This is a genomic window from Aquidulcibacter sp., assembly GCF_049239865.1.
Classification (GTDB): Bacteria; Pseudomonadota; Alphaproteobacteria; order Caulobacterales; family Aquidulcibacteraceae; genus Aquidulcibacter.
Genome location: NZ_JBMLTR010000178.1, coordinates 1 through 57,671 on the forward strand (window position 1 = coordinate 1; position 57,671 = coordinate 57,671).

Annotated in this window: 47 protein-coding genes and 1 tRNA gene (1 of these 48 running past the window's edge); 24 read left to right on the top strand and 24 right to left on the bottom strand. The window is 56.1% G+C overall.

Features of this window, described 5'->3' with window-relative positions; genetic code table 11:
• Positions 1 to 128: 128 nt before the first annotated feature.
• Positions 129 to 3,059 (bottom strand): TonB-dependent receptor, encoded by a 2,931-nt coding sequence (locus ACOVRA_RS12370; protein ID WP_421720555.1) that lies wholly within the window; start codon positions 3,057 to 3,059, stop codon positions 129 to 131.
• 290 nt (positions 3,060 to 3,349) lie between these two features.
• Between ACOVRA_RS12370 and ACOVRA_RS12375 the strand changes: the two genes are divergently transcribed.
• The 3 genes from ACOVRA_RS12375 (at position 3,350) to ACOVRA_RS12385 (ending at position 6,690) form a co-directional block, all read left to right on the top strand.
• On the top strand, positions 3,350 to 4,528 hold the full coding sequence (locus ACOVRA_RS12375) for a glycosidase (RefSeq protein ID WP_421720556.1): 1,179 nt from the start codon (positions 3,350 to 3,352) through the stop codon (positions 4,526 to 4,528).
• A gap of 464 nt (positions 4,529 to 4,992) precedes the next feature.
• Positions 4,993 to 5,769: a MerR family transcriptional regulator gene (locus ACOVRA_RS12380; RefSeq protein WP_421720557.1), complete on the top strand. Its 777-nt coding sequence runs from the start codon at positions 4,993 to 4,995 to the stop codon at positions 5,767 to 5,769.
• A gap of 186 nt (positions 5,770 to 5,955) precedes the next feature.
• A complete protein-coding gene (locus ACOVRA_RS12385) occupies positions 5,956 to 6,690 on the top strand; it encodes an aspartate/glutamate racemase family protein (RefSeq protein WP_421720558.1) in 735 nt (244 codons plus the stop codon).
• 103 nt (positions 6,691 to 6,793) lie between these two features.
• Here ACOVRA_RS12385 and ACOVRA_RS12390 read toward each other — a convergent pair whose 3' ends face one another.
• Positions 6,794 to 7,303: a gamma carbonic anhydrase family protein gene (locus tag ACOVRA_RS12390; protein ID WP_421720559.1), complete on the bottom strand. Its 510-nt coding sequence runs from the start codon at positions 7,301 to 7,303 to the stop codon at positions 6,794 to 6,796.
• A 12-nt stretch (positions 7,304 to 7,315) separates the two neighbouring features.
• Positions 7,316 to 8,011: a GntR family transcriptional regulator gene (locus ACOVRA_RS12395; protein ID WP_421720560.1), complete on the bottom strand. Its 696-nt coding sequence runs from the start codon at positions 8,009 to 8,011 to the stop codon at positions 7,316 to 7,318.
• A gap of 170 nt (positions 8,012 to 8,181) precedes the next feature.
• On the opposite strand from ACOVRA_RS12395, the gene ACOVRA_RS12400 reads away from it, so the two are divergent.
• Complete coding sequence (locus ACOVRA_RS12400; protein ID WP_290806997.1) at positions 8,182 to 8,544, top strand: hypothetical protein; 363 nt, start codon at positions 8,182 to 8,184, stop codon at positions 8,542 to 8,544.
• 58 nt (positions 8,545 to 8,602) lie between these two features.
• Here ACOVRA_RS12400 and ACOVRA_RS12405 read toward each other — a convergent pair whose 3' ends face one another.
• Together ACOVRA_RS12405 and ACOVRA_RS12410 are read right to left on the bottom strand one after the other, a co-directional pair.
• On the bottom strand, positions 8,603 to 9,973 hold the full coding sequence (locus ACOVRA_RS12405; RefSeq protein ID WP_421720561.1) for a pyridoxal phosphate-dependent decarboxylase family protein: 1,371 nt from the start codon (positions 9,971 to 9,973) through the stop codon (positions 8,603 to 8,605).
• A 198-nt stretch (positions 9,974 to 10,171) separates the two neighbouring features.
• Entirely contained in the window at positions 10,172 to 11,347 is a 1,176-nt protein-coding gene (locus ACOVRA_RS12410; protein ID WP_421720562.1) for a patatin-like phospholipase family protein, read from the bottom strand.
• Positions 11,348 to 11,549: 202 nt separating this feature from the next.
• On the opposite strand from ACOVRA_RS12410, the gene ACOVRA_RS12415 reads away from it, so the two are divergent.
• The 6 genes from ACOVRA_RS12415 to ACOVRA_RS12440 all read left to right on the top strand — a co-directional run bounded on the left by ACOVRA_RS12415 (position 11,550) and on the right by ACOVRA_RS12440 (position 17,273).
• A complete protein-coding gene (locus ACOVRA_RS12415; protein ID WP_421720563.1) occupies positions 11,550 to 11,771 on the top strand; it encodes a hypothetical protein in 222 nt (73 codons plus the stop codon).
• A gap of 125 nt (positions 11,772 to 11,896) precedes the next feature.
• Positions 11,897 to 12,223 carry a hypothetical protein gene (locus tag ACOVRA_RS12420; protein WP_421720564.1) on the top strand — a complete coding sequence of 109 codons (327 nt, stop codon included), beginning with the start codon at positions 11,897 to 11,899 and terminating at the stop codon, positions 12,221 to 12,223.
• Positions 12,224 to 12,234: 11 nt separating this feature from the next.
• A complete protein-coding gene (locus tag ACOVRA_RS12425; RefSeq protein ID WP_421720565.1) occupies positions 12,235 to 12,645 on the top strand; it encodes a hypothetical protein in 411 nt (136 codons plus the stop codon).
• Positions 12,646 to 12,776: 131 nt separating this feature from the next.
• A complete protein-coding gene (locus tag ACOVRA_RS12430) occupies positions 12,777 to 14,105 on the top strand; it encodes a PQQ-dependent sugar dehydrogenase (RefSeq protein ID WP_421720566.1) in 1,329 nt (442 codons plus the stop codon).
• Positions 14,106 to 14,341: 236 nt separating this feature from the next.
• Entirely contained in the window at positions 14,342 to 16,906 is a 2,565-nt protein-coding gene (locus ACOVRA_RS12435) for a PAS domain S-box protein (RefSeq protein ID WP_421720567.1), read from the top strand.
• Positions 16,896 to 17,273: a response regulator gene (locus tag ACOVRA_RS12440; RefSeq protein ID WP_421720568.1), complete on the top strand. Its 378-nt coding sequence runs from the start codon at positions 16,896 to 16,898 to the stop codon at positions 17,271 to 17,273. The genes ACOVRA_RS12435 and ACOVRA_RS12440 overlap by 11 nt, the downstream gene beginning before the upstream one ends.
• 91 nt (positions 17,274 to 17,364) lie before the next feature.
• Here the strand turns inward: ACOVRA_RS12440 and ACOVRA_RS12445 are convergent, their stop codons facing one another.
• The 5 genes from ACOVRA_RS12445 to ACOVRA_RS12465 form a co-directional block, all read right to left on the bottom strand.
• On the bottom strand, positions 17,365 to 19,011 hold the full coding sequence (locus ACOVRA_RS12445) for a sulfatase-like hydrolase/transferase (protein ID WP_421720569.1): 1,647 nt from the start codon (positions 19,009 to 19,011) through the stop codon (positions 17,365 to 17,367).
• Between the two features lie 65 nt (positions 19,012 to 19,076).
• The gene (locus ACOVRA_RS12450; RefSeq protein ID WP_421720570.1) at positions 19,077 to 20,228 is read right to left on the bottom strand and encodes a glutathione S-transferase family protein; all 1,152 of its coding nucleotides are present in this window, start codon (positions 20,226 to 20,228) and stop codon (positions 19,077 to 19,079) included.
• A 293-nt stretch (positions 20,229 to 20,521) separates the two neighbouring features.
• Positions 20,522 to 20,611: transfer RNA gene (locus tag ACOVRA_RS12455), tRNA-Ser, on the bottom strand.
• Between the two features lie 86 nt (positions 20,612 to 20,697).
• The gene (locus ACOVRA_RS12460; protein ID WP_421720571.1) at positions 20,698 to 21,603 is read right to left on the bottom strand and encodes an alpha/beta fold hydrolase; all 906 of its coding nucleotides are present in this window, start codon (positions 21,601 to 21,603) and stop codon (positions 20,698 to 20,700) included.
• 32 nt (positions 21,604 to 21,635) lie between these two features.
• Entirely contained in the window at positions 21,636 to 21,932 is a 297-nt protein-coding gene (locus ACOVRA_RS12465) for an SCP2 sterol-binding domain-containing protein (RefSeq protein WP_290806565.1), read from the bottom strand.
• A 151-nt stretch (positions 21,933 to 22,083) separates the two neighbouring features.
• Here ACOVRA_RS12465 and ACOVRA_RS12470 point away from each other — a divergent pair, with 151 nt between their 5' ends.
• Positions 22,084 to 22,905: an FkbM family methyltransferase gene (locus tag ACOVRA_RS12470; RefSeq protein WP_421720572.1), complete on the top strand. Its 822-nt coding sequence runs from the start codon at positions 22,084 to 22,086 to the stop codon at positions 22,903 to 22,905.
• Here the strand turns inward: ACOVRA_RS12470 and ACOVRA_RS12475 are convergent.
• Positions 22,902 to 24,413 carry a sigma-54-dependent transcriptional regulator gene (locus ACOVRA_RS12475; protein ID WP_421720573.1) on the bottom strand — a complete coding sequence of 504 codons (1,512 nt, stop codon included), beginning with the start codon at positions 24,411 to 24,413 and terminating at the stop codon, positions 22,902 to 22,904. The two genes, ACOVRA_RS12470 and ACOVRA_RS12475, sit on opposite strands and share 4 nt — an antisense overlap.
• A gap of 232 nt (positions 24,414 to 24,645) precedes the next feature.
• Here ACOVRA_RS12475 and hisC point away from each other — a divergent pair, with 232 nt between their 5' ends.
• The 3 genes from hisC to ACOVRA_RS12490 all read left to right on the top strand — a co-directional run bounded on the left by hisC (position 24,646) and on the right by ACOVRA_RS12490 (position 28,025).
• Positions 24,646 to 25,734 carry a histidinol-phosphate transaminase gene (hisC, locus tag ACOVRA_RS12480; protein WP_421720574.1) on the top strand — a complete coding sequence of 363 codons (1,089 nt, stop codon included), beginning with the start codon at positions 24,646 to 24,648 and terminating at the stop codon, positions 25,732 to 25,734.
• A complete protein-coding gene (locus ACOVRA_RS12485; protein ID WP_421720575.1) occupies positions 25,734 to 26,699 on the top strand; it encodes a prephenate/arogenate dehydrogenase family protein in 966 nt (321 codons plus the stop codon). The genes hisC and ACOVRA_RS12485 overlap by 1 nt, the downstream gene beginning before the upstream one ends.
• 96 nt (positions 26,700 to 26,795) lie before the next feature.
• Positions 26,796 to 28,025 carry an EAL domain-containing protein gene (locus ACOVRA_RS12490; RefSeq protein ID WP_421720576.1) on the top strand — a complete coding sequence of 410 codons (1,230 nt, stop codon included), beginning with the start codon at positions 26,796 to 26,798 and terminating at the stop codon, positions 28,023 to 28,025.
• 3 nt (positions 28,026 to 28,028) lie between these two features.
• Here the strand turns inward: ACOVRA_RS12490 and ACOVRA_RS12495 are convergent, their stop codons facing one another.
• The gene (locus ACOVRA_RS12495) at positions 28,029 to 29,540 is read right to left on the bottom strand and encodes a tryptophan halogenase family protein (protein ID WP_421720577.1); all 1,512 of its coding nucleotides are present in this window, start codon (positions 29,538 to 29,540) and stop codon (positions 28,029 to 28,031) included.
• A 346-nt stretch (positions 29,541 to 29,886) separates the two neighbouring features.
• Here ACOVRA_RS12495 and ACOVRA_RS12500 point away from each other — a divergent pair, with 346 nt between their 5' ends.
• The 9 genes from ACOVRA_RS12500 to ACOVRA_RS12540 all read left to right on the top strand — a co-directional run bounded on the left by ACOVRA_RS12500 (position 29,887) and on the right by ACOVRA_RS12540 (position 42,026).
• Positions 29,887 to 32,598: a TonB-dependent receptor gene (locus ACOVRA_RS12500; RefSeq protein WP_421720578.1), complete on the top strand. Its 2,712-nt coding sequence runs from the start codon at positions 29,887 to 29,889 to the stop codon at positions 32,596 to 32,598.
• A 123-nt stretch (positions 32,599 to 32,721) separates the two neighbouring features.
• Entirely contained in the window at positions 32,722 to 34,230 is a 1,509-nt protein-coding gene (locus ACOVRA_RS12505; protein ID WP_421720579.1) for a tryptophan halogenase family protein, read from the top strand.
• A 49-nt stretch (positions 34,231 to 34,279) separates the two neighbouring features.
• A complete protein-coding gene (locus tag ACOVRA_RS12510; protein WP_421720580.1) occupies positions 34,280 to 36,673 on the top strand; it encodes an alpha-amylase family glycosyl hydrolase in 2,394 nt (797 codons plus the stop codon).
• A gap of 11 nt (positions 36,674 to 36,684) precedes the next feature.
• Positions 36,685 to 37,608: an alpha/beta hydrolase gene (locus ACOVRA_RS12515; RefSeq protein ID WP_421720581.1), complete on the top strand. Its 924-nt coding sequence runs from the start codon at positions 36,685 to 36,687 to the stop codon at positions 37,606 to 37,608.
• 114 nt (positions 37,609 to 37,722) lie between these two features.
• The gene (locus ACOVRA_RS12520; protein WP_298228815.1) at positions 37,723 to 38,619 is read left to right on the top strand and encodes an SDR family oxidoreductase; all 897 of its coding nucleotides are present in this window, start codon (positions 37,723 to 37,725) and stop codon (positions 38,617 to 38,619) included.
• Entirely contained in the window at positions 38,616 to 39,572 is a 957-nt protein-coding gene (locus tag ACOVRA_RS12525) for a nucleoside hydrolase (RefSeq protein ID WP_421720582.1), read from the top strand. The genes ACOVRA_RS12520 and ACOVRA_RS12525 overlap by 4 nt, the downstream gene beginning before the upstream one ends.
• Complete coding sequence (locus tag ACOVRA_RS12530) at positions 39,569 to 40,438, top strand: ribokinase (RefSeq protein WP_421720583.1); 870 nt, start codon at positions 39,569 to 39,571, stop codon at positions 40,436 to 40,438. Before ACOVRA_RS12525 ends, ACOVRA_RS12530 begins: the two co-directional genes overlap by 4 nt.
• A 60-nt stretch (positions 40,439 to 40,498) precedes the next feature.
• Complete coding sequence (locus tag ACOVRA_RS12535; protein ID WP_421720584.1) at positions 40,499 to 41,233, top strand: SDR family NAD(P)-dependent oxidoreductase; 735 nt, start codon at positions 40,499 to 40,501, stop codon at positions 41,231 to 41,233.
• A gap of 79 nt (positions 41,234 to 41,312) precedes the next feature.
• Positions 41,313 to 42,026, top strand: coding sequence for a hypothetical protein (locus ACOVRA_RS12540; protein WP_421720585.1), 714 nt, complete (start codon positions 41,313 to 41,315; stop codon positions 42,024 to 42,026).
• Here ACOVRA_RS12540 and ACOVRA_RS12545 read toward each other — a convergent pair.
• From ACOVRA_RS12545 to ACOVRA_RS12600, 12 genes are all read right to left on the bottom strand, one after another.
• A complete protein-coding gene (locus tag ACOVRA_RS12545) occupies positions 42,023 to 42,919 on the bottom strand; it encodes a hypothetical protein (RefSeq protein ID WP_421720586.1) in 897 nt (298 codons plus the stop codon). The two genes, ACOVRA_RS12540 and ACOVRA_RS12545, sit on opposite strands and share 4 nt — an antisense overlap.
• 9 nt (positions 42,920 to 42,928) lie before the next feature.
• Positions 42,929 to 44,344, bottom strand: coding sequence for a pyruvate kinase (gene pyk / locus ACOVRA_RS12550; RefSeq protein ID WP_290806934.1), 1,416 nt, complete (start codon positions 44,342 to 44,344; stop codon positions 42,929 to 42,931).
• Positions 44,341 to 44,970, bottom strand: a complete 630-nt coding sequence (gene eda / locus ACOVRA_RS12555; RefSeq protein WP_421720587.1) for a bifunctional 4-hydroxy-2-oxoglutarate aldolase/2-dehydro-3-deoxy-phosphogluconate aldolase — start codon at positions 44,968 to 44,970, stop codon at positions 44,341 to 44,343. Before eda ends, pyk begins: the two co-directional genes overlap by 4 nt.
• A gap of 21 nt (positions 44,971 to 44,991) precedes the next feature.
• Positions 44,992 to 45,960, bottom strand: a complete 969-nt coding sequence (locus ACOVRA_RS12560; protein WP_421720588.1) for a glucokinase — start codon at positions 45,958 to 45,960, stop codon at positions 44,992 to 44,994.
• On the bottom strand, positions 45,957 to 47,849 hold the full coding sequence (gene edd / locus ACOVRA_RS12565; RefSeq protein WP_421720589.1) for a phosphogluconate dehydratase: 1,893 nt from the start codon (positions 47,847 to 47,849) through the stop codon (positions 45,957 to 45,959). The genes ACOVRA_RS12560 and edd overlap by 4 nt, the downstream gene beginning before the upstream one ends.
• A gap of 15 nt (positions 47,850 to 47,864) precedes the next feature.
• The gene (gene pgl / locus ACOVRA_RS12570) at positions 47,865 to 48,581 is read right to left on the bottom strand and encodes a 6-phosphogluconolactonase (protein ID WP_421720590.1); all 717 of its coding nucleotides are present in this window, start codon (positions 48,579 to 48,581) and stop codon (positions 47,865 to 47,867) included.
• The gene (zwf, locus tag ACOVRA_RS12575) at positions 48,578 to 50,044 is read right to left on the bottom strand and encodes a glucose-6-phosphate dehydrogenase (protein WP_421720591.1); all 1,467 of its coding nucleotides are present in this window, start codon (positions 50,042 to 50,044) and stop codon (positions 48,578 to 48,580) included. The genes pgl and zwf overlap by 4 nt, the downstream gene beginning before the upstream one ends.
• Before the next feature lie 73 nt (positions 50,045 to 50,117).
• Positions 50,118 to 51,818 (bottom strand): alpha-amylase family glycosyl hydrolase, encoded by a 1,701-nt coding sequence (locus tag ACOVRA_RS12580; RefSeq protein ID WP_421720592.1) that lies wholly within the window; start codon positions 51,816 to 51,818, stop codon positions 50,118 to 50,120.
• Between the two features lie 4 nt (positions 51,819 to 51,822).
• The gene (locus tag ACOVRA_RS12585) at positions 51,823 to 52,701 is read right to left on the bottom strand and encodes a sugar ABC transporter permease (RefSeq protein WP_298227377.1); all 879 of its coding nucleotides are present in this window, start codon (positions 52,699 to 52,701) and stop codon (positions 51,823 to 51,825) included.
• The gene (locus tag ACOVRA_RS12590; protein ID WP_421720593.1) at positions 52,698 to 54,503 is read right to left on the bottom strand and encodes an ABC transporter permease subunit; all 1,806 of its coding nucleotides are present in this window, start codon (positions 54,501 to 54,503) and stop codon (positions 52,698 to 52,700) included. Before ACOVRA_RS12590 ends, ACOVRA_RS12585 begins: the two co-directional genes overlap by 4 nt.
• On the bottom strand, positions 54,500 to 55,786 hold the full coding sequence (locus ACOVRA_RS12595) for an extracellular solute-binding protein (RefSeq protein WP_421720594.1): 1,287 nt from the start codon (positions 55,784 to 55,786) through the stop codon (positions 54,500 to 54,502). The genes ACOVRA_RS12590 and ACOVRA_RS12595 overlap by 4 nt, the downstream gene beginning before the upstream one ends.
• A 3-nt stretch (positions 55,787 to 55,789) precedes the next feature.
• Positions 55,790 to 56,902, bottom strand: coding sequence for an ABC transporter ATP-binding protein (locus ACOVRA_RS12600; protein ID WP_421720595.1), 1,113 nt, complete (start codon positions 56,900 to 56,902; stop codon positions 55,790 to 55,792).
• Positions 56,903 to 57,220: 318 nt separating this feature from the next.
• On the opposite strand from ACOVRA_RS12600, the gene ACOVRA_RS12605 reads away from it, so the two are divergent.
• Positions 57,221 to 57,671 carry the 5' portion of a MurR/RpiR family transcriptional regulator gene (locus tag ACOVRA_RS12605; protein ID WP_421720596.1) on the top strand. The gene runs 419 nt beyond the window's last position, so the window shows 451 of its 870 coding nt (coding positions 1–451); its start codon is at positions 57,221 to 57,223; the stop codon falls past the right edge of the window.

The window sequence follows — 57,671 nt, forward strand, 5'->3', positions numbered from 1 at the left end:
TGGCCCAAGCGCTCGGGGCCGCACAATAGCAAAAGGGGCAGCGTTTGCGGTACGCCGCCCCTTTTATGGTCTAAGCCGCAACAATTGACGGGGACATGTGCCTTGGCACTAGACCATATGGGAAAGTCCTAATTGCCCAACTTCACGCGTCCGCCCAAGGAAATCCGACGAACGCCGGAGAGATAGCGGAAGGGCAAATTCTCGAACTGAAGATATTCGGTCGCATCCTCGCCCAACAGGTTGCTACCTTCCAAAGTGACTTGGAACCGATCGTTGATGTCGTAAGACAATTGACCATCCAATTGGCCATAGGCGGACTGATAGCGACCGAGATTATAGCGGTCGAAACCGAAATTGCCGACAAAGACCGTGTCACGCCAAGCATAAGACAGGCGGGCCGCGAAGCCATCCTTCTCATAATAGCCCGTCACGTTGAAGGCATTTTTGGCGACACCTGGAATGGGCAGATTCTTGTCATAGTCGTTTGAATAGGGCGACTCTGAGTCCGAATAGGTATAGTTGGCGGTGAAGCCATATCCGGCATCAAAGTCATATTGAGCCGAAAGCTCAAGGCCCTTGATGGAACCATCATCGCCATTGGTTGGCTGCGAGAAGGAACCAATTGTCGAACCTTGTACCGTGCCGTCGGCAACCGCACGCGGAACCGTATTGGTCTGAATGAAGGAGTCGATCTTCTTGTAGAACAAGCCAACCGAGACCAGACCCTTGCGACCGAAATAATGTTCCCACGCCAGATCTGCTTGATCGGCCCGGAATGGGTTCAAGTTCGGGTTGCCGCCGCGACCGCTGGTGAAGGCAAAGCGGTCCAGATTGGGGCCAGGGGTTGAAACCCGAGTGAAGTCATATTGGGAGCCTTCACCCAATTGGAACAAGTTCTGACGGGCAACCACGCGGGCAAGGGAAGCCCGGATTTTGTTGTTGTCGCTGGCGTCATAGACGATGCTGGCGCTGGGCAGGACATCGGTATAGTCGCGGACCGTGCGCTCTGGCGTTGGGTTGGCCAGCACACCGTTCCAAGAATCTGTACCCCAATAACGTGGGGCCACTGGCGTCCCGCTCGAATTGACGGTCAATTCGGTATTGATGACGCGCACACCGCCATTGATGTGATAGCGATCATCGGGTCTGCCGACATCCAGCATCAAATAGCCGCTCTTGGTTTTTTCCTCGACCACAAAGCTATTGAGCGGATCGCGGTAGAAAGCAAAAGGTGTGGAGGGGTAAAGCGACTTGATCCAATCAACCGCATTTTCCATCTGGTCGCGATTTTGGAACAGGGCTTGAATGCCGCCAACGGTCACGGTCTCAAACCGACCCGGTGTGGTGGCCGCTGTTTGATAAGGCGTGATCAGGGCTGGTGAGTTGCCAAAGCGTGCGCCTGCATCGCAAGCTGGGCGGCCGGGTGTGCCGACGGGCAGTTCGCAAGACTTGTAGCCGATCGCGCCATCTTGGAAGTAGCCGAGTGGTGTCCAATTCTGGCCGAAATTAATCCCATTCAACTCACCCTTGCCGGAATAGTCCGCCAAATAGCGGCCATATTCACTGTCGACATTGCGCTCCGCATAGCGGGCCCCAAAGCGCACCACCCACAGACCGTCCAAGGCATCGGGCGCTTGCAGGGTGAAGTCGGCGCGAATCGACGTATTGTCGATCTTTGTGCCTTCACCAAAGACCCAATGTGATTTGGCAAACACGCTGGACGGCGTGGTAAAGGCCGAGGGTTGTGCAGGTGTGAAGGTTGGGAACGCCCCATTGCGATAATTGAACACCAAGGTCGTCGGCGCAGTTGGGTTTGGAATGAGGCCAGCGGCCGTTCCGTTGCGCACGCCATATTGGGTATAGCGCACGTCATTATTGCCAGCCGTGCTCTCATAGTCAGCCTTCGAGTGATAAGCACCGAGGTCCACTTTCAGACGCTCTGTCAGCTCCCAAGCAAGGCCCAATTGGATGTTGTCGGTCTTGGCTTCGCCGTTTTGAACAAAGCTAATGCCTTCAGCCGAATTGGCCGTGACGGTGCCCGACTCGAGCACATTGTTCGCCCCAATTTGCAGATTGGTCGCGCCATAGGTCGCATTCTCGTTGGCGAATGGGAATTTGAGCGACGCTTCTTTGGTCAGGATCGTTAAGTTGGAATGGAACCAGTCAAAGCGTAAATCTGCCTTGTCCGACAGCTTGAAGTCGACATTGATCGAGCCGGCCAAGCGCTCCCGGTCCTGATCGCGATTGGTCACATAGCGATATTCTGGGGACCAAACATTGCGGGTTGTCGCATTGCTGAGGGGCCGGTTGTTGAACTGCCAGCCGCCGCGATTATCGCCACCCAGCGCATCGGTCACCACATTGCTCTTCTCATAAGAGAGACTGCCCAATACGGCCAAGCGATCGCTGAAACGATAGCCCAAGGTCGCCGACAAGGATGGCGTGGTCTCACCATCTTCGCTTTGGTTTGCGCGCGCTTGGCCAGCAAACAAAAGGCCATCCTTCAAGCTGCGAGCCGAACGCGTACGCAAATTGATAATCCCGCCGAGGCCGCCTTCGAGCAACGAGGACTGGGGCGACTTGAAGACGTCAACCCCGCCAATCAAATCGGATGGCACACCTTCGAGCGAGTCCGTTTGGGTCGCATTGCCCTCCCCGATGCGGAAGGCTTCGAGGCCCGTCAGGAAGATTTCATTGTTGAGAAGGACAACGTTTTGATCGAGACCGCGGATCCGCACTTTCGTGCCCTGACCATTTTCACGGTCAATCTGGATACCAGGCAGACGCTGCAAGGATTCGGCGATGTTCTTATCTGGAAATTCGCCAATGTCTTCGGCGGTGATCGATTCAATGATCAAATTTGAATTACGCTTGTTCGCGAGGGCATCTGCCACCGAAGCCCGATAGCCGCGAACCACGACGGTCTCTACTTCCTGTGCCGCTTCGCCCTGCGGGTTGGTCTGTGCGGTCTGAGCAGCTGCGCTTCCGGCGCAACCCAGAACCATGGCAATGACCGAAACGCTCGTACGCAGGCCTAGCCCTTTGGTATATTTACGCATCTCTCTGTCCTCCCAAGGAATAAGTCATCAGTTGGTCTCTGATATCGATTTTTATCGGCAGCTTAAGTCAATTCGATTGGGACCCATGATCAGGTCAACACCGAATCCATATCACCCTCACACCAAATTGACAGCGCTGTTATTCATAGCCTGCTCGAAATTGATTGCGCTGTCAATTGGTAGTTTGCGTTGCTGAAAATTATTTTTACACTCCGGCTCACAAGGATTGACAACGCTATCAATCGTGAGTGACTAAGGCGGAAATTGAGGTGCAAGAGGGTTTGAATATCATGTCGTGGGAAGCCGTAGACGCTCGAAAACTGCGCATTCAGGCAGAATTTGACGCCCTTTTAGCACGCGCTAACGAGAGATTGCCCAGCACGAACGGGGTGTTTTGCCGCTATCGCGACCCAGTCCTAACCCGCGATCATGTCCCGCTTAATTGGCGATTTGATTTCTCGAATCGAACAAATCCGCGCTTCTTGGAGCGACTCGGCGTGAATGCCGTTTTCAATCCTGGTGCCATTTATCATGATGGAAAATATCTCTTGGTCGCGCGCGTTGAAGGCGCAGATCGGAAGTCATTCTTCGGCATAGCTGAGAGCAAAACGGGCGTGGACGGGTTTCGATTCTGGGATCAGCCGCTCGACATTCCAGATGGCACCCCGCCTGATACCAATATTTACGACATGCGCCTGACCCAGCATGAGGATGGCTGGATTTATGGTCTTTTCTGTACCGAGCGGAAAGACTTCGCGCTGCCCAATGACCTGACAGCCGCTGTGGCCGGATGTGGCATTGTGCGCACAAAGGACTTCCACATGTGGGAACGCTTGCCAGACCTCGATGCCGGGCCGGGGCAGCAACGCAATGTCACGTTGCACTCCGAATTCATCGACGGCCAATACCTTCTCTACACCCGCCCGCAAGACGGCTTTGTCGATGTTGGTGGCGGCGGTGGCATTGGCTGGGCGTTGGTTGAAGATATGAGCCGTGCGCGGATTTCAAAGCAAGAGATTGTCGACCCACGCGCCTATCATACGATCAAAGAAGTCAAGAACGGCCAAGGCCCCCCTCCCCTCAAGACTCCCCATGGCTGGCTGCATCTGGCCCATGGCGTGCGCGATACCGCCGCCGGCCTGCGCTATGTGCTCTATGTGCTTTTGACTGATTTGGAAGAACCGTGGCGCGTGATCGCCGCACCTGGCGGCTATCTGATTGCGCCGCAAGGGGGAGAGCGCGTGGGCGATGTATCCAATGTCGCCTTTTGCAATGGCTGGGCACATGATCCTGAAACCGGTCAGGTTTTGATTTATTATGCCGCCTCCGACACCCGCGTGCATGTCGCCGAAACGCGCCTCGACGAATTATGCGACTATGCCCTCAACACGCCCCCGGACAGCGTATCGTCACGCGGGGCATTTGAGCAAAGGCAGGCACTGATTGGGGGAAGGCACCTGTCAGTTTGATCGATGGCGGAGCCGCTATCGATCAAAAATTCGTTGATTATGAGCGATAGAAGGGCTGTCTATCGCTCATGACATGGAATTGGCAACAATCAGATTGGCCACATGACTTGGAACGGTTCAAAGCCGCGTTCCGCGTGCCTTGAAAGCGCCTGAAAATCCTTCCTCCAACCAGATGATGTCATCTCCGCCGCAGCGAAGTGGAGAGCGGGGACCTCAGGGGACTTTGCGTCACAAGGTCTGGGACTCGGCTTCGCCGTCCGGGACGGCAGCATTGAGGTAGCTTGTCGTGCGGGACCGTCGTAAGCGCCCCCTCCCGACCGCTCAAGCTCGAACGCAGCCTTTGCTAAGGCACAGCCTGCAGCGCGACATGCGCCAGCCCACTGCATGAACGATCAAAAAGCCCATTGACCCCGCCCTTGGGGCAGAGTGCAGAAGGAAAATGTCACTAAAGACTAGGTGCTGACATGAATGCTGATCGACCTGCAAAAATCGCCAAACGCCTTGGTATTGGCCTGAAGGCATTACGCCTGTGGGAAGCCGAAGGGCTCATAAAGCCGCATCGCCTGGCAAATGGTTGGCGTGTGTTTCGAGACGAGGATGTCACGGCTGCTTGGCGCATTGCCGCGCTCAAGCAATTGGGCTTCTCGTTACGCGCCATCAAAGCGTTGCTCAGCCGTGGAATACCCAGTCTTGATGTGATCCTATCAGTGCAGGAACGCGCGTTAAGCGAGCAATTCTCGCAAATCCAACGTGCGCAGAAAGCGATCCAAGCAGCGCGAGAAAAACTCGCTGGCGGTGCCCGTCTTGATGCTGATGCCCTTATCGTACTTCATCAGGAGATCAACATGTCGAATAATTTCATTAATCCAACCACGGAGAGATTGTGGGAGTCCACATTTTCACCCGAGCAAATCCATACGCTGAAAGAACGACCCTTGACGTCTGAAGATCAAGAGCGCGTGGGCACAGCTTGGGCCTCTGTCATTACGGAAGCGGACCGGCTACGTGTGATCGGCGACCCCTCCTCGGAAGCGGCATTGGCGCTTGGCCGACGCTGGTTTTCGCTGGTGCGCGAGTTTACGCAAAGCGATCCCGGCATGATTGCATCAAGCCGCGAATTCTATGCCCAAGGCTTCGCCAACCCGACCACAGCGAGCCAGATGCCGTTTGATAAAGCCGTCTGGGACTTTATTGGAAAAGTGGCCGAGCAATTGATCGCGCGCGGTGAGGCGATAACTTAGTCAATCGCCTCGCTTGAAAATGTGTACGCCAGTCTGAGCGATGGTCGCCTAGGTGCTTGGCAATGACGAAGTCAGGTCAAATCTAAAGCCGCAGCCGAGGACTTATGTCATTGCCATCGACTCTGTTGCGACGATTGAACTTAAGCTATCGGTGCATCCTTGTCGTAACACCCCAAGGATAACCCCATGAACCGCGACCTAGGCCGACCGCTTTCCCAATGCACCATCGGCATCTTAGGCGGGATGAGCAATCAGGCGACTGGCCATTATTACAGCCAGCTGAATGACCGCTTGAACGCGATGTATGGCGGCTGGGACAATGGCGAGATTGTCATTGTCTCAGTCAATTTCGGGAACATTGAACGCTTTGTACGTCATGGGCTTTGGGACGAAGCCAAAGACTATTTGGATGAAAAAATCACCCGCCTCGAAGGTGCCGGCTCGGATGTCATCTTATGTGTTTCCAACACAATGCACCAAGTGGTTGCGCCCCTGATGGAGGCTCGGTCAACACCATTCATTCATATTGCAGACCCAACAGGCGATGCCATTAAAGCGGCGGGCTTGAAAAAAGTAGCGCTGCTCGGAACTTTGCCCGTGATGAATTCTTTGGATGTGATCAAACGCTTTCAAGAGAAATATGATGTCACCATCATCATGCCCGATGACAGCGACAAGTTGATTGTCGACCATATCATTTTTGACCAATTGGTGCGTGGCGACCTTCGCGCGGAGTCAAAAGCCGAGTACCTCAGGATTGTTGAAACGACGCGAGCACAAGGCGCTGAAGGCGTGATACTTGGTTGCACGGAAATCTTCCTGTTAATCGATCAAACCGATCTTGCAGGCTTCCCGGTATTTGACACGGCGTCCCTGCACATTGACGCAGCGGTGGCATTTGTAAAAGCGCACAAGGCTTAATTTGGCTGCCAGAGATCGGTTGAGCCTGTCGCTTACGCCTTGCTGTGCGAGAGCTTCACAGCGCTTCGTCTCAAAACCGAAGTGCTACCCAATTTGGAAGTCTTCACGCAATGCGATCTCGTCCACTGGCATAGCCTCGGGCGATTTGCTCATAGATGCGGGCATTGGTGAGATTGGCCTCGGAGCAGTCCCGCTGTTTGATCAGGCGCGCGGGCACCCCTGCGATGACAGAGTTTTCTGGGAACTCTTGCCCTTGGCGAACAAGACTATGTTCGCCAACAATTGAATTGGCACCTATCTTTGCGCCATCCATGATGGTGGAATTAATGCCAATCAAGCACCTGTCGCCAATCTCACAGCCATGCAGCGTGACATGATGGGTAATCGAACAATCATCTCCGATAATGGTCGGCGTTGTGTTCCCGACATGGAGCATGACAAAGTCTTGAATATTCGTCCGCGCGCCAATTTGAATTTCATGGATTTCTGACCGCATCACGACATATGGAAAGACCGACGACCCCTTCCCAATGCGCACTTTGCCATACAAGAGTGCCGTCGGATGAATGAAAGCGGGCTCATCCAGAATGATATCATGACCACGTGAGAACATATTCTTTGCCCTTTATGCCAGCACTGAGGGTGCCAAACCCTTGACGATGCGATCCATAGCCAGTGCGCGCGAATGTTCTATGTGTAGGCGCGAAGCCTGTTGAACCGCTTGTGCGTCACCAGCCTCAAACGCAGCAATCAACGCCTCATGTTGGGCATCGGCCTCGCGTTGTTCGTGGACGCTACCGCCGGGCCCAAACAGCCCCAAATGCACCAGTCGTTGCATCTCGTCCGCCAAGGTCTCCAGCAAAGCAAATAGGCGCCGATTGCCACTGGATCTCGCTATTTCGCTGTGAAAGGCGCGATTGCTATCGACAAACGCCAATTGCTCCGTCTTGGACTTTGCGTTTTGCGGGGCCGCATTGATGGCACGCAAGTGCGCAGGATCAAGCCGGCCGACTGCAAGCGCTGCGGCTTGGGGCTCTATCATCAGACGTAATTCGAATAACTCTCGCAACGAAGCGACTGTAATCGGTGTAACGATAAATCCATGCCGAGGTACCGGCTGGACCAGACCGACATCCGTCAGTCTCGTCAAAGCGGCCCGCGTGGCGGCGCGCGCCAGTCCATACCGGTTCGATAATTCAGCCTCAGAGAAATGTGCGCCCGGTGCCAAGCGGCAAGAAACGATCTCATTCTTAATGCAGGCGAGCGCGTGATCGCTTTGACGGGGACTAGAGGATTGGCCATCGGGCGTAGAAATCATCATGCTGGTTTCTTCCATAATTGGGATCTGCCCGCCACAGGCAACCGTCAAAAATCTTGTGACATGTTATTGACATGTTACAAAGCAATTGTCTATTGCTTCGTCAGCTTCATGGCGGATGACCAAGCGCGCGCAATCGGGCGACCCGCCAAACGGTCACTGAGGAGAAACCAATGCTAACTCAAATTTGCTGGGCGGTTCTCCTGATGGTCCATCTCATTCCAGCCCTTGCACTGTTTCGACCAAGCCTGATTGCCAAGCTTTATGGTGTTGATGCCGCCTCCCCGCTATTCTTGCTGTTCCAACACCGCGCGGCACTATTTTTTGTTATCTGCATCATTTGCCTGTGGTCTATCTTTAGACTTGAGACCCGACAGCTTGCCGTCATCGCTGTTGGGGCCAGTATGATTTCGTTCCTTTGGCTTTATTGGGCCGGAGGTTCGCCGATCGCACTCCGGACTATCGCGCTGGTAGATCTAGCCGGTTTGCCGTTTCTCGCATTTGTCGCGTGGCAAGCGTTCAAGACTGCCCCCTGACGGCCGAAAAAGCGGCGTACGACGAGGACAATAGGCGTCTTGGCTTCCGCGCTATGAACTAGGTTGATTGGGCTGTTGAGATCATCGCCGCGGAGATGGCATCTAAGGCAGCCTCAATATCCCCCTCGGCTGTTGCCCAAGATGAAACACTCATTCGAATTGCATCTTGGCCGCGCCAGCGGGTGGGCCCAAACCAGCATATCCCTTCAGCATTAACAGCGGTGCGAATAAGCTCTGTCCGCTCTCCACTTTCATAAGACGCGACCACTTGATTGAGTATAACGTCGTTATGGATGGTCCAGCCCATTTTAAGCAATCCAGCGCGAAGCGTTTGGGCATGCTTGCAGCAGGTCTCAATTAAATCGCTGAGCCCTTGACGGCCAAGCACGCGCATTGCCGCCCAAACGGTTACACCCCTGGCGCGGCGCGAGAACTCAATCAGCCGATCCTTGGCCGGGACGATGTCCCCTTCTGGCATATAGGCAGCCGTGATCGACATCGCGCCGTGCAAGGCCTGAGGGTCGCGGCAGATCACGATACCGCAGTCATAAGGGGTGTTCAGCCACTTGTGACCATCTGTGACCCAGCTGTCGGCATGTTCGATCCCAGCGGCCAAGTGCGCCAATTGGGGTGCCGCCCGCGCCCACAGCCCAAACGCACCATCCACATGTAACCAAGCGCCCGCGGCCTTGGTTTTTGCGGCGATGTCGGCGATCGGATCAAAGGAGCCCGAGTTGACGTTGCCAGCCTGAACACAAACAATCGTAGAGGTGTCGAGCGGGGGCAGCGCTTCCAAGCGCATCCGCCCTTGGTCGTCAGTCGGCACAATCTCAACCGCTTGTCGCCCAATTCCCAGAACGCCAAGCCCCTTGATAAGCGTACTGTGCGCTTCATCGCTGATGATGACACGAAACGGTGGCGCACCACGCAGACCCAGCTCATCCACATCATAATTTTGGCGCAGCAGCACCGCGCGACGTGCGGCTGCCAGAGCGATGAGGTTGCCGTAAGATGCGCCAGTCGGAAAGGACACCGCTGCGGAGGCCGGCAGATTGAGAGCCTCCAATACCCAGCGCGCGGCGGCAGATTCAATCGCTGCTACGGCGGGTGAAAGGATCGGCAAAGCAGCTGGCTGATCCCAAGCAGAAACCATCCAATCGGCGGCCAGTGCGGCCGGCAGTGCCCCACCTGTGACGAAACCGAAATATCGGGACCCCGTCGTTGCGACTGTTGCCGGTGACCCGGCCGCATCCAAAAGCCTAATCGTCTCAGCAGCGGGGGATGGTCCGTCGGGCCACGGCTCGCGAAATGCCTCTAAGGACACGAGCTCCATATCACCCGGGAACACCCGCCGCTTCGAAATCCCACGTACATAGGATTGGCTAAGAGTTGCAGCTAAGCCCAGCGCATCCATATCATCTTCGGTCACTTAGCCCCTCCTATAGCGCCGGAAATACAGGCAAGTTCTTCTGAAACCAAGGGAATAATTTCTGGAAAAGACTCCGGGCGCTTCGGAGCAGGCTTGATCGACTTTTTGGCAAGTCATCGGCAACCGGAACATTTTGGGGTGAAGTTTGGTTAGAGCCGTAACGACCTTGCTACCGGCTCAATGCCCTGACTCTTGTAATCAAGGTACGGCGGCGACTTCGGCCCGGCCCAGTTCAGCCGCGAGATCGTCGGCGCTTTGCCACGCTTGGCCACTCGCCGCTAAGCTGAGCCCGGAGTCAAAAAGTGATTGCATGGTGGCTTGGCCCATTTCGAGCGACCCTTGATAAGGATAGCTGGGCGGGATCCAAGTCAAATGAAGCGCCATTTCGTTTCTCGTCGCAAAATAGGCAGTCAGTGCAATATTCTGTCGCGCTCGATATACCTGATCAATTTCAAAACTGCGGGGAATAATGGATGTGGTTTTGAGCGCGCCATTTGCTGGCCCAATTCCGATTTGACTATTGAGAATGACGTAAAGATTTGCGCCTCTCAGACGGCGAATGGTGTCATCCCCCAATGACATGTTCGCCGGCACAACAAAAAAGGGCACGGCAACGCCCCCATCAACATGCATTTCCTGAAAATGTCGGCCGCCACTTTCCACGTCGATTAACTTGGGTGGAAAGACCGCAGGAATTGAGGACGACGCGACCAATACATCCATAAAAAGTTGCCTTGCACGTGGTCCGCCTTGCTCTGCAATCAATCCCATATTCCAAATCGTTGAGGCACCCGTATCAATATTGGTTGTCGCAACCAACAAGAGTCGCCCTTTTCGACTTTCTCGCGCGATTGCGTTCATGAATTGCGGTGTAACGTGCTTGTCGATCCATTGAATGAAGCGATCTGTGCGGTAGAGGCTGGTTTGGAACAAGGCACCAAAGCCCCGACGCACAACCAAATTTGAGGTTTGAGGCGCTGTATAAATCTCGGTAATCGCTGCGTCCCAATTAGGCCCCAGGAATGCATAAGGCGCGATCAAAGCACCGCTACTTACCCCCGTTACGATTTCAAACTGTGGGCGAGCACCCGTGCGCTGCAACCCCATCAAAATCCCGACACCAAAAGCGCCCCCTGCCCCACCACCCGATAAGGCCATGATATCAATGGAGCCATCGGAAGCAGCAATCGCTTTATTGTAAAGAGCCGTTACCACGTCACTGGCCTGGGAATCGTAGGAATTGATGCGCAGGTCGGCATTGTAGCTGGCAGGCGCGACGATTGCGGCGCTGTTTGGTGGCGGCGGTAGGCGCGACAGCGTTGCGCATCCCGCGAGCAGGCTCGCAAGGGCTAAGGCCAGGAATTTTCTGAACACAGTTGAAGCCCCTATCGTGCGCGTCCGAGCGCCACAGAGGTCAATTTTTAGACGCTGATTTGATCAAAGGGCTTTGACGCAGAACAAGCCCACTGCGCATTTTCACTAGAGGCTGAACTGTCTGCAACGAGTGGAACCACCCCATCAAACAAAGGAACCAAGAAATACATGGAGCGTTCTCACTGCCAGAGGACGTTTCATAATGGATGATGACCAACCAACTGCTGGGATGAGCGATATGCTGCCCGCCCTAATCATAACCGCGCCAGATGCCAGCGGCATAGACGCGGCGGCAGACGATGATGTGGGAGACCAACTTGGCTGGTTTGCAAACTTTATTCGTCAGCAACCGGTGCTAACCTTATCAATGGCCTTTGGTTTGGGACTCTTGGTCACAAGCCTTCTCGCGAGAAAGCGCTCATGATTGGGCGTGCCATCTCCTTGAGATTGTTTGCGCTAATATTTGCTTTGGCGTGCGCAATATTCGTTATCATCTCTGGGTATCAAGCACTTCTCGCCTATTCTGGGCCACTCATGGCGCCAATGGCCATGGCCGCCCTAAGCGCTTTTGCAGCACTAGGCTTGCTTGGACTAACCCACTTCAGCGCAAACCGTCGCAGCGCGCGATTGCGAGCTTCCATCGCAAACTTGATTGATCATAAGCCTGTGGCAGCACTGGCCGCAGCGCTCGTTGCCGGGGCCGCGGCCCGGTTTGGGATCGAGCCAGAAGATCTATTCCCAATCTTTGAAGCCTTTGCCCCCGCGACGCAGGCACAAAGCACCGAACAAGAGCCCCGCCCGCAGACAGATACCGATTCAACCACGGCTAACGCGCCACGCCCACATCCGCATCCCCCTCAACCAAATGTCCACTAGGAGCCGCCATCATGCCAAATTCAAATGAGAAACTCGTCGCAGGGATCGCCGCCCTCATTCCCATCGCCGTAGACGCCTTCAAAGGCGATCATATGGACCGGCAGGTCGATGCAATTTTGACCAATAACAAAGTCCGAGACATTGGCGCGCGCATGGCCAGCCAAACGGAGAAGTACCTCCACGACATGCTGAGCAGCAACAAATTTACCCGCCAACTCGCGGCACAATTCAGGCCACGTCAATCACCAGCCCCTGCAATTTTGCTCGGCATTGCAGTTGTGGTGACGACAGGGTTTGTCTTCACCTATCTCGAGCGCCGCAAGGCCTCGAAACCGCCTCAAGAAAAGCCCGCGCAACATGAAAAACCGAGCAACAAGGCGACAGGGGCCGAGGGCGATGGTTTTGGAATCGCGGCCAATTAGAATTCACGTCAAGCCGGGCTCGAAGCTCGCCGAGTCCGTGCTAGGCCCCATGCCCTTTGGAATGAAAACACCGGCGCCAACACAGCTGGCGTTGATGAAGTGATCCGCACGCGGGATATAAAGGCCTTACAATGAAACAGATGTTCGTAGCCCCTCTATCCGCCTTGGTGGCGCTTGGTGGTTGCCAATATGCGGCGCAAGATAAGACTGCCGCCCGTACCACAGACCAAAGCTATGGGGCTCTGCCGTCTTTGCCAAAGCCCCATCCAACCCTGATTCCCACGGTCAATATCGCACCAGCCATCTCATGGCCAAAGGGCATGAAACCCACAACAGCACCGGGCCTTGCAGTGAATGCTTTTGCGAGTGGACTTGACCACCCACGATGGCTTCACGTTTTGCCTAATGGTGACATCCTTGTTGCCGAGACCAACGCGCCGCCAAAACCTGCAGGCAGTTCTAGCTTGCGTGAAATCATCATGAATGCGGTCATGAAGCGCGCCGGAGCCGGCGTTCCAAGCGCCAATCGAATTAGCCTCTTAAGAGACGCTGACGGCGATGGAATCGCAGAGATAAAATCAGTCTTCCTAGAAAACCTAAATTCGCCATTTGGCATGGCATTAATCGGCAGCACGCTCTATGTCGCCAACACCGACGCGATTGTTGCATTCGCCTATGAAACGGGTGCCTTGCACCTCGCGGGACCTAGCACAATCCTGACGAGCCTGCCAGCTGGGCCAATAAACCACCATTGGACCAAGGACATTATCGCCAGCCCAGATGGGACAAAGCTCTATGCCACTGTGGGTTCCAACAGCAATGTCGGCGAGAACGGGATCGCCAACGAACAAAATCGTGCTGCCGTTTTGGAAATAGACATCGCCACAAAGTCCAGCCGCATCTTTGCTTCCGGCCTGCGCAACGCCAATGGCCTGTCGTGGCAACCCAAGAGCGGTGTCTTGTGGGTTGCCGTGAACGAACGCGATGAAATCGGCAATGACTTGGTTCCTGACTATATGACCTCGGTCAAAGACGGCGGCTTTTATGGCTGGCCTTATAGCTATTATGGGCAAACTGTTGACACGCGCGTGCGCCCCGCGCGGCCAGATCTCGTCGCGAGTGCAATCGCGCCCGATTACGCTTTAGGTGCGCATACTGCATCCTTGGGCCTAGCCTTTAACGACAAGAAATTATTCCCTGCACGCTTTATCGATGGCGCATTTATCGGCCAGCATGGTTCTTGGAACCGCTCACCAATTGCTGGCTATAAAGTTATCTTTGTGCCCTTTAGCGGAGGTATGCCATCGGGAACTCCGGAAACAATTCTAGACGGGTTTGTAAATGCCAAACAGCAAGCCATGGGACGGCCTGTGGGCGTGGCGCTTGATAAAGCTGGTGCGCTACTTGTAGCGGACGACGTGGGCAATGTGATTTGGCGGGTCGTGCCAACCAAGCCATAGACAGCGATCTGATCGGCCCCCACTCCGCCCCGCCAAAAGCGTGAAGGCGCAGCGCGTCTGTGGTCGATGGAACCGAATGGCTCGCACGGCGTTCAATCGACGAGATCGAAACCATGGTGCGTACCGAACCTTGAAATCAACTCAGAGGAACGAGGGTCAAGAATGCCGCGCGGACCGTCTCTGGCTTCAAAACCCAAGTATTTGATAACAAACGGACGATTTAGAGACATGCAATTATGAGCAATCTGGGTCCCCGCCTTCCTTTCGAAGAGTCGGTGGACGATGTCCTCGACAGCGCACCTTGCGGCTTCATCTCAACGCGCCCTGACGGGACGATCACCCAAGTCAATTCGACCTTCCTATCTTGGACCGGCTACGCGCGCGAAGCTCTTCTAGCTGGGCAACGTTTTCATGACCTCTTAACGGACTCAGCGCGCATTCTCTATGAGGCCCATTTCGCGCCGCTGCTGCGCGCGCAAGGCTTCGTCAAAGAAATCGCCTGCCAGATAAAGCGCGACAACCAAGAGCCGCTGCAAGTTCTCGTCAACTCCAGCATAAAGCTCGACTCCGATGGTCAACCGCTCTGCATCCGCATGATCATCTTCGATGCTACCGATCGCATGAAAGACGATGATGAATTGCGGCGGGTACGCAATGAAGCCCAGCAGCTAGCGGCAATCGTGACGGCCTCTGGCGATGCAATTATGAGTCTCGGCCTCGACCTTGTGGTGCGTACATGGAACCCTGGCGCCACGCAGCTCTACGGCTATACCCAAGAAGAAGCTGTCGGTCGCACCATAGATGCGTTGATTGTGCCTGAAGACCAACGCGAAGAGCGCAATCGGATTTATGATATCGTGTGCTCTGGCCGTCGGGCTGTCATCAAAGACACCCTGCGGCGGCGCAAGGATGGTAGTTTAGCGCAAGTCGAAATCACAGCCTCGCCCATCTGCGATGCCGATGGCAGCGTCTCTGCCCTTTCCGCGATCCATCGAGACATTGCTGAGTATAATGCGGCTGGCGAAGCGCTTCGCCGTTCAGAAGTTCGCTACCGCCGACTGTTTGAAGCTGCGCATGACGGCGTGCTTATCCTGGATCCGAAAACTCGAAAAATCATCGACACCAATCCATTCATGTCAGCTTTGCTGAGCTACACACGCGACCAGATGATCGGCAAAGAACTCTATCAGATCGGCTTTTATGCGGATGCAGAGGCGAGCCGTAATATGTTTGAAACTTTGAAAGCAGAACGCCATGTCCGTTATGAATCTTTGCCGCTGCAGAATTTGGACGGCAAGGTACGCGAGGTCGAAGTTGTCGCTAATCTCTATGATGAGAATGGACACTCTGTCATCCAGTGCAACGTTCGCGACATCACAGAGCGCAAACAGGCAGAAGTCCAACTCAAACTGAGCGAAGCTAAACTGCAACTTGGACTTGAAGTGGCAGGGACTGGTCTTGGGGCCATGGACTATCAAAGCGGGACCATTACCCTGGACCCAACAGCAGCCTCATTTTTCGCGCTTCCCGCAAATCAAAAGCTACCTCGCGCCCAAGTTCACGCGCGCTTTCACCCTGAAGACAAAGAAAGCATCCTTGCAAAAATTGCTGAAGCCCTGCGGCCAGCAGGTGATGGCATTATGTCAATCGAACATCGTATTGTCAGGCCCGATCGGTCGGTGATGTGGGTTAGCGCGCGAAAGCACATTGAATTTTCCAAAACGCCGGACGGATTAAGCAGCCCCCTGAGCGGGCTTCTCGCCGTTCACGACATCACAGAGCGAAAGCAGGCCGAGACGGAACTGCGCCAAAGCCACGACACCTATCTGCGCCTGATTGAGAACAATCCCTTTGGTATTTATCTGATCGATGCTGACTTTCGTATGGTCCAGGTCAGCGCCAGCGTCCAAAAATCGTTCGGCACGATTGAGCCATTGCTCGGACGCGACTTCTCTGAAGTTCTCAAGCTTCTGTGGCATGAGCCGACAGCGAGCGAAATCATCTCGCGATTTCGTCACACCCTCCAAACAGGAGAGCCGCATCATTCCAAAGATATGGCTGGGATGCGTGCGAACAGGGATGGAGAGGAATCCTACGATTGGCAGATCGAGCGCGTAAACCTTCCCAATGGCCAGTTCGGCATTGTCTGCTATTTTTACGATTTGACAGAGCGCAAGCAACTTGAAGAGCACATCAAACTTCTCATGGGCGAGGTCAATCATCGGGCTAAGAATCTGCTCGCTGTTGTGCAGGCGGTGGCCCGACAAACCGCGCGCACGGGCGATCCTGCGACCTTCGCAGTCCATTTGACCGAGCGAATCCGTGGTTTGGCAGCGTCACAGGATTTGTTGGTCAAAAACCAATGGACCCACATAGCCATCTCAGAGCTGGTTCAAGCACAGCTTTCCCATTTCAGCGATCTGATCGGCACGCGCGTTCTCCTCGATGGTCCGCCGATCAGCCTCTCACCAAGCGCAGCGCAAGGCATTGGCATGGCGTTGCATGAGCTTGCCACCAATGCGGTGAAATATGGCGCTCTATCAAATACCAGCGGTCGTGTTCATATCAGCTGGGCCCATGTCATGGCGGCGAAGCCAGAATTCACTCTGGAGTGGCTTGAGGAGGGCGGCCCTGAAGTTGAGCCTCCGAGCCACAAGGGGTTTGGCAATACGGTCATCGGTCGCATGGTTGAATCATCGGTCGACGGCAAAGTAGACCTCGAATTTCGCGCGACGGGGCTCTGTTGGAAGTTGACGGCTCCTCTCGTAGATCTCTGGGAGGTAAGAGACCATGAACAATAGTCTCAGACGCCGCGCCCGAATCCTCATTGTCGAAGACGAGCCGTTAATCGCGTTGGACCTTGAAGGCATGCTCTTAGATGCAGACTTCGAGGTCGTGGACATAGCCGGGACGATCGAGAAGGCGCTCGCATTGATTGAGATGGGCAGCTTGGACGCCGTTTTGCTTGACGCCAATCTTAAAGGCACAAGCTCAGCCCCAGTTGCCTTAGCGCTGGCTGAACGAGGCCTACCCTTTCTGGTTTTATCCGGCTATGCCGCCGATCAGCATCCTGATGCATTTCGCGCGGGATCCTATCTTCAGAAACCTGCTAGTCCCGTTCAGATCATCAAGTTACTGAATTACATTCTGCCAGAAAACAAAGTTTGATCCGTGATCGCGTGAACTCATCAATCGTGGAGCTGACAACATCTCCACGACATCAAACAGGCTCGGAGCGCCAGAACTGGTGTAGCCGAACTCAATTCGCCCAATAGACATATTCTTGATCGGGCGTCCAAGGTGCGTTCAAGGGCACATCGATCCGGATGGCATCTTCTACCAAGGCTGGCCACAAGGGCTTGGGCATTTCAGTATCATGCGCCTGTAACATCGCTTGCATCGCAGCCACCCGTTTTGGCTCTGTCTCGGCCAAATTCATTTTCTCCGTCGGATCGGTCGCCAGATTATAGAGCCAAGCCTTGTTTGGATTGGCCGCAACCTGCAGCTTCCAATCCCCCTCGCGCACAACGCGGTAAGGCCCAGAGCGCCAGAACAAGGTGCGCGAGGCCAGTTGGGGGGTGCCCGTGACGAAGGGCAGAAGGTCTACCGTGTCCATCTTGCGATCGGCAGGAACATTTGCCCCCGCAATCGCGGCAGCAGTGCCATAAAAATCAAGATGGTGAGCGGGCATTGTAATCTTTTGACCCGCACTGATCTTGCCCGGCCAACGCATGAAATAGGGCACCCGGATGCCGCCTTCAAAGAAAGTGGCTTTCCATCCCCGATACGGCTGATTGATCCCCGGAAGGCCAACATACCAAGCCCCGCCATTATCGCTGGTGAATACGATCAGCGTATTATCATCCAAGCCATTCTTTTTGAGCGCAGCAACAACTTCGCCAACGCCTCTATCCAAGGCACGGATCATCGCACCATAAACGCGGGTATTGTGATCCTTGATCCCCGACAGCGCGTCGAAGTCTTCGCGCTTGGCCTGCAGGGGGGTGTGGGGCGCGTTGTAAGCCAGATAGAGGAAGAAGGGTCGATTGGCATTGGCCTCAATCGCGGCAACCGCCTGATGGGTATAATAGTCGGTCATATATTCGCCGACGTGAAATCTTTGTCCGCCATTCTTCTGAACCGCATCGGTGCCGTAAATCCAAAGGAAACGGTCAATCGGGTCAAACTCCAGCTTGGCATTCACGACGTCTGGATGGTTGTCTGGCAGAAATTTGCCCGCCCCAAACATGATCCCCAAGCTCTCGTCAAAGCCTTGGGCTTCCGGCCGCATCTTGGCCGCTTCACCCAGATGCCATTTGCCGACATGCAGCGTGCGATAGCCCCTGCCCTTCAAAAGCTCTGCAATCGTAATCTGATCTTCGGGCACGCCCATATTTTCCATCGCCGGCATCTCTGCTTCGCGGTCGGCGTGATAAATGGGCTGATGCAAGCGGCCCTCAACTGGCGCACCCAAATTGCGCGCAAAGGCCTTTGGAACCGCGGTAAACTCAAAGCCAAAGCGGGCGGGATAGCGCCCCGTCATCAAGGCTGCCCGCGAAGGAGAGCATGTGGCATTGCCAGCATAGCCTTGACTGAATTGTGCGCCTTCTGTGGCAAGCGCATCAATATTAGGCGTCGGCACAAGCCCATTTGCGACGCCCTGCCCTGTGGAGGTCAGATCATTAATCCCCAGATCATCGGCCACGATCAGGATGATATTGGGGGGCCGCTCGCCCGTCGGAGGCGTGGTTGGCCCCTTCTCCCACGTAACAGTCTGGGTCGGGGCAATCGGATTACGAATTTTATCAATCGTTGCCGCAATTTGGATCGGGAAAAACTTTACGGCAACAAAGGCGCCAATCAAAAGCACGGCAGCACTAACTGCTGCGATCCGCCATTTACTCATGTGCTTCCCCCCTTAAGGCCCTCGCCATTATTCGGCGTTAGGGCAAGTTCGTTTCATTTAGCCCTTCAAGCCAGCACCAAGACATTGTCGTGCCGGGCTATTCTGCGCTTTGTTTCCAAGGCCATCATGGCACTTCCGCTCGTGCGTTCAAGTAGGGCGTCCAGCCGCTCGCGGTCGGCACCAGTCAGAGCCTGTGCTGCCGTGCGTGCTCGATCAAAATGCCAGAGAGCGTGGGGCTGGCTGGCCCGCTCCATCACCACGTCCCGCCAGGCATAATTTATCCGCCCGACATGGGGATGCACTTGCCGTCGACCATCAAGGGAAACCAATGTTCCTGTAGCCGCACTCTCAAGACCATCCAGCCAAGCGTCAAAGCGCTCTGCATCGGCTTTTAAGCCTGGACCCCATTGCGAAAACAGGAAAGCCAATATGGGCTCTAGGGTTTCTGGCAGGGCATCATCATCGGGAAAGCCTATGGCGAGGTCTTTAAAGTCGCCGTCCTTAAGACCCGGCATATTCATCCGCTCTGTCCAGCGAAAGACGCTCGGCGCGGTCGTCTTCATCAAAAATGCCGGAACAGGGTCGCGTGCCAAATGCGCATAGAGGGGTGCCATCATCCCAAAGTCGGCGGCACTCGGACAGCCACCCAGAAAGTAAGGATGGTTTTGAAAATGCGTCTCCAGAAGGGCCAGCAATTCCTTATAGCTCTCTTCCATCGCAGGGATAACTTGGGGCGTGACACCCAGATTGGGCAAAAAGTCCGCAAAGCGTGACATCAGCTTGCCAGCCTTCTCCATCCGATCGCGATAGCTAGGCGCTGGCACGGCGCGCGCGAACTCATTGCACAGAAAATGCTCTTGTTGTTCCCGATATGACCAGCGATAATGCATGGCGATGGGCATCAAATAATTGGACCCAAAGGCGTCAATTAGGTCCGCAACAATCCGCTGCAGCGGGCCAGCTGGGACAAAGCTGGGTGTCGCAACACGGCTCTCAATATGATCAATCATGGCCGTGGTGTCTTGGATGATCTCGCCGTCAGGTGATTGCATCACGGGAATCACTTTGAGGCCGACTTGGCGGATGATGTCGCCAACAAACTGGGGATCAGACGCCATCACTTCGTCATAGGCAACGCCCTTCTTAATCAAGTAAGAGCGGATTTTTCCAGTATAAAGTGAGTGGGGTGTACCCCAAATTGTATAGCGCTCATCCATCTGTCCTGACTTTCACTCCCAGCAAATCACTTTTTTGTTTTCGCCAGTCTTGCACAGGGTTTTGACTTCAACAAATGGGAAACTGCGTGACGGAGGACTGAATTTGCCGGGACACAGATCAGCTCGCAAAGCAGCCTGGTGTTGGGTGTCAAATTTGGGCTTTGTCGATGCAGACCGCGTGCGGGCTCAGCCTTGTGCCAAAGAATTCATCGGCTTTGCTCTGGCACGAAATGGCGATTGATGTCCGCGAAATTGGAACGCTTGTTTCGTAGCGGATCAAAAATCAGTCGAACTGGCGGACAGAGAGGGATTCGAACCCTCGATGGGCTTGCACCCATACACGCGTTCCAGGCGTGCGCCTTCAACCACTCGGCCACCTGCCCGTTCGAAGGCGCGGGTATAAACATCGTGACAGACTAAGCAAGCCATCAATGCACACAGGAGTGTAGTTGACTGGCCTTTAGGCGCTTTAGGCTAGAACTTGGTCCGCCCAAGTATCAAAATGGCCCCAGAATGCCGCCCGAATGGCATCGACTTCGTGCAAAAGCTCATGCTTGGACCCGGCGACCACGCGGAGCTGCCCGTGTGGTACTTGGCCACAAATGCGGACATGGGCGGCATTGTCGACAATCGTCTCGCCTTCGGCACTCACCACCAAGATCGGGAGATTGATTTGGGAAAGGCGGGCGGGCGTAAAGGACGCCATGGTCTTCATCGCCTCATCCAACCAGCCATTGGTTGGCCCAGCGATCTGCAGTGCAGGTTGCTCCAGCATCAAGGCATTGTTGCGGGCAAAACGCTTCGGGTCATGGGTAACTTGGTTGGCCTCAAATGCCTCGGGCTGCCAAGTCGTCGGCAGGGATGGCGCGACCTCCTTGGCTTTGCCAGTTGCTACCAAGGATTTGGCCAATAGGCCCATACCTGGCGGCCCTAGAATGCCCCACATGGGGGCCGAAAACGCGGCCCCAACCACATTTGGGATGGCATTGGTCAACAAAGCTTCCAAGCAAATCGTGCCGCCCATAGAATGGCTCAACAAGATGCGTTTGCCGGTCAGTTTATCGGAAACAGCGGCGACGGCGCGCGCCATATGGTCGGTTGCTTTGGCGAAACTATCGAGATGGCCTGCGTGGGCGGTTGCGCCCAAACGATCAGACCAGCCCTGACCACGGTGATCCACGGTCAGAACGTTGAAGCCCCGGGCGAGAAGATCAGAAATCGTCTCCGCATATTTTTCAATATATTCAGTGCGGCCGGGCGCTAAAATCACAGACCCGCGCGGCTTATCCCCTTCATAGGGAACAAAAGCCGCGCGGATTGTTTTGTCGTCAGGCCCAAGGACGCGAAAGGTCTCCAGACCTTGCAACGCATCCATCAAAGGGTCCTGAACCATTTGCATCGGTGCGATTAGCCGATGATCGATTGAAGCTTCATGGCAATCGACATATCGCCATCCACTTTCAGCTTTCCGCCCATAAAGGCGTTCATGCCGTTCAAGCGGCCTTCAACCATGTCGACGAAATCGCCGATTGCGATTTTCAAGGTGCAGTCTGCTGGGCCATCATCGTTGGTGACGGCATTGCCGTTCTTGCCATCGATATGGATTTTGCCGGCATCGCCGAAATCAAACTTCACGGTGTTGCCGAAAGCTGGCTTGGCTTCGACACGTTCTTTCATGCCAGCAGTAATTGTCGCGAGATCCATTTATTCCTCCCTGAGCGCATCCCGGAACAAGCTTGGGACGGCGCGGTGACTCCTTACTAGACCGGGATGGGGCTGAGGGGAAGCGGTACGTAACGTCAATTGGTGCGGCTATTTCCTTGCAAATGCAGATAACGCATGGCAACTCACGACAATGTTAAACGAAGTCAGTCCTTTCGGCACCTTTTCGCCCTCGGCCTTTCAGAGCCGCATCATCTCTTTCGCCCGTGGGTTTGATCCAGGACCCTTCAGCAAATTTGCTGCGTCGGTTGGAAAAAGGCTGATCTTTCCGGGGCTTGCTGGCCCCCTCGACTTGATGACTTGGGGCGTGAAGACCCGATTGGACCCGCGGCGCAACGTTACCGAAAAGCGGCTCATGTTCTCCCCTTCCCGCTTTGAGTTGGAAGAGCGCGAAATGTTGCGCAAAGAGCTCAAAGCTGGAGATGTCTTCGTCGACGTGGGGGCCAATGTCGGTGCCTATTCCCTGTGGGTCGGCCCACTCATTGGGCCAAGCGGCAAAATAGTCGCTATAGAGCCGCAACCCAGCGTCTTGGCCCGATTGCGTGCCAATTTTGCCCTCAACCCAGACTTTAACGCGCAAGTCTTTCCGTGCGGCGCGGGTGAAGCCAATAGCGTGATGACCCTGTCGGTCGGCAGCAGCAATGAAGGCGGCGCGTCTTTGGCGACGATTGGCGGCGGTGATGATCAAGTAGAGGTCGCGGTCCGCCCGCTGCTCAGCATCGTTGAGGAAGCCCGCTTAGAGCGAATTGACGCCCTGAAGATCGATATTGAGGGCTATGAAGATCGCGCCCTCCTGCCCTTCTTTGACCAAGCCCCCAAAAGCCTTTGGCCGCGTCTGCTCATTCTGGAACGCAGCGAAAAGGATTGGGCAAGTGACCTCATGGGCGCACTCACGCAAGCTGGTTATCGCCAGACGTTCTCAACCAAGCGCAATTATGTGATGCAGCTGGCCTAGCCAGCAGCCCGCGCCATATGCTCTTCCAAGTCATATTCTTTGAGCTTGCGATAGAGTGTTGAGCGGCCGATACCCAAGCGGCGGGCAACTTCGGTCATGTGCCCGGCATAGAGATCAATCGCATACTCAATGAGGTCGCGTTCAATCTGCTCTAACGTGCGCAAATGACCTGCCGGGTCAAAGATCGCGATGCCATTGCCTGCTTCAATCGCCGCAGCCAAAAGGTCACTATTGGCGGGCAAAGCGGGTAATTCAATGGACCCGGACATCGGGGGCGAAGCTTGAGGTGCCGCAACTTCCATGTCGACAGACGGGGCATCGGCAACAAAGTGCGGTAAGGCCGCTTGAATATGGGGGAAGTCCTCTGGCTGGAGGAAATCGCCATCGCACAGGACCACAGCCCGGAATACCGTGTTTTCAAGCTGGCGCACATTGCCGGGCCAATCAAAGCCTTGCAGCATGGCCATCGCTTGTGGCGTCGCGCCCAGAACCCGCTTGCCTTCTTCGGCATTGATACGGGTCACAAAATGCTTGATCAGCGCTGGAATGTCTTCCATGCGCTCGCGCAGTGGCGGGGCATCAATTGGGAAAACGTTTAAGCGGTAATAGAGGTCCTCGCGGAAACGACCTTCGGCAACCAGCTTGGCCAAATCCTTATTGGTCGCCGCAATAATGCGCACATCGACTTTAACCGGGCGCTTGGAACCCACGGGATCCACTTCGCTCTCTTGCAAGGCGCGGAGCAACTTAACCTGTATGTCGAGCGGCAGTTCGCCGACTTCGTCGAGGAAGAGCGTGCCGCCATCGGCTTCTTGGAATTTACCCAAGTGACGATCATGGGCACCGGTAAAGGCACCTTTTTCGTGGCCGAACAAAATGCTCTCAACGAGGTTTTCGGGGATCGCGCCGCAGTTAACCGCAATGATGGGGCGGCCCGAGCGCTCACTCTCGCCATGAATGGCGCGCGCGATCACTTCTTTACCGACACCGCTCTCGCCCAGGATCAGGACTGGGATGTTGGACGTGGCGGCGCGTTGACCCAGCCGGATCACTTGGCGCATCGCCGCAGCGCCAGCAACCATATCACCAAAGGTGAAGGTGCCAGAGGCCTTTTTCTTCAGGCGCTTCACTTCACCCGACAATTCGCCAACTTTTAAAGCGTTGCGGATGGACACCATCACACGCTCTGGGCTGGCGGGCTTGACGAAGAAGTCCGTTGCACCAGCCTGCATGGCCTTCACGACCGTGTCGATGCCGCCGGAAGCGGTCAGAACGACAACGGGCAAATCATCGCGTTTGGCGCGAATGGCGGCGAGCGCCTCCATGCCGGAAACACCCGGCATGATCAGGTCCAAGAGGACGACGTCAACGGCTGGGTCCATGGCTTGCGCAATGGCTTGTGCGCCATCTTCGGCAGTCCGAGTTGCAAAGCCTTGACGCTCAACAGCCCCCTGCAACAGGCGACGCTGCGACGGATCGTCATCAACGATTAGGACGGTCTTACTCATTATACCCACCAAATTCTTTGTTGCCGGGTTTTCCCGGTCATGACGCCTAAAACTCAAACCGAGATTTGATGCTTCTGCGTCTGTTCACCGCTCCTTCTACACGCAGGATGTAAAGGGTGACTTAAAATGGGACACTCCGGGCAAAGAAAACTGCACACAATGCCCCCTTGACCAAAACGGGTCGGAAGGTCATGCCCACGCAGCAGAAGATCACCTGATAAAGGCTAAGAGAATGTCAGTCGTACCCCTACCCGGAATTCTCGACATCGTCCCTTACAAAGGCGGCGAAGCAAAGATTCCGGGGATTGAAAATCCTTGGAAGTTGTCGTCCAACGAAAACCCTTTGGGCTGCAGCCCAGCGGCTAAGCGCGCTTATCAAGCTGCTGCGGAAGATTTAGCCACTTATCCGGACGGCGACCATCATGGCCTACGCGCCGCGATTGCTGGTCGTTATGGCCTCGATGCCGGCCGCATCATGTGTGGCAATGGCTCTGATGAGATTTTCCAGCTCTTGGGTCGCGCCTTCCTCGATCAGGGCGATGAGATTGTGCAGTCCGCGCACGGCTTCTTGGTTTATCGACTAACCGCACAGCAAGCCGGTGCCATTTGTGTCTCGGCCCCCGAGACCAATTTGACCGCTGATGTTGATGCACTTTTGGCCTGTGTGACGCCCAAAACCAAAATTGTCTTCTTGGCCAATCCGAATAATCCGACAGGCACCTATTTGCCTTATTCGGAAATCAAGCGCCTGCATGCAGGCCTGCCCGAAAATGTGCTCTTGGTTCTCGATGCGGCCTATAGCGAATATGTGCAGACCAATGATTATTCGTCGGGTCTCGAACTGGCTGGGGAAGCTGGCAATGTGCTGATGACGCGCACCTTCTCCAAAATCCACGGCCTCGCTGCTGCCCGCGTCGGTTGGTGCTATGGCCCGCAGGTCGTGATTGATGCGCTCAACCGCGTTCGTGGACCGTTCAATATCAGCGCGCCAGGGCTTGCAGCGGCTGAGGCCGCCATGCTCGACCAAGATTTTGCCAACCAAAGCGTCGCCTTTAATGCCCATTGGCTGGCCTTCTTGACCCAGGAAATCCGTGCTTTGGGCCTCGAAGTGACCCCAAGTGTAGGTAATTTCATTCTGGTGAAATTCCCGAGCGATGCTGGAAAGACGTCGGAAGCCGCCGATGCTTATTTACGGTCGCGCGGCGTCATTGTGCGCGCGGTCCGTGCCTATGGCTTAGACGCCTATTTGCGCATTTCAATTGGCTTGGAAGAGCCAAATCGCCTCACCGTCACCGCGCTTAAAGAGTTCATGGCATCCTGATGTCGGAATCGGCCCGCCATTTTGACACCTTAGCCATCATTGGGGTCGGACTCATCGGCTCGTCGCTAGCGGCTGCCGCCAAGGCGAACAAACTGGCTTCGCGCATTGTGCTTTATGACCTGAACCCGGCCGTGCGCAGCCGCGTGCAGGAATTAGGGCTTGGCGATGTGGCTGAGACAGTCGAAGCTGCCGTTTCTGGCGCAGACTTGATCATCCTATGCACGCCACCCGCCACGATGGGGGCCATTGGGGCGCAAATTGGGGGCCATATCCAAGCCGGTGCTATTGTAACCGACGTTGGCTCTGTCAAAGAGGCCATTGTCCAGCAACTCCAACCGGTTTTGCCGGAAAGCTGCTTCTTAATCCCCGGCCACCCGATTGCAGGGGTTGAAAAGTCTGGCCCCGACGCGGGCTTTGCCACCTTGTTCGAGGGCCGCTGGGCCATTCTTACCCCGCTCGCTGACCCCCGCCCCGCCTATCAAGACGCGGTTGAGCGGCTAACCCATTTCTGGGAAGCCATGGGTGCCAAAGTCGATTGTATGGACCCAGTCCGTCATGACCAAGTCCTCGCCATGACCAGTCATTTGCCGCATTTGATCGCCTTTTGCGTGGTGGCAACCGCCCAAGATGTGGAAGCGGTGACCGATAGCGAAGTCGTTAAATATTCCGCCGGGGGGTTCCGAGACTTCACCCGCATCGCGGCTTCAGACCCGACCATGTGGCGGGATGTGTTCTTATTGAACAAGGATGCTGTCCTCGATCTCCTTGGGCGGTTCTCAGAGGATTTAACCGCTTTGCGCCGGGCCATACGCTGGGGCGATGGCGATACGTTGTTCTCAACCTTTGAACGGGCACGTGCCATGCGTCGCGAGGTCATTGAGGCCGGGCAAGATACCGCCATCACCAATTTTGGCCGCGACCTGACCGCATCGGCCAAAGCCAAAGACGATGGAAAATCCGACTGAAATTTGTCGCACGTTTCACGATGGTAAACCAAACGTTAACCAGTTCAGCCTCCATGATTTGCGGGTGAAGATTCCTTGCATGATCGGGAGAAGCCCGTGCTAGCCGCCGCCAATTTTATCCTCTTTTTGGTCTATTGTGTCGCCGCCATCGGATTGGGAGCGTTTGCCTTCTATATCCAAGAAGTCAGCCTAGCGGTCTCTGTTTGTATGGGCGGATTATTGGGCGTTGCGTGCGGCTTGTTCCATCTGGCTTTCACGCCGCGCGAAGCAAAGCTCGCCCGCTCCGAAAAGACCCGGATCGACAATGAATTCCAATCCTTGAAGGACATGCATGTTGCAACCCATCAAGAGATTGAAACCCTGAAAACCACGGTGGCAGAAGATGCCGCGTCCCGCGAAGCCGCTTTAGCGCGCGAAGTGCGCGAAATCGCCATGCTCCTGACGACCTATGTGCAGAAGAATGAGCGTCGTCGCGAGGCTTCCGCCGTCGAAGGCCAAAAGCTAACACCACGCCGGTCCGATCAAAATCTCTTGGCGGCTGTTCGCTCAGCCTTGGAAGAAAACCGGATTGAGCTGCATCTGCAGCCCATCGTTGCGCTGCCCCAGCGCAAAACCGTCTATTATGAAGGCTTCACCCGCCTGCGCGATCCTTCTGGCGCGGTCATTTTGCCAAGCGAATTCCTGCGCGTAGCAGAGCCTTCCGGTCTGGTTGGCGAGATCGACAATCTCCTTTTGCTGCGTTGCGTTCAGATCGCCCGTCGCCTCTTGAAGCAGGATCGGCGCATTGGGTTGTTCTGCAATATCTCGACGACAAGCCTGGGAGACGAGACCTTCTTCCCGCAATTCATTGCCTTCCTGCGCGATAACAAGGATTTGGCAGGCTCAATCATTTTTGAGTTGACCCGCGACTCGTTTGAGAAAATCCCGATGGCCGCCGAGCGCAATATGGGTCGCCTGTTCGATCTGGGCTTCCGCTTCTCGATTGACCGTTGCGAGACCCTCGACCTCGACTTGCGTAAACTGGAACGTATGGGCGTGCGCTATGTGAAGATTGCTGGCGATAAATTGGTGCAGCAATTGGTGGAAGCCAAAGCTGTCCCTGTAACTGGCCTCAATCGCCAGTTTGAACCCGCTGACGTCTCTGCCCTCTTCTCTCGCTATGGGGTTGAGCTGATTGCCGACCGCGTCGAGACCGAACGCACCATTGTCGAAATCTTGGAACTCGACATCGGCCACGCTCAAGGCAATCTGTTCGGCAAACCGAAGGCCAGCGCCGAAGTCGTCAAAGCCAGCGAAGAAGGCCCACGCCTGCGCATGGTCAGCTAAAATCTAGCCAGCCCGACAGGTTTGGTTGATGAAGTCGCGGTGGGTTGGGAAAGTCTCAGCCGTTTGCGCCATCAGTGTCTTTAAGCTGGCCAAGTGACGATCGGCTTCGACATGGGTGCGGGTATCCACCAAGGGGTCATAGCCCGTTGGTTCCACAAATTGACCCAGATAAACCGCCAACCAACTTGGATTGAGGAAGAGCTCTGGCCCATCTGACACCATGCGGCCGTATTTGCGGAAGTGTGCCATCTTGTAAGTCAAAGTATCTGGCAAGCTCATGGACGCGCAATAGCGCCACAGTTCGGTATCATCCCGCTCTGTCGCGCAATAATGCAGGATGAGGAAATCGCGAATCCGCTCCCACTCATAGGTGCTCAGGCGATTGAACTCTGTTTCCAAAACAGGATCGACCGTCTTATCAGGAAAGAGCGCGAGGAAACGGGTGATGCCAGTTTGAATGAGATGCAGGCTGGTTGATTCCAGCGGCTCCATAAAGCCAGCGGCCAGACCAATCGCGACACAATTCTTGTGCCAGATCTTCTTCCGTTTGCCCGTTGTAAAGCGCAAAGGCCGCGGGTCGGCCAAGGCCTTACCGTCCAAATTGGCGAGTAAAGTCCGCTCCACCTCCTCATCGGAAATAAAGCCGCTGGAATAGACATAGCCATTGCCAATGCGATGCTGCAGCGGAATGCGCCATTGCCAACCAGCCTCGCGCGCGGTCGAGCGGGTATAGGGCGTGAACTCGCCACCATGTTCGCACGGCACAGCCATCGCCCGATCACACGGCAGCCAATGGCTCCAATCCTCATATCCTGCTTTGAGCGCGCCTTCGATCAACAGGCCACGGAAGCCAGAGCAGTCGATAAAGAAATCGCCTTCAACCTTGCGGCCATCTTCCAGCGTCACATGGGTGATGCGTCCATCTTCGCCACCCAAGCCCACATCCGCGATCTTGCCTTCCATCCGGACGACCCCGCGTGCCTCGCTATAGGATCGCAGGAATTGCGCATAAAGCCCGGCATCAAAATGATAGGCATAGTCAAAGGTTGATTGGATCAGGCGCGGGTCTTGGGTTGGCGGTGCAAAACGGCCGCGCTTGGCGACTTGCCAAGCCATGGTGAATTCATCGAGCGAACCAGGGTCGCGGCCCGTCTGGCGCGCGCGCAGATAATATTGGTGCAGCGGCACCATATCAAAGTCGGCCCCATAGGTTCCAAAGGGATGGAAATAGCGGTGGCCTTGGCGGCCCCAATTCACAAATTCAATGCCCAGCTTAAACGTGCCTTGTGTGCGAACGACGAAGTCCTTCTCGTCGAGGCCGAGCGAGCGATTAAAGACTTTGATCGGTGGAATGGTCGCTTCACCCACGCCAACGGTGCCGATTTCATCGGATTCTATCAGAGTGATGGCACAGCCTCGCCCCGCTGCATTGGCAATGGCCGACGCCGCCATCCAGCCGGCAGACCCGCCACCAACAATCACCAAGTGCTCAAGCTTTTGGCTCTGACCCTGCATAATGCCCCCCGACCTCATCTCATGTTCCGATATAACCACAACAGTGAAGATGACGAGTCCGTGTTGTTGCAACGCTGCACCAGTTTGACAACTTTGTCGCATTTACCTGCATTCGCAGCCACTTTCCCATTGCACAATCGTTGTGATTTTGTCATGTAGCTTTCCTACACGTTCACAAATAAATGATTGCTGGACGTATTTTGGATGCTGATTCAAGTCTCTTGGGTCAGTTTTAGGAGCGGAATATCGTCGGGCGGCCCGCGAATTGGCTGATAACCGGCGTGTTCTGAAGGGAATCACAAGCGGGTCCGTTGCGGTCGGATCGGCTTATTTGGGAGGAACCGCGATGAATATACACACAGAATCACGCCTCGGCGTGTCGCGCGCTCGCTTGTTGGCTGGTGCAGTGTCTTCGGTTGCCCTGTTGGCAGCTATGAGCGGGACAGCCCACGCACAAGCGGCTTCCACCACTGAAGCATCGGACAAAGACGTCGAGACCATCGTGGTCGTCGGTATCCGTCGCGGTATTGAAAACTCCATCAACGCCAAGAAAACTTTGGGCGTCATCGCCGAAGTCGTCTCGGCTGAAGACATCGGCAAGCTGCCAGACGTCTCCATCGCAGAATCCTTGGCACGTTTGCCAGGTGTGGCTGCGCAACGGATCGACGGTCGCGCTTCGCAATTGTCGGTTCGCGGCCTTGGCCCCGACTACACCACCACCCTGTTGAACGGCCGCGAGCAAGTCTCGGTTGGCGACAACCGCGGTGTTGAATTCGACCAATATCCATCGGAATTGTTGGGCGGTGCAGCCGTCTACAAAACCCCAACCGCAACCCTGTTGGCTCAAGGTGTCGCCGGTACGGTTGACCTTCAAACCATTCGCCCACTGAAGTTTGGCCGTCGCCAATTCGCAGTTGGTGCGCGCTATGAGCAAAACGATGCTGGCGCTCTGAACGCTGGTACGTCAGACACCGGCAACCGCGTTTCGCTCGCCTATATCGACCAATTCATGGACGGTAAGCTTGGCGTTGCTTTGGGCTATGCCCACATGGAATCGCCCTATCAGTCCAACCGCTATGAAGCTTGGGGCTATCCTACCAATGGCGCGAACTTCATCATTGGCGGTGTGAAGCCTTACGCCTTGTCGGGTAACATCACCCGCGATGGCTATATGGGCGTGATCGAGTTCCAACCATCTGAAACCCTGACCCTGTCGTTGGACGGCTACTACTCGAAGTTCAATGACGAGCAGATCCTGCGCGGCATCGAGCTGCCACTTTGGTGGTCGGGTGCACAATTGCAGCCAGGCGCAGTTGTCACCAACGGCATCACGACGTCCGGCCAGTTCAATGGCGTAAAAGGCATCATCCGTAACGATGTCCGCGCTCGCGAAGCTGAACTCGCTGCTTTGGCCGGTAAGGTCGAGTGGCAGATGAGCCCGAAAGACTCAGTCGTATTTGACCTGAGCTGGTCGAAGGGTGACCGCACCGACACCGACATCGAATCCTACTCCGGTACGGGTCGTGGTTCGGCAGGCGCAACCGACAACCTCGCCTTCGCTACCGCTGAAGCAGGCCGCTTGGTGTTCAAGCCAACTCTGAACTATGGCGACTACAACACCATCAGCCTGACCGATCCAGGTGGCTGGGGCCAAGCTGGTTATTACAAGGCACCAGGTACGGTTGACGAGCTCAACACCCTGAAGATTGCTGCAAAGCATGAGTTCAGCGGCGACAAGGCCATCAAGTCGGTTGATTATGGTCTGGGCTATTCGGATCGCAGCAAAGAAAAGACCGTGAATGAATGGTTCTTGGATCTGGCTGGTGGCGCAAACAGCGTTGCCATCCCGACTTCGGCTCGCGTCGGCCAAACCAATCTGTCGTGGTTGGGCTTGGGCAATGTGGTCAGCTATGATCCACGTGGCTTCTTGGGCACCATCTACTCGCTGCGTCCAAACACCGCTGCAGACGTCGCCATCAAGAGCTGGTTGGTTGAAGAAACCATCCTGACCGCGTTTGCGAAGTTCAATATCGATACTGAAGTCGGTGGCGTTGCACTGACCGGTGATTTCGGCGTTCAAGTCGTGAACACCGATCAAAGCTCAACCGCTCGCGGTCGCAGCAACTCAACCGCTACTTTGGTCTCCAAGACTGAAGGCACGGATTACACGGAAGTTCTGCCCAGCATGAACTTGGCCTTCGCGCTCGACAACGATGCTAAGGTTCGCGTCGCTTTGGCACGCACGCTGTCGCGTCCACGTATGGACCAGATGAATGCGGCGTTTAGCTACAGCTATGACAGCTCGATCGTTCCAAACCGCGGCACGCGTTGGTTCCAAAACTCGGGCAACCCATTGCTGCAGCCGATCTTGGCTCAGGCTGTGGACGTCAGCTATGAAAAGTACTTCGGTCGCCGTGCCTACTTCGCAGTGGCTGGCTTCTACAAGAACTTGGAATCTTGGATCGTCGATAACGTTGAGCGTCCATTTGATGCAACTGGTTTGGTTGTACCAACCGGCGCGCCTGCAAGCCCAACCAACGTCGGTATCGCCAGCTCGCCTGGTAATGTGAAGGGTGGTTTCATCCGTGGTCTCGAATTCACGGCTTCGTTCCCATTCGATCAGTTCGTGCCAGCTCTCGAAGGCTTTGGTGCTAACTTCAGCGCGACCTATAATGACAGCAGCGTGAAGCCAATCGCCGGTCAGCCTGCAACCAAGGTTCCAGGTCTGTCTGAGAAGATCTTCAACACGTCGGTCTATTACGAGCGTTACGGGTTCCAAGCTCGCTTGAGCAACCGCTATCGTTCAGACTTCACTGGCTCGGTTGTTGCTTTCGGCGCTGGTCTCGAAACGCGCAGCATTCAAGCTGAATCGGTTCTGGATGGTCAGATTGGTTACACCTTCCAATCCGGTCCTTTGAACAATCTGTCGGTTCTGTTCCAAGTGAACAACATGACCGACGAGCCATTCACCACGTTGGTTGACGGCGATTCGCGTCGCGTGAAGGACTACCAAGAATATGGTCGCACCTTCTTGGTTGGTGTGAACTACAAGTTCTGATCTTGAAAGATCGGTAACATTATGACCCCCGTCGGCCTGCGCTGGCGGGGGTTTTCTATGTTGTGATTTGCCCCTGCCCACGGCCTATGTCAGGCACGTGTTGGTGTGGCGAGGAGAACTGGTTTGGAACCTCAGGCTGTTGAGAAGATTGTGATTGTGGGCGGTGGCACCGCGGGCTGGATGACGGCGAGCGCTTTGTCAAAGGTCTTGGGCCCGCGCGTGAGCATCCGTCTGATTGAGAGCGAAGAGATCGGCACCGTTGGCGTGGGCGAAGCCACGATCCCCCAAATCAATATCTTCAATTCAATCCTTGGCATTGATGAGAATGATTTCGTCGCCAAGACCAATGGCACGTTCAAACTCGGCATTGAGTTCGTCAATTGGCATCGTCAGGGTGAGCGCTATATGCATGCCTTTGGCGGGATTGGGCGCAACCTGGGTTTTGTTCCCTTCCATCAATACTGGATGCGGCAGAACCTAGCCGGCAAAGAAACCTCGCTTTGGGATTATTCGGCGGCAACCAAAGCCGCTTATGCCAACAAGTTTGATCGGCTCGAACGTTTAGGGGCCTCCCCCCTTCCCGGCCCGACTTGGGCATTTCAATTTGATGCGGGCCTTTATGCCCGCTATTTGCGCGGCTTTTCTGAATATCATGGGGTGAAGCGGACTGAGGGCAAGGTTCGTTCGGTTGAACTCGATAGCCTCTCGGGCTTCATTCAATCGGTAACGCTGGAAAGCGGCGAAGTCGTCTCAGGCGACCTTTTCATTGATTGCTCTGGCTTTCGCGGCCTCTTGATCGAAGGCGCCCTGCAGACTGGCTATGAGGACTGGTCAAACTTCCTGCCGTGTGACCGGGCGCTCGCCGTGCCCTGTGAGTCCGTTCAACCTTTGACACCTTATACACGCGCAACCGCCCGTCATGCCGGCTGGCAATGGCGCATTCCGCTGCAACACCGCATCGGCAATGGCCATGTCTATTGCAGCGCCTTTACCAGCGATGAAGAAGCCGAACGCGTCTTGATGTCCAATCTCGACGGCAAGCCACTGGCCGATCCAAGGCCGCTGAAGTTCGTCACCGGGCGACGCAAGAAGCTGTGGAATAAGAATTGTATCGCTGTTGGGCTTGCGAGCGGTTTTATGGAGCCGTTGGAATCAACCTCCATCCATCTGATCCAGTCAGCTGTCAGCCGCCTGATCAATCTCTTCCCAACCAAGGCCTGTGATACGGTCTTGAGCGATGAATATAACCAGCAAGCGATTGAGGAATATGCGCTGATCCGCGACTTCTTGATCCTGCATTATCACGCCAACGCGCGCACCGACTCCCCCTTCTGGCTCCATTGTCAGAACATGGCCATCCCCGACAGCCTGAGCCACAAGATTGAGCTATTCCGTAAAACCGGACGGATTGAGCGGCGCGCCAATGATTTATTCGCCGAGCCCAGCTGGCTGCAAGTGCTGCTCGGCCAAGGCATTCGGCCTGAGAGCTATCACGCCCTTGCGCGCGACCTATCCGACGAAGACCTCGACGGTTTCTTGGTCAATGTTTCAACCATCATCACCAAAGCGGTTGAGCATATGCCCAGCCATGAAGACTTCATCGCCCGTAATTGCCGGGCACCGGCTGCCTAAGCCGACCATCTGTTTAACGTTTGATTTTAGCCCAAGAAGGATCGCTCGCATGTCTGGCCAGTCTCTCAATAAAAGTCTTTGGATCGGTCTGGGCAGTCTCTTAGCAAGTGTCGGCGCGCCCGCATTGAGCCAAGAAGCACAAAAGCTTAGCCTGCGGGCCGAACTTGCGGGACCATCGGCCATTTGGTTGCACCTCGAAGGGGCCGAGCGCACCTTTAATCCCGCCGACTGGCGCTTGCTCGACCAAGCCAATCAAGAAGTGGCTATCGCTTCGATTTTGCCGAACGATCTTAAGACGGCTCTTCTTGTTCCGGCCCAGCCGATTGATATCCGCGCGTCCTACCGTTTGGAGTTGAAGACAAAGGGCATCAGTGCCCGCGTGCGCCCAGATGCGTGGTTCCGCACGCTTTATTCGCCCAAGCCCCTCGGGGCCAATATCGCATCTGATGGCAAAACCACCAATTTTGCCGTCTTTTCGCCGCGCGCTGAGAAAGTCCGCCTCTATCTTTATGATCAGGCTGATGCCAAGCCCGAAGCGGCAAAGCGCGTTATTGATATGGTGCGCGATGAATCTGGTGTCTGGGAAGCAACATTAGAGGGCAATTTGGCGGGCAGCTTTTATGATTTCACTGTGCATGGAAAGCCCGGGCCCGGCCGATACTTCTATGAGACCAATCCGGTTCATATCTCAGACCCCTATGCCAGATCTAATGCGGAATCCTACGGCAAAAGCCGGGTGATGGCGAAGACAACACCGGCAACTCCTCTCGCCAAGGGTCGCCCGAAGATGGAAGATGTGGTGGCCTATGAAGTCCATATTGAGGACTTCACCCGGCAATTGCCAGTTGCCGACGATCTGAAAGGCACCATCCCAGCCTTCACAATTCCGGGCCTGCGCAGCAAGACCGGCCAGAAAATCGGCTTTGACCATATTGTCGATTTGGGCGTGAATGTCGTCCATTTGCTGCCGATGCAGGAATTCCTGCACTACCCAAAACCTGAATGGCAGGCCGCTTTTGGCAATGATCCTGAAATGAAGCGCCTTGGTGTCGCCGACCTCAGCTATGAGTGGGGCTATCGCACGACCCACGCCTTTGCGATTGAAAACACCTATCGGAAAAAGGGCACAGAATTTGGCGCGGAGCGTGAGCAATTCCGCGATCTGGTTCAAGCCTTCCATGATCGTGGCATTGCCGTCATCATCGACATCGTTCCAAACCACACGGGCGAAAATATGGACGGCCGCAACATGCTGTTCAATTTCAACGTGCTGGACCGCGACTATTATTACCGCACCAGTGATTCAGGTCAGCATATTGGTGTCTTTGGCAATGAGGTGAAGACCGAAGATCGTCCGATGACCCAGCGCTGGATCATCGACCAGGCCAAGTCCCTCATTGACGAATTTGGCATTGATGGGTTCCGCATCGACTTGGCAGGTCAGATCGATGAGCAGACCCTGATCGCGCTGCGTAAGGCCGTCGGCGATGATGTTATCATATATGGCGAACCTTGGATCGATGTCTCGGACCCAATCGTGCGCGCGAACCCCGATTGGGACTGGTATAAGGAAGACGCGCCGATCACCTTCTTCCAAGATGATACACGCAATGCCTTGGTCGGCTCCCCCTTCCGCTTGCAGGATAAAGCGACAGATCGGGGCTATGCCGGTGGCAATGCCAGCCAACGCAGCCAAGCCATGCTGGCCATCGCCAATGGCTGGAAGGAAGAAGCCCAATCGACCAATCGTGGCATCAATTACGCCGATATCCACGACAATTGGACTTTGGCCGACCGCTTTGCCGTCAAGGATTGGAACGGCCTAGAGGGTGTTGAAGAAGGCCCCTACCGCGTGGCGGCAGGCCTGCTGCTGACCAGCCTTGGACCCATTGTTCTTCACGGTGGGTCTGAAATGCTGCGCTCGAAGGGTATGGTGGGCACTGAGGAAATCATCCGCCAAACCGCAACTGGCCCGATCTACTTCAAAGGTCGTCAAGACACGTACAACGTCCGTACACCGAATGAATTTGTGTGGTCTGATCTTGACCGGTCTAAGAAATCTGGTGCGCCAAATGATTTTGTCGCCATGAACCAATGGTGGCGCGGGCTGATTGCCTTCCGCAATAGCGAAATAGGCCGTGTTTTCCGCACCGCCAAGGCCCCAGCGCCAGACTATATTCAATGGCTCACGCCAGATGACCCGAACCTGTTGGGCTATGTGATTGACCAGAAGGTTTTGGTCTTGACCAATATCGGAGCCAAGCCTGCCACCTTCGCATCGGTCCAATTGCCCGAAGGGCGCTGGCAAAAGATCGCCGACGGGCAAAAGATCGACCACGTCAAAGGTGTTCGTGGCAAGGATGCCAAACTCGTCGGCGGCCAAAGTCTTACCCTCGATAGCCCCGCTCAAACCCTACAAATCTGGGTGCGCCAGACTGACTAAAGGATGAAACCATGGATCGTCGAACACTTATTGCTGCCACAGGTGGACTTATGGCTTCTGCCCTCATCGCGAATACATCCGACGCCAGCGAGGCGATGATCATCCGATACGAAGCAATGCCCAGCCGCTATACCGCCGCGCGCAATGTAAGCGTCTGGCTGCCAGCAGATTATGGTAAGTCCAATCGTCGCTACCCCGTTCTCTACATGCATGACGGTCAGAATATTTTCGGCGCAAGCCATGCTTATGGCGGGCAATCTTGGCGCGTTGATCTGGCGATGGAGGCCCGCCAACGCGCCGTTGCGGGCAGTGATGCGATTGTGGTCGGGGTGTGGAACACCTCGACCCGCCGCCAAGACTTCTCCCCCGCTGGCGTCGAGGCTGCGATGGACGACAAGCTTCGTGCACGGACGGCTGCGGAGCACGAGGGGCCCGCCCTCAGCGATGGCTATCTGCGTTTCTTGGTTGAAGAACTAAAGCCAATGATTGATCGCGATTACCGCACCAAGCCGGGCAAAGCCTCCACCTTCATCATGGGGTCCAGCATGGGCGGGCTGATTTCGCTCTACGGCATTTGTGAATATCCAAAAGTGTTTGGCGGCGCGGGCTGTCTGTCGACCCATTGGACCCTATTGAGTGCCGCGGAGAGCTATAGCAAGCCAGACCTTGAAACCCCGGCAATGATCCAAGCCTTTGCCACTTACCTCAAGCGCAAATTGCCAAAAGCGGGTCAAAACAAAATCTGGATGGATCATGGCACGATCAATCTCGATAGCTTCTACCAGCCCTATCAGCTGGCCATGGACCAAGTCTTTAAGGACCTGGGTTGGCAGCAGGGCAAGGACTTTGAAAGCCGGGTCTATGTGGGTGCGGACCACAATGAAACGTCATGGCGCGCCCGGCTGCAAGACCCACTCACCTTCCTGATGGGCTAGTTGCTCTGGACTAACAGCATCTTTTGCTGCGACCCGAGGGTGCACGCCTTCCCAAGGCCGATAAATGCAATATGCTCTCCCTAATCATAGTCAAAACAGGGGAGCGCAGCGCCAATGGATGTTGAGAAACTGATGTTTCGGACCGGCTTGATGTCGGGTGAGCGTATACTTGTAACCGGCGGCGGCACCGGGCTCGGCAAAGAAATGGCCGAAGCCTTCCTCGCCCTTGGCGCGACCGTCTATATTCTGGGCCGCCGCGGCGCAGTCCTTGAAGAGACGCGCGACGAGCTGATGGGACGCCATGGTGGCAAAATCGTCGCTTTGCCCTGCGACATCCGCAACGCCGAAGCCATCCGCGAAACCATTGATTTGATCTGGGCAGATGGCGGCGCGCTAACCGGCCTCGTTAATAACGCGGCGGGCAATTTTATCTCCAAGACGGAAGATCTCTCGCCACGCGCCTTTGATGCCATCGCCAATATCGTCTTCCGTGGCACGTTTTATATGACGCTCGACATTGGCAAGCGTTGGATTGCCGAAGGCAAGAAGGGCAATGTGATCAATATTCTGACGACTTGGGTGTGGAATGGCTCAGCCTTCACCGTCCCGTCGGCTATGTCGAAATCCGGCGTTCGCGCTATGGCAGAATCGCTCGCCGTGGAATGGGGCCGCTATGGCATCCGCTTCAACAATATCGCGCCAGGCCCCTTCCCGACCAAGGGCATGACAGATCGTTTGTCGCCAGGTGCCAGCATGGAAAGTGCCGAGCGTTCGGCAAACCCCATGGGCCGGGTTGGGGAAATGACCGAGCTCGCCAATCTCGCCGTGTTCCTGATGGCCAAGGGTGCGCATTATGTGAATGGTCAGACGATTGCGATTGATGGGGCGGCCTATCAAGCCACGGGCGGAAACTTCTCAGGCCTGCGCGCTTGGGATGATGCGCAATGGGAAGCTGTGCGATCCATGATCAAAGCCAGCAATGACAAGGATAAGGCTGCACGCACGGTATGAGCCTTATCCCCCTTATTCTCGACTGTGACCCCGGCGTAGACGACGCGGTCGCTTTAGCACTCGCCTTTGGTGCACGCGACCGCCTCCATCTGTTGGGCATAACAACCACGGCAGGGAATGTCGCCTTGGCCAAAACCACACGCAACGCCTGCCTGATCCGAGAGGTAGCGGGTCGCCAGGACGTGCCGGTCCATGCTGGCTTGGCGAAGCCGCTTGTCCGCGCGCCGATCTTAGCCGATGACTTTCATGGGCCAGAGGGCCTAGGTCATTATCCAAGCATAGAGCCCCTTCTCGGCCCAGCCTCAAGCGATGCCATTAACTTCCTTATACAGACGATCAATTCGGCCCCTGCCAACACAATTCGTCTCGCCGTGACTGGCCCAATGACGAATATCGCGGCCTTGATCCAATCAGCCCCGGAAACGGCGCGGCGCCTTCAACAAATCGTCCTTATGGGCGGCGCGAGGCGCGAAGGCGGCAATATCACCGCTTCGGCGGAGTATAATATTTATGCAGACCCAGAGGCCGCCGACATTGTTTTCAAGAGCGGATGCAATCTTATCATCTTTGGCCTCGATGCGACCCACCAAGTCCGTGGCACACGGGCTTGGGTAGACGCGATCACGGCTTTGGGCACGCCCATCGCGAAACTGGCGGCAGAGATGCTGGCTTTCTCGAACGCTCTGCCAGCCAATCTCATGGATACGGCGGAGCCCGATCAACCGGCCACAGGCGCGCCCCTGCATGATCCGTGCGTGATTGCCTATCTGTTGGCACCAGAAGCCTTTCAGCTGCGGCCTTGTCGGATTGACGTGGAAACCGACAGCCAATTGACCCGCGGCCATACGGCAGTTGAATTCCGCGAAACGGTCGCGGGGGCGTTTAATGCGAACTGGGTTTCAAAAGCCGATGCCGAGGCTGTCTTATCCTTGCTGCTGAGGTATTTGGCATGAAAAGCCCACCCCGCATCCGCGTCATCGGCTCCATCAATCTCGATATTGTCGCGCGCGTCCATGCGTTGCCCAGACCCGGCGAGACCGTCAGCGGCGGCGTCTTGGCGCATTATCCGGGTGGGAAAGGCGCAAACCAAGCGTTAGCTGCGCGAAAACTGGGGGCGGAGGTTTCCATGTTTGGCTGCGTTGGCAAGGATGGAGCGAGCGAGCAGGCTTTGGCGCTCCTCAAGTCAAATCAGGTCGATCTACAAGGCGTGACCATCTTGAGCGACGTGGCGACTGGGGTCGCGTTGATCGCGGTGGACGCCAAAGGCGAAAACCAGATCGTTGTGGCACCGGGTGCCAATGCACGCGTTTCGGCCAGTACTTTACCAGACCTGTCCGGCGACTTTGATGCGACCTTGTGCCAGCTCGAGCTACCCATCGAGACCATCGCCTATCTCGCCGACACAGTCACAGGTCTTTTGTGCATCAATCTGGCTCCGGCCCAGGCCCTGCCCCAGAGGATTTTAGACCGGGCAGACATTCTGGTCGTGAATGAAACCGAGGCCGCCTTCTATGGCGATCAACTCAATGGCTCAAAGGCCCTGATCATCCAGACCTTGGGGGCGGCAGGGGCTGTGGCCCTCCAAGGCGGCAAAGAGATTGCGCGCAGCGCCTCGCCTGCCGTTGTGCCTGTGGATACGACTGGTGCTGGCGACACGTTTGTGGGGGCCTTTATGGTCGCCTTCTTATCCGAAGGCTCGGTCGCCAAAGCCTTGACCTATGCCTGTGCAGCAGGCGCGGCAGCTACCTTAACAGCTGGCGCGCAAACTTCGATGCCGAGCCGGGATCAAGTCGAGGCCTTGCTGGGCGGAGCTGCCTAAGGCCCGCGCATTGGCCATCAAACCAAGGTCCAAGTCGTCCAAAATTGCGTATTACCCATCATGACGCAGACAGGCTTTCAGAACATCATCATCCTTGGTGCCAGCGGCGCAATCGGAAGCGCATTAATCCGTATACTGCTGACAGCATCCGGCACAAAGCGGCTGTTTGCACTCAGTCGCAAGCCGATAGAAAATGCCGATCCCCGCGTGACGAGTATCGCGATGGATCTTGAGGATGAGGATAGCTTGAGAACGGCGGCAGCCGCCTGCCAGCTTGAGGGCGGGATAGATCTGATCATCAATACGATTGGCATCCTGCATGAGGGCGAGCCTATTCGCCCGGAAAAGGGCTTGAGAGAGCTGGATCCTGAAACCATGGCCCGCTTGTTCCGCATCAATATGATTGGGCCAGCACTGGTATTAAAGCACTTTTCGCCTTTGCTGGCGCGTGACCGGCGCGCCATCATGGCCGCCCTCTCAGCCCGTGTGGGTTCAATCAGCGACAATAAGACCGGAGGTTGGTACAGCTATCGTGCGTCAAAAGCGGCCTTAAACCAATTGATCCGCACCGCTTCGATTGAACTGGCCGCCCGCCGGCCACAGGTGATTTGCGTCGGTCTGCACCCTGGTACGGTCCGCAGCGCCATGTCCGAACCCTTCTTGCAGCGCTATACCAAGAATGAGATTTTTGAGCCGGATACGGCGGCGGCAGCCCTGTTATCGGTATTGGCCGAACTAGCGCCCGCACAAACGGGTCGAATATTTGCTTGGGACGGGCAGGAAATTCAGCCCTAAACTGGCAGGGAAAAGCAATTGCCACTTTGGTTCTGCTAGCACTTCCTATAGGCTTTACGGAAACCACGAGGAGCATGGGATGGCACACCGCACGATCACTGGCAAAATTGCCTATACCTCAAAGAAGCCGCACATGATGGATCAGGCGCGCGGCGAAGAAGATTTTCGCTTCACCCATCATGGCGACGGCCAAACCACCCTGCGCGCCCATTGTTTTATCGCAGAACCCGACCCCAGCGTGATGCGCGACATCATCTATTCCATTGATGCCAATCGTCGGCCAATGGACTGCCATGTCCGTCTGACTGTTGGCGATAAATTCATGGGAACGGGCTGGTTCCGCTTTGGCGACACCTTTATTGAATGCGAAAGCTATGGGCCGACGATTGGACGCGTCTCCCAGCGTGTCGAATTGCAAGCACCGATTGATGGCTTTGGCACCCACCCCATTGTGGCTGACGGCTATTTTTTAAGCCTGCATGATTGGGAAGCCAAAAAGCGGCATACGTTCAACATGTATCTGCCCTCCCCCGATCATCGCGGCGCAACGCCGCCCTTCTTGGCACCCGTGCGGATCGACGGGCTTTATCTGGGCACGGAAGAAATCACGGTCAAGGCTGGAACTTTCCAAACCCGCCACTTCCAATTCCTCGATGATGGGTCGAGCGGCATGGCGGGCGAGCACCCAGTCTATGACGTCTGGATCACCGACGACAGCGACGCCATCTTTGTTCAAGGCGGCGTGGGTGGCTATATGCAGACTTGGTATGAGTTGGTCGAACTGAAGCGCTAACTGACCTTGAAAGGCGTTAGCGTCGTGATGATGGTCAGGCTTTGGTCCACCAGCTCAACAACGCCCAATTCATATGGATCTGGAGCGGTGAAGGATACGCCGCGCGCCGTGACAGGCTCTAAGCAGAAAAAGCCCGCTTGCGGGGGTGTATAAAGCTGTAAGCGGGTACAAGGGCACGGGGTATCACCCACCAGAACCGATGCGCCCACCTCAACGCCATGTTCCGCCCATTTAATCCGTGCACGGCCATTCCAGCCCTCAAAGCAATGATCCAGATCAAGGCTCGTTGCAGCGACCCCGTTTGCCAGATGGTCCACGACTGGCGGGCGGGCCAAATGGCTGGGGAGCGCTTCGCCCGTGATCTCCCAAAGCTGTGCGGCGTCAAATTGAATCTCAGCCCCGTCGGACGGGAAGTAAGGATGCGGGCCCAGCGACGACGGAAATGGACGCGCATCCCGACTGGTCACAGACAGCCTGACTTCGACATGGTCTTCAAACAGATGAAAGCGCTGACGGCTCTCAAAAGCCCAAGGCCAATTGGTGTCCCCCGCATGATCCAAGCCAATCTCAATTGACGTTTCATCTTGGGCGACAACCGACCACGGCGTGCGCCAGCCAATGCCATGCAGCGGATGGGCACCGCCTGCCATATTCGGTGGAATATGAGTTGAGACATCGCCCCAACGAAACACCCCATCCACGATCCGGCTGGCATAGGGTGTCATCGGAAAGGACGACAGGCCCAATGGGTCGCGCGCCGCCACAGCCCCGGCCAAAGCGGGCCGCAGCACGGGCTTACCCTGCCAATCTAGCCGCGCAATCCCGCCACCTGCCAATGGCGCAATCGACAGATCAAAGCCGTGGGCGGAGAATTCGAGAAGCTCGGCTGTCATCAATACCCCTTAGGTCGCCCGTGCAATCCGCATAAGGTTGGTGCCACCTTTGGTGCCAAATGGAAGGCCAGCCACGATCACAATGCGGTCGCCTGATTTAGCTGTGCCAACCTTCGACGACATAGCCGAAGCAACCGTCGCCATATCTTCCACGTCTTTGGGGTCCTTGGTGACGCGCGACTCAAGGCCCCAGACCAAAGCCAGCTTGCGAGCGGTGCGGATGCTAGGCGTCAACACTAGAACCGGCTGTAGAGGCCGTTCGCGCGCGACGCGCAGCGCCGTGGTACCTGTGGCGGTAAAGGCGACAAGACAGGCAGCCTTTGAGGCATTGGCCGCCGTACGAGCAGCAGCCGAGACGGCATCAGGTACCGCGCTTTCTGGATTGGCGTGCTCAGCATCCATCAGGCCCGGCCAGCGCGGGTCTGATTCAACCCGCTCGGCGATCCGACTCATGACGGCTACCGCTTCCATCGGGAATTGCCCGGCGGCGGTTTCAGCTGACAGCATCAGCGCATCAGTGCCCTCATAGACCGCATTGGCAACGTCGCTGGCTTCCGCGCGGGTGGGCGCGGCAGCAGAGATCATGCTTTCCAGCATTTGAGTGGCAACAATGGTTGGCACGCCGCGTTCACGCGCCATGCGCAGGATCAGTTTCTGGGCGACTGGCACATCTTCCGGCGCCAATTCCACACCCAGATCGCCACGCGCGACCATCACACCGTCGCAATAGTCCAAAATCTCGGCCAAGCTTTCAAGCGCGGCGGGCTTTTCGATCTTGGCCAAGCAGGCCGCCTTGCCATTCACCAGCTTGCGAAGCTCTGCCATGTCCTCAGGCCGCTGGACAAAGGACAGCGCAACCCAATCCACGCCGAGGCTCAAGGCAAACATCAAATCCTTGCGGTCCTTGTCGGTCATGGCCGAAATCGGCAGCACGGCTGTTGGCACGTTCACACCTTTGCGGTCCGAGACCGGACCAGGCTGAATGACCTCCGTATGCGCCCAATCGGCACCATGATCGAGAACCCGCAACCGTACCCGACCATCATCAATCAACAGGTCATCACCGGTTTTAAGCGCCGCAAAAATCTCTGGGTGTGGCATGCAAGCACGATTAACGTCGCCCGGCGTCGGGTCGCGGTCGAGGCGGAAGTTCGCGCCTTTCAGCAGTTGCACCTTACCTTCGGCAAATGTCCCGAGGCGGAGCTTTGGGCCTTGCAAGTCAGCCAGAACGCCAATCGGCCGCCCTGTCGCCTTCTCGGCGGCGCGAACATTATTATAAGCCTCGGCATGATCTTCATGACTGCCGTGGCTAAAATTCATGCGAAAGACATCAACTCCGGCTTGCGCCAAAGCGAGAGTCATTTCTGGTGAGCGGCTTGCAGGGCCAAGCGTGGCAACGATCCGTGTACGGCGATTACGGATCATGACTTTTTGAACCCGGCTGCGATGCGTGCATTGGCTTCAATGGTGACAAAGTCGCCTGCACCAATCATCTCCGGCGTCGCGATCCAAGTTCCGCCCACGGCGATGACGTTCGGCAAAGAGAGATAGCTTTCGATCTTATCAGGCGTTACCCCGCCCGTTGGGCAGAAGCGCGCGTCGGGCAAAGGCCCGGCAAAACTTTTTAGAGCGGCCGCCCCACCCGATTGCTCAGCCGGGAAGAACTTCAAAACGCCAAAGCCTTCTTCCAAACGGCTCATAATTTCGGTCGCCGTGGCCACGCCCACCATCACATTGGCATCGGCCTTTAGAAGTGCCGCGCGCAATCCGGGGCTTGATCCCGGCGTCACAATGAAATCCGCCCCAACTTTAAAGCAGGCCTCGACATCGCCCTCACTCAATACGGTTCCGGCGCCAATCAACAGGTCCGGCGCAGCGGCTTTCATCAAAGCGATGGCTTCCAGCGCGACCGGGGTACGCAGCGTGACTTCGAGGTTTTTCAGGCCACCCGCCTGCAGGGCCAATGCGAGGCCTTCGGCTTTGTCGAGGTCGGCAATCGTCAAGACCGGAATGAGTGGGGCGGCTCTCAATTGGGATGCAAAGCTGGTCATCGACCTCTCCTAGACGAAAAATTACAAAGGGTGCTTGGGGGCAAAGAAGGCAGCACCTTCCAAAGCAGCAAAAGCGTTGCGGGCCCGACGAACCGGAATCCCATTCAGATAGCCACTGATGGGACCGCGCTCTAACAGGCGGGCCACAAATTCAGATGTGCGCATAAAGGGTGCCAAGGCTTCCGAAACGCCGCCCGCAATCACACAGCCACCCCGCGCGCCGGTTGCCAGAATGGCGTTTCCGGCAAAGGTGGCTAAGGACTGGATCATCACTTCAACCGCTTCGACCGCAGACGGATCATCGCCTGCAATCGCGGCCGGGCCAATCTCGTCACCACCCTTTAAGCGGGCGACCCGCCCCTCGAGCTTTGCGATCGCCTTATAGAGACGGTCGAGACCCAAGCCAGAGACGAGGTTTTCATAGCTGATGTACGGCAGGTCCTCGGCGACGACTTCGAGAATCTGCCGCTCCCGCGCGGAGACAGGCGCATAGGCCTGATGGCCGCCTTCGGTCGAAATGACAGTCCAATCCCGGCCATCGGGTACCAAGAGCGCCATACCAAGGCCGGTGCCCGGCCCCAAAACCACGATAGGGGCACCTTGTTGGGCCTCGCCCTCAATCAGAACCTCAAACGCGTCCTCATTATTGGAAGGCACGGCGCGCGCTTGGGCCGCAAAGTCATTGACCAAGGTCACATTCTGGAAGCCAAAGCGGGCTTTGGTTGCCGAAGCCGATACCACCCAAGAGGAATTGGTGAAGTGAACCTCGTCAGCACCCGTTGGCCCGGCCAGCGCAAACACGGCCGAAGACGGCAAAGTACGGCCCTCTGCCTGCCAAGCTTCAATCGCCTCTTCCAAACTCGGGAAGGAAAGCACGGGCATACGTTCGACGTGTGAGAGTTCGACTTGGCTGTTGGAATCAATGTGTGCAATGGCGAGGCGCACATTGGTGCCGCCGACATCGCCTACGAGAATGGCTTGTGAGCTCATGCGTCTGCCTCGGCTGCTTGAGGGGCTACGTCTTGGGTTGGATCGACAATGGCCTCGTCTGGGTCCATATCGCCAAAGGGCATGGCCCCCTGCTCAGCTTGGCTGACCAGCGCGCGGAACATGGAGAACATCTCACGGCCAAAGCCGCGAGTGACGCCTTCAACCACGCTGGTATCGATCTCGCGCGCTTGCCAAATCTCATCCGGCACCAAGGCGTTCAGGGTTCCGGCTTCTGCATCAACGCGCACCACATCCCCATCGCGGATTTTTCCGATCAAGCCGCCCGACTTTGATTCAGGGCTAACATGGATGGCGGCCAAGACTTTGCCAGAAGCACCCGACATGCGGCCATCGGTTACCAAAGCAACCCGAAAGCCACGGTCTTGCAAAACGCCCAAGGGTGGGGTCAGCTTATGAAGTTCGGGCATGCCGGTTGCGGCAGGGCCTTGACCGCGCACGACCACCACAACATCGCGGTCTAACTCGCCGGCCTTAAAGGCCACATGCAAACTGGCTTGATCCTTAAAGACCCGGGCGGGGGCTTCCACGATCCGCTGCTCCAGTTTCACCGCTGAAACCTTCACACAGGCGCGGCCTAAATTGCCCTGTAAGACCCGAAGTCCACCATCTTTTGAGAAGGGCTCTGAAACAGGTGCCAAGACAGATGTGTCGCCACTGGTGGCCGGGGCCTCCCGCCATTCAAGGCCCGCGTCGGTCAAGAAAGGTTCTTGGGTGTAGGCTTCTAGGCCTCGGCCCGCGACCGTCAAAACGTCGCCATGCAAGAGGCCCGCGTCTAACAATTCGCGGATCAGGAAGCCCATGCCGCCCGCCGCATGGAAATGGTTCACGTCGGCAATGCCATTTGGATAGACGCGGCACAAAAGTGGCGTCGCCGAGGAGAGGTCGTTGAAATCATCCCAATCCACGATCAGGCCAGCTGCTTGGGCAATGGCCGGGATATGGATCATTTGATTGGTTGATCCGCCAGTCGCACATAGGCCAACAATCGCATTCACAATGCTGCGCGCATCAACCACGTGGCCGATGGGGATGTAGCTATCGCCCAATTGCGTAATCTGGCTCGCCCGCTTGGCGCAGGATTCGACCAGAGCAGTCCGCAAAGGCGTATTGGGATTGATGAAGGCGGTGCCCGGCACATGTAGGCCCATAATCTCCATCAGCATTTGGTTCGAGTTGGCCGTGCCATAGAAGGTGCAGGTGCCGGCGCTGTGATAGCTTTGCGATTCTGCTTCCAACAACGCTTCGCGCCCAACTTTGCCTTCGGCGAACAATTGGCGGATGCGCGCCTTTTCAGGATTAGGCAGACCAGATGGCATGGGACCCGCTGGGCAGAAAATCGATGGTAACCAGCCATGGCGCAACGCGCCAATCAGAAGACCCGGGACGATCTTGTCACACACGCCCAGATAGATGGCCGCATCAAACGTGTCATGTGACAGAGCGATTGCCGCACTCATCGCGATGGTGTCGCGGGAAAAGAGCGACAGCTCCATCCCCTCAAAGCCTTGGGTGATGCCATCACACATGGCGGGCACCCCCCCTGCGACTTGCGCCGTTGCCCCGGCTTTGCGCGCTGCAGCCTTGATGATGTCGGGATAGGCCGCCAGCGGCTGATGGGCCGACAGCATGTCATTATAGGCCGTCACGATGCCGATATTGGCCCAGCGGCTGTTCTTCAGCATCTCCTTGTCCTGAAGCGGGCACGCGGCAAAGCCGTGCGCTTGATTGGCAGCAGCAAGGCGGGCACGGGCTGGATCTGGCGAGCGCCGGGAGTCAATCATGTCCAGATACCGTTGCCGCCGCGCTTTAGAGCGCGCTTCAATGCGGGCGGTCACGGCTTCTATCGTTGGATGAAGGGATTTAGGCATTGTCATCACTCTCAATCATTCGGCCCAAAGTGCGACGCACCGGGCCCCGGTCGCTTCAATAACTGCTTTTATCGGCGCGTTTGTGACAGGGGCCTCAAGCGCTTGTTGAAGGATTTGCTTTTTGTCAGCGCCAAACAGCAAGATCAGAATTTGCTGCGCCTCGCTCACGACCGGCAAGGTCACCGTCATGCGTTCTGGATAGGGCGCGGCAACGGGGGCGAGGCTGGCATCCACGCCCAACACCGTTGCAGGGCTTTGTGAATCTAAACAGGCGGCCAGATCAGGCGAAGCCGGGAACCACGAAGCCGTGTGGGCATCTGGCCCCATGCCAAGAACAACAGCATCAAACGGGCGCAGCGCGCGGTAAACGTCGTCCAATTCCGCTTCCGCTTGCTTTGGGCTGGCGGTAGGCAGCTTCATGCCGAAAATTGTGACCCCTGTTGCCGAAGCAAAGGCACGTTCAATCATCGCCTGATTAGAGCCCGCTTGATCCACATCAACCCAGCGATCATCCACCAGGGCAATGTCAACTTTTGACCAATCGAGGTCCTTTGCCGCAAAGGCGCGATAGGCGGGTTCAGGGCTAGAGCCGCCCGACAAGGCAATGCGCGCACGACGCCCCTGCGCATGGGCATCGCAAACCCCAGCCTCTAACGCTGCAGCAAGCGCCTCTTCGGCCGCCGGTCGGCTTGGGAAGCTTAACAATGGAAAGGTTGTCAGCGTTGCGGTCATATAAGGTCACGCCACTTTCGACCGTCGCGGTCCATCAACAAAGCGGCCTGCAACGGGCCGTCGCTTCCGGCAGCATAAGGATCAGGCTGGGTGCCCGCACTCTCCCACGCCGCTATGACCTGATCCACCCATTCCCAAGCCGATTCCACTTCATCTTTGCGCATGAAGAGTGATAGGTTGCCGCGCACCACATCCATCAATAGACGCTCATAGGCATCGGGATAGCGCAGGGTGAAAGCGGTCTCATAGGACAGATCAAGCGGCACGGACTTAACGCGCAGGCCGCCCGGCCCTGGCTCCTTAATCTGCAACCACATCTCCATGCCCTCATCAGGCTGTAGGCGCATCACAAGCTGGTTAGGCTCGCCCCCATTGCCAAACAGGCTGTGCGGCGGCGGCCGGAAGGTCACGACAATCTCAGACCGGCGGGACGGCAAGCGCTTGCCGGTTCGCAGATAAAACGGCACGCCAGACCAGCGCCAATTGGCAATCTCTGCCTTAAGGGCGACATAAGTCTCGGTAGAGCTCGTCCGGTTTGGACCCAGATCTTCGAGATAGCCCTTAACCGGCTCATTCTCGACAAGGCCTGCACGATACTGGCCGCGCACACTGTGGCTCGCGATATCGGCTGGGCCAATGGGCACAAGGGCTTGCAGCACTTTGATCTTTTCCGTGCGGATGGCATCGGCATCGACCGAATTGGGCGGCTCCATCGCGACCAAGCACAAAAGCTGGAGCAAGTGGTTTTGCACCATATCGCGCATGGCGCCCGACTTGTCATAATAATCGCCACGGCTACCAACCCCGATCGTCTCGGCCACCGTAATCTGAACATTATCGATGGCAGCACGCGACCACACAGGCTCAAACAGGGCATTGGCAAAACGTAGCACCAAGAGGTTCTGCACCGTCTCTTTGCCGAGATAGTGATCGATCCGATAAACGCGATCTTCGGAGAAGACTTCTGCCACTGCATCATTGATCGCCTTGGCAGACTTCAAATCGCGACCCAAAGGCTTTTCAAGCACGACGCGTGAGGCAGGTGACACAAGGCCAGCATCGCGTAATTGGGCGCAAATACCGCCGAAAACCGACGGTGGCGTCGACAGATAAAAGACGCGAACCTTATCTTCGCCGCCTGCTAACGATTGCACGAGATGATCCCAAGGACCATCCGCTTTGGTGGCGTCCAGCGCGACGTAATCGATTAAAGCCAAGAAAGCTTGGAACTCTTCAGCGGAGGGATCGCCTTTAGCTAAATTCGCAAAACCTTCGCTCACCGTCTTGCGAAAGGCGTCCTTGGTCATCACTTGGCGGGCCACGCCAACGATGCGGCTATCGCTTGGAATTTGACCATCTTTGAAGCGGTGGAATAGGGACGGAAACAGCTTCCGAAGTGCCAAATCCCCGGACGCACCGAAAACTACCAAATCAAAACTGGGGACGGGGACGAATTCAGCCATCAGAGCGCTCCATAGGAACATCAGGGTTAAAGGGATTTGTCGCGGAATACAGCGCCAAATCAGTGTTTTTATCTCAAGGACGTGCAGCAGCCTCGGAGTTTTGGATCCGCACAATGCCCGTGCTCAAGGGCGGCAAGTCCATTTCGAGCCCTGCAGCCGTCTCCCGAACCTTGATATCGCCAATCATCAGTCGTGCTTCCCTCATATCCTCGTCGGACAACGCGCTTTTAGACAAGCGTATGGTTTGATGCAGATCAGAAACATTCATGACGAACACAAATTTCTCCGCGCCCAGCGACTTGAGATCAACATAGACATGCCGATCTGAATAAAGATGCGTGCGCGACCCAGCATAGAGAGCCGGGCTGACCTTACGTAAGGCCAGTAACTCTGTCAGGTAGGCGCGTAGTGCAAGCGCTTTGGGCAGAACATCGGTGTTATTTGCATTGATACCGGGGAGTTTGATCATATTTCGAGCAATATGGTCATCACATTTTTGGACCTCGCCGCAGTTCTGGCTGACACGCATGGAAAATCCCGCAACTTCAGCGCCTACTTCCTCGCCATAATAGGTGGTGATCGGACCAGACCAAGCCGCCATAAAGGTGAAGGCCAATCGGTGACGCGCCCAGTAAGACTCCGCGTTTGGTCCGCCCTTGCCTGCCCGCTGAATCAAATCGCCAAAGCGAACCAAGTCATGATTGCCCAGCATCAGATTCATAATGGCATGATCTGGATAGCTGGCATGTGCACCCATGGCCCAGCTTTCCTGCAAGGTCGTGGCGGGCTTGCCCTTGGTGCCATCTTCACCCGTCGCCAGGATTTGGACGAGGGCATAGCGGGCGGGGAAGTCAAAGGCGCTGGGTAAGGCTGGTTCTTCATTGGTGCCCAAAGAGGCGCGAATTCTGTCTGCCGTGCCCCAGATCTCACCGACGACATAGCCCAGCTTGCCCTGATCCTTCGACGACTGCGCGATGGATTTGACCAGCTTCGCCATGGGGCGATTGGGCACTTGATAAGCTTGATCGAGACGCCATCCGTCTATGCCATAGACATCGATCCAATAGCGGGCGACTTCATCATAAAAGGCCAAAGACTTAGGGTTTGCGAAATCAACCACCTCGCCGGGATAGGTCTCTGGGCTATTGAAATAATCGGCTGGCCGCTTGGAGGCTGCGGGCACGAGACCCGAGGGTGACGGGGTGACATTGCCCTTATGGTGGCCAAAGACGCCGTCGAAAATGATCTTCAAGTCGCGCTGATGGGCGGCCGCGATCAAGTCGCGAACGTCTTGGGCCGTTCCATATTGCGGATCAACTTTGAAATAGTCGCGCGGATAATAGCCAGTGCCGTCCAAGCGGGGATTGACCACCTTCTCGCCCGAGTGGCGATGTTGGGGGCTACCAGCCGCACTGTCAAAAATCGGTGTGATCCAGACGGCATTGAAGCCCATGGCCTTGATGGTATCCAAGGCTTGGATCACGCCCTTGATATCGCCCGTATGGGGGCCAGGCCCATAGCCGCCAATCGGATTGTGATCCGGGGTGCCATCGACGAAGGTGCCGACTAGGACCTGATAGAGGCGGAGTTCACAAAATGGGCTGCCATTCCGATTGCACGGCAAACGGGTTTCTGTCTGCCCCATCGGCTTGGAAATCACGATTGGCTCAGGGGCCGGCCTTGCCGAAGCCAAAGTGGCAAAGCCCAAGGCTAGACCCGCTAGCACGACAGGTCCGAGACGACGCAACCAGTCGATCCAAGCACGAGACCCCATCTGATCAGCCTTTCACGCCACCCGCCGTCAGGCCCGACACGAGGAATCTTTGTAACATCAAGAAGAGAAGGACCACTGGCAGCGAGACCAATATGGAGCCCGCAGCAAAGTAGCCCCATTGTGAGGAATACTCGCTAACAAAAAATCTTAAGCCGACCGGTGCGGTGTACAGCGCCTCCTCATCCATAAAGGTGGCCGCGAGAATGAACTCATTCCACGCCGTCATGAAGCTAAACAGCGCCGTCACCGCTACGGCGGGGCGGGCCAGTGGCAAGACGATCTGGAAGAAAATGCGGGATGGCGAGCAGCCGTCCATGATCGCGCTTTCTTCAATCTCAATCGGGATGGAATCGAAATAGCCTTTCAGCATCCACACGCAGAAGGGAATGGCGGTCACCGAATACACAATCACCAGCGCCCAAATCGAATTGTCGAGATCAAGCCAATCTACAATGATCACATAGAGCGGGATCAGCATCAAAGTGCCGGGAAACATTTGGGTGACGAGGAATAAGGTCATGCCCGTTTCGCGGCCCTTGAAGCGAAAGCGCGAGAAGGCATATCCGGCAGAACAGGCTAAAGCGACACCAAAGACCGTGGTCAAAGCGGCAACCAACAAGCTGTTCAGCATCCATTGAAGGAAGGGCTGATCGCGCAAGACGCCGACGAAATTTTCCATCGACCATTGCGCAGGAACAGGCGTTGCTGCCCGCATACGGTCCCAGAAACCGGGGTTGGCTGGCAAGTCCGCCAGTCCGATGTTTTGGGTCCCGGAGAAGGCCAGCGCAAAGACCCAAAAGATCGGATAGAGCGCCAACAGTGTAATGACGATCAAAATGGGATGAAGCCAAAGGGGCGCGCGCTTTTGGTCGGATGACGTCATTTGTTGTTGGCCTCCGTGGCAGAAGTCGCGCGGATCTGGAACACGCCATAGATCAGAAGAATGAGGAAGATCACGACCGAATAGGCTGCGGCATAGCCATAGCGATATTCCTCAAACGCAATGCGGTAAGCCCGCGTCACGAGAATCTCGTTGGCCCCCGAGGGTTGGCCCGCGCTGACCAGATAGATCACATTGAACATGTTGAACGTCCAAACCACGGAGACGATGATGGCTGGCAATAGGGCAGGCCTTAAGCTCGGCAAAGTGATCAACCAGAATTGCTGCCAAGGCGACGCCCCATCAATGCGGGCTGCCTCATACATATCTTCATCCACCGCTTGCAGCGCCCCTAAGGCCACCACCATCATGAAGGGAAAGGACAGCCAGACATTGGTGGCAAGGCCCGTGATGAAACTCGGCCCCACCGCATCAAACCACTGCACCGGCTGGCCGCCAAAAGCTTGGATGGCTTGGTTGATCGCACCAAATTGCGGGTGGAACATACCCTTCCACGTCAAGGCCGTGATGTAATTGGGAATGGCCCAAGGCAGTATTAGAAGCGTGCGGTAAATCGCAACCCCGCGCAGCCCTTTGATATTGAGGAGCAGTGCCATCCCGAGGCCAATCGACACGCCTAGGACGACGTTTGAGGCCGTCCAGACAATGGTGACGCCCATGGTCCAATAGAAGTTCTGATAATTGAACGCCGCGCCAGACCCACCGAAGTTAAAGTCCCCCAGAATGCTGGCGTAATTGGCCAGGCCAACCCAGCGATCACTCCAGCTAGCCCCTTGGTTCAGCAAGGTGGTGTCGGTGAAAGACAAAACAAAGCCATAGAAGAAGGGGAAGAAAGCCAGCGCCAGCATGCCGATCAAGGCAGGCGCGACATAGGTATAAGCCGTTGGGTTTTCCTTCAGCGCACGCCAGGTCGAAGCGGCGGCACCAAAACTGATAAAGGCCCCAATGATGGCACCCAAGCCACCTAAAAAGAGAAGTGAGGTGGTGAGCGCGGCTCCATCCACCGCCCCAGCCACGACCGCCGTATCAAGACGCGCGACATCGCCTGCTAGCGCAAGTCCGTTAGACGCAGCCACAGCGCGCATGGCGTCATCTATCGCGCGAGCGCTTGTGTTGAGATTGTCGAGAAGCACTTGCGCCGTGCTGGCTAAATTAGCCCCGGTCAATTGCCCCAAGACAAATGCCACGCCCAAAGGCACGACCACACCAGCCCAAGCACCAAGTTTTGGCTGCACGAGGGCAAGACCCACAATGGCCAAAACGCCTATGCCAATGGCACCCCATTGCAACATGGATATCAAAGCCGGCCCAACAGTCTTCGAAGTTTGGACGATTTCCACCATGCCGACGCGCTGTCCCGCAACCACTAAAGGTGCGGCAGCATGAGCACTTTGTGCTGTCGGGGTCAGTTTCGCGCCTGCCGCAGGTAGGCCAAGGATCAAATCGAACAAAGGCTTTTCGGTCAGGCTCAACGGACGCGGCGCGGCTTCGCCGGGCCAATTGCTGGCGGCCAATTCTTTGCCGTTGCGCATCACGAGGCGATAGCGGTCCCCTTCCCGGCCTGAGCGCTTCAGCACATCGGCCATCAGGCTACCCACGGCTTGTTCGCTAAGCCCTGCCTGCAGGCCTGCCGAACCGATCTTGGCCAAATCAGACGCGGTGACCAGCGCAACGGCACCAGAAGCCGCTTCATCCCGGTGTTGGGCGGCTTGCTGGAGGAAGAACAAAGCCCCGGATATGACGATCAAAAGGGCAAAGAATACCGCGCTTAAATTACGTTTCATGCCCGTCCCCCAGCTTGGGAAGCCCGCAATGCATCAATGGCCGCTTGAACCTCTGCCTGACAATCATTCCACGCCGATTGCGACGTTGTCTCCATTTTGGTGAAGCGTTTCATGGCTTTGTCTGCCGGCGACCAGACCAGTGTCATCTCCGGCAAGTTTGGCATGGGAACCGCCAAAGCACCTTGGGCTTTAAAGGCAGAAATAATGGGATCATTGGCAATGGCTGGAACGCGGTAAGCGGCTTGCGATGCGGGTAATTGCCCGCCCTTCTGTGCCATGATGCTCGACCCCTGAGGCCCAGCTAAGAATTTGGCAAATTGCCAAGCTTCATGCTCATCGGCTGTACCCGCCGCCAAATAGATGGCCTCAATCGTCATCCAAGGCCGCATGGGCTGATTGTTGGCCTCAGAAATCATCGGCAACACCGCAACACCCAGATCAATGCTTTTGGCAGCTTCGCTCAAAAACCACGGTCCACTCATCACCATGGCAGCGCGCTCTTCGTTGAACAGGGCCGTCACCAGCGAGTTGGCAGGATCGTCTGGCAGGAGGTTGAGCTCGGATCGCCATTTGCGGACGAGGTCAGAAGCCGCGACATTGGCGGGATCGTTTAGAATGAGATCACCCGCAGCATTGAACGCACCACCGCCAAAGCCATTGCCGATGCCTGCGTGGAAGAAATAATCATCATAGGCATAGGCAAAGCCGAAACGGCCACGTCCTTTGTCGGTCAGCTTTGTCGCGATCTCGACGAGCTCTTTCGTGGTGCGCGGTGGATTGGGCACCATCTTCTTGTTGTAGATCAGGGCCGCGGATTTAAAGTTCAAGGGCAAGGCGTAGGTCACGCCCTTATAGGTCGTTGCATCCAACATGCCCGGCAAGAAGCCTTGGCGATCTTCGTCGCTTAAGAAGAAGTCGATGGCCGCAACCGTGTTGCCGCTCTCTACCCAGCCTCCCATCCGATCATGCGAGAATATAAACAGATCGGGGCCTTTCTTGCGCGGGACGGCAGCTGAAATCTTGTCGGCGAAGGCATCATTGGGTACCCCGACGCAGCGGACCGGGCGGGCTTTGCCAGCAACTTGCGCGGAATAAAGCGCGGCAACTTCCTCAAGCGCGGTCTTCTCGCGACCGCGATAGGAGTGCCAAACCACCAAAGCGGGCCGCTTTTGCGCGGCGGATTTGCCGCAACCCGCCAAGAGCGCCGTGCCTGACAGACCAAGCCCTGCCGCTATGAATGACCGTTTGGTGGGTGATCCCCCGTGACTTGCGCGCCAGGCCATTTGTTAAGCCTTCTCAGTCAAGCGCAAATTCGTCGATACATCAAAGAAGTGGGCTTTACTTAAATCAGCCTCAACTTCGACGATCTCGCCCATTTTGGGTATGGGCGCTTCGCCATGGCTTTTCGCGATTAAGGTGGTGCCATCCACATCCAAATGGGTAAGGACTTCATGCCCCAAGGTCTCAACCATTTCGACCCGGCCTTTGAAATGCGCGGCCTTCTCAAAGCTGCCCTGACCGGCCACGCGCACATCCTCCGGCCGGAAACCAATCAACACGCTATCGCCAGTCTGGCTATTTGGCTGCCACCGCGCTGGCATGGCGAAACCTGGCGAGGCCGCATGAGAAATTGCACGCCCTGCCAATTGCGCTGTCAAAATCGACATGCTGGGTGCGCCAATAAAGCGGGCCACGAAAACGCTACTGGGGCGGTGGTAGAGCTCTAGAGGTGTGCCGACTTGCATCAGATTGCTTTCACCCGCCTCGGCCAAAGGGGCCAAGACGGCAATCCGGTCGCCCATGGTCATGGCCTCGGTCTGATCATGCGTGACATAAACGGCGGTGGTGCCCAGCCGCTTTTGAAGGCGCGAGATTTCCGCCCGCATGCCGGTCCGCAATTTCGCATCAAGGTTGGACAAGGGCTCGTCAAACAAGAACACGGATGGATCGCGGACAATGGCCCGGCCCAACGCCACGCGCTGCCTTTGTCCACCCGATAGCGCTTTCGGCTTACGGTCCAAATAGGGGTCGAGGCCCAAAATGGCAGAAGCCTCTTGAACTCGCTTTTCAATCTCGGCCTTGGGCATTTTGCGCACTTCAAGACCAAAGGCGACGTTCTGGCGAACCGTCATATGGGGGTAAAGCGCATAGGACTGAAACACCATCGCGACATCGCGATCCTTAGGCTTCAAATCGTTCACGACGCGGTCGGCAATTTTCAACGTGCCCGAGGAGACTGATTCGAGGCCCGCGATCATCCGCAGGGCGGTCGACTTGCCACAACCAGATGGGCCGACCAACACCATGAACTCGCCATCCTTGATGTCGAGAGATAGGTTCTTGATGACATCAGTTTCGCCATATCGCTTTGCGACGGTTTCAAAAGTGATGCCTGCCATGCCGGTTTCCTGCCCCTGTGTTCTCGGCAGAAGCGGGAAATTTCAGTCGTGGAGGAGCCATTTATCGGACCGACAAACCGCTGCCGCTAAGGCAAATGCCGATCCCAAGCCGAGATAAATCCCCGACCAGGTCCATTTCTCTCCCCGACTGCAGTTTCCGCCCTGTGGAGGGTCGCCCTGCCGTTCATTGGTTTTGGTATTGCACATTTGATGTAGCAAAACTACAAAACCTGCGCAACACGCGTTCAAGGCTGGCATTGGGCGCAGAATATTCGTATAAATCAAGACAACAAACAAAGGGCGGGAGGGAAAAAGGCGATGATCATCAGTCAGATCGATTCTCATCTCGCTGAATTGCGTCCGTCTGAGCAGCGTGTAGCGCGCTTTGTCTTGGGTCGACCGACGGTCGTGGTTGAAATGTCGATTGCCGATCTGGCTGAGCGTGCCGATGTCTCAGAGCCGACCATTATGCGGTTTTGTAAGGCCATTGGCTGTATGGGCTTTATGGATTTCAAGCTGAGCCTTGCGCGCGACCTAGAGCGCCGCACCTTGTCGATGAGCCGCCAGAACCCCCACGTAAAGGGCCATAGTGGGCTTGGACAAGCACTCTTCGAACAAGTCACCAAGACTTTGGGCCAAAAAGGGACCGGCCTTGCGCTCGATGAACTCGAGACGCTTTTGGAGATTTGCGCCGGCAGCGGACGAATCATTGTGCTGCATTCTGGCGCTGAAACCCTGTTTGCTGACACATTGGTCCTAGCATTGCGTG

Excerpts from the sequence above, each read along its gene's own strand:
- ACOVRA_RS12370 (WP_421720555.1), bottom strand. The coding sequence starts at position 3,059 with ATGCGTAAATATACCAAAGGGCTAGGCCTGCGTACGAGCGTTTCGGTC.
- ACOVRA_RS12375 (WP_421720556.1), top strand. The coding sequence starts at position 3,350 with ATGTCGTGGGAAGCCGTAGACGCTCGAAAACTGCGCATTCAGGCAGAA.
- ACOVRA_RS12380 (WP_421720557.1), top strand. The coding sequence starts at position 4,993 with ATGAATGCTGATCGACCTGCAAAAATCGCCAAACGCCTTGGTATTGGC.
- ACOVRA_RS12385 (WP_421720558.1), top strand. The coding sequence starts at position 5,956 with ATGAACCGCGACCTAGGCCGACCGCTTTCCCAATGCACCATCGGCATC.
- ACOVRA_RS12390 (WP_421720559.1), bottom strand. The coding sequence starts at position 7,303 with ATGTTCTCACGTGGTCATGATATCATTCTGGATGAGCCCGCTTTCATT.
- ACOVRA_RS12395 (WP_421720560.1), bottom strand. The coding sequence starts at position 8,011 with ATGATGATTTCTACGCCCGATGGCCAATCCTCTAGTCCCCGTCAAAGC.
- ACOVRA_RS12400 (WP_290806997.1), top strand. The coding sequence starts at position 8,182 with ATGCTAACTCAAATTTGCTGGGCGGTTCTCCTGATGGTCCATCTCATT.
- ACOVRA_RS12415 (WP_421720563.1), top strand. The coding sequence starts at position 11,550 with ATGGATGATGACCAACCAACTGCTGGGATGAGCGATATGCTGCCCGCC.
- ACOVRA_RS12420 (WP_421720564.1), top strand. The coding sequence starts at position 11,897 with ATGGCCGCCCTAAGCGCTTTTGCAGCACTAGGCTTGCTTGGACTAACC.
- ACOVRA_RS12425 (WP_421720565.1), top strand. The coding sequence starts at position 12,235 with ATGCCAAATTCAAATGAGAAACTCGTCGCAGGGATCGCCGCCCTCATT.
- ACOVRA_RS12430 (WP_421720566.1), top strand. The coding sequence starts at position 12,777 with ATGAAACAGATGTTCGTAGCCCCTCTATCCGCCTTGGTGGCGCTTGGT.
- ACOVRA_RS12435 (WP_421720567.1), top strand. The coding sequence starts at position 14,342 with ATGAGCAATCTGGGTCCCCGCCTTCCTTTCGAAGAGTCGGTGGACGAT.
- ACOVRA_RS12440 (WP_421720568.1), top strand. The coding sequence starts at position 16,896 with ATGAACAATAGTCTCAGACGCCGCGCCCGAATCCTCATTGTCGAAGAC.
- ACOVRA_RS12445 (WP_421720569.1), bottom strand. The coding sequence starts at position 19,011 with ATGAGTAAATGGCGGATCGCAGCAGTTAGTGCTGCCGTGCTTTTGATT.
- ACOVRA_RS12450 (WP_421720570.1), bottom strand. The coding sequence starts at position 20,228 with ATGGATGAGCGCTATACAATTTGGGGTACACCCCACTCACTTTATACT.
- ACOVRA_RS12460 (WP_421720571.1), bottom strand. The coding sequence starts at position 21,603 with ATGGATGCGTTGCAAGGTCTGGAGACCTTTCGCGTCCTTGGGCCTGAC.
- ACOVRA_RS12465 (WP_290806565.1), bottom strand. The coding sequence starts at position 21,932 with ATGGATCTCGCGACAATTACTGCTGGCATGAAAGAACGTGTCGAAGCC.
- ACOVRA_RS12470 (WP_421720572.1), top strand. The coding sequence starts at position 22,084 with ATGTTAAACGAAGTCAGTCCTTTCGGCACCTTTTCGCCCTCGGCCTTT.
- ACOVRA_RS12475 (WP_421720573.1), bottom strand. The coding sequence starts at position 24,413 with ATGAGTAAGACCGTCCTAATCGTTGATGACGATCCGTCGCAGCGTCGC.
- hisC (WP_421720574.1), top strand. The coding sequence starts at position 24,646 with ATGTCAGTCGTACCCCTACCCGGAATTCTCGACATCGTCCCTTACAAA.
- ACOVRA_RS12485 (WP_421720575.1), top strand. The coding sequence starts at position 25,734 with ATGTCGGAATCGGCCCGCCATTTTGACACCTTAGCCATCATTGGGGTC.
- ACOVRA_RS12495 (WP_421720577.1), bottom strand. The coding sequence starts at position 29,540 with ATGCAGGGTCAGAGCCAAAAGCTTGAGCACTTGGTGATTGTTGGTGGC.
- ACOVRA_RS12500 (WP_421720578.1), top strand. The coding sequence starts at position 29,887 with ATGAATATACACACAGAATCACGCCTCGGCGTGTCGCGCGCTCGCTTG.
- ACOVRA_RS12510 (WP_421720580.1), top strand. The coding sequence starts at position 34,280 with ATGTCTGGCCAGTCTCTCAATAAAAGTCTTTGGATCGGTCTGGGCAGT.
- ACOVRA_RS12515 (WP_421720581.1), top strand. The coding sequence starts at position 36,685 with ATGGATCGTCGAACACTTATTGCTGCCACAGGTGGACTTATGGCTTCT.
- ACOVRA_RS12520 (WP_298228815.1), top strand. The coding sequence starts at position 37,723 with ATGGATGTTGAGAAACTGATGTTTCGGACCGGCTTGATGTCGGGTGAG.
- ACOVRA_RS12525 (WP_421720582.1), top strand. The coding sequence starts at position 38,616 with ATGAGCCTTATCCCCCTTATTCTCGACTGTGACCCCGGCGTAGACGAC.
- ACOVRA_RS12530 (WP_421720583.1), top strand. The coding sequence starts at position 39,569 with ATGAAAAGCCCACCCCGCATCCGCGTCATCGGCTCCATCAATCTCGAT.
- ACOVRA_RS12535 (WP_421720584.1), top strand. The coding sequence starts at position 40,499 with ATGACGCAGACAGGCTTTCAGAACATCATCATCCTTGGTGCCAGCGGC.
- ACOVRA_RS12540 (WP_421720585.1), top strand. The coding sequence starts at position 41,313 with ATGGCACACCGCACGATCACTGGCAAAATTGCCTATACCTCAAAGAAG.
- ACOVRA_RS12545 (WP_421720586.1), bottom strand. The coding sequence starts at position 42,919 with ATGACAGCCGAGCTTCTCGAATTCTCCGCCCACGGCTTTGATCTGTCG.
- pyk (WP_290806934.1), bottom strand. The coding sequence starts at position 44,344 with ATGATCCGTAATCGCCGTACACGGATCGTTGCCACGCTTGGCCCTGCA.
- eda (WP_421720587.1), bottom strand. The coding sequence starts at position 44,970 with ATGACCAGCTTTGCATCCCAATTGAGAGCCGCCCCACTCATTCCGGTC.
- ACOVRA_RS12560 (WP_421720588.1), bottom strand. The coding sequence starts at position 45,960 with ATGAGCTCACAAGCCATTCTCGTAGGCGATGTCGGCGGCACCAATGTG.
- edd (WP_421720589.1), bottom strand. The coding sequence starts at position 47,849 with ATGCCTAAATCCCTTCATCCAACGATAGAAGCCGTGACCGCCCGCATT.
- pgl (WP_421720590.1), bottom strand. The coding sequence starts at position 48,581 with ATGACCGCAACGCTGACAACCTTTCCATTGTTAAGCTTCCCAAGCCGA.
- zwf (WP_421720591.1), bottom strand. The coding sequence starts at position 50,044 with ATGGCTGAATTCGTCCCCGTCCCCAGTTTTGATTTGGTAGTTTTCGGT.
- ACOVRA_RS12580 (WP_421720592.1), bottom strand. The coding sequence starts at position 51,818 with ATGGGGTCTCGTGCTTGGATCGACTGGTTGCGTCGTCTCGGACCTGTC.
- ACOVRA_RS12585 (WP_298227377.1), bottom strand. The coding sequence starts at position 52,701 with ATGACGTCATCCGACCAAAAGCGCGCGCCCCTTTGGCTTCATCCCATT.
- ACOVRA_RS12590 (WP_421720593.1), bottom strand. The coding sequence starts at position 54,503 with ATGAAACGTAATTTAAGCGCGGTATTCTTTGCCCTTTTGATCGTCATA.
- ACOVRA_RS12595 (WP_421720594.1), bottom strand. The coding sequence starts at position 55,786 with ATGGCCTGGCGCGCAAGTCACGGGGGATCACCCACCAAACGGTCATTC.
- ACOVRA_RS12600 (WP_421720595.1), bottom strand. The coding sequence starts at position 56,902 with ATGGCAGGCATCACTTTTGAAACCGTCGCAAAGCGATATGGCGAAACT.